Genomic DNA, 57039 nt, shown 5'->3' with positions numbered 1-57039 from the left:
GCGAAGGCTTAGCGGCGAGGGGGATTAAGCATAAACACCACCGTGCCGCGGTACCACGGGGATTTCTCCAGCTGCGCTTCAGCCTGCCGATCCCGGCTACCGTTTTGCACCAGTCCCAGCTTAAATGGAATGCGCAGGCGGCTGAGCGCGGGCAGATACGCCTGGTAATTCGGCACCGTGCGCCGTCCCTGATAGCTCTGCACTACCAGTTCATCAACCGCCAGCGCGTTCAATGTGGCGACGTCGCCCGTTTTGGCCCAATCCAGTAGTCCGGTCACGCCAAGCGCAAACTCGGCCGGTAGCTGTTGGCGTAGCTGCTGTAGAAAACGGGCGTAATCGGTTAGCTGGTGGGTCGCCGCGTCAAAATCAACCTGCAGGCCGATGACGTGATTACCAGCGTTCTGCCAGCGTTGCATCAGCCGTATGATACGGGCAGGAATCACCTCCGGTACGTCGAGCGTGGTAAAGCGGACCGTCAGCCAGATTGAGGGAAAAGTCAGTCGACTGACCGGCAGTCCCAGGCGCTGGAAAACCACGTTACCCGACCGAACCAGCACCTCACCCTGATGCAGATAGACCGTTTGCGCGTTTTTCAGCTCGTCACTGGCTTTCACTCCGGACCACAGCCAGAAGGCCGGATGGTCACGCGCGGCGACGATATCCGCCGCCTGTGCCTGGCCCACCAGTAGCGCGGTTACCAGTAATATTTGAGTTTTTGCGCCCACGGGCTTCCCGGATACTGCGTTTTCAGTTGGGTGAACCAGCCCTTACGCTGCAGTTTATCCACGTCTTCACCGCCACATTCGTTAGAGCCAGATGGCGCATAGCACATGATGGCGCGATACAGTGCGAAGCTCTTATCTTCGACTTCCGCGGTGGGTGAGGTGATTATCTGCTGATAGTAGCTTTGCCTGTCGAACTGGCCGAACGGTTGCTTACGAGAAATTGCGGCTTCAAGCACATCGTTGCCGGTGCTGTTTTTCCAGAGATCGACATGCGTTTGCGTGGTACGGAAAAATTCACCTAAACAGTTCAGTGCGTGGGCATCATCCGCTTTTTTGCTCAGGACCGTTACCGTTTCATTGAGGCTGCGACAGGTGTAACCGGCCTGAGCCGCATCGCCGTTCCAGTCAAAAGTGCTCAGGTTGACGTCGTTAAACGCCTCGTCAATGACCGGCGGCGTGATGTCGCTGACAAGCTTTTTATCGTTTAACCAGTCGCCAAAACGATTCTCGGTAAGATCCCGTACCAGCAGCGTATGCAGGGCGATGGTACGCTCTTCGTTATTGGGCCCATGGACGGCCTGCTGGCGCAGTTGTTCCAGTGTGGCCTGTGTTTTCAGCACCTGCGAGCGAAAGCGCAGGTTGGTCACCGCGCTTTCCGGGGCGAAGATTGCCGCTACGTCACCGCTATAAACCAGCGTGGCGGCGAGCTTAGCCTGTACATACTGCCGCTGTTCGTTGTCCTGGCTGAGAGTCAGCAACTGCTGCCAGAAATCACGCGCCGCGGCCCAATTCTTCTGGCCCATCAGCGCTTCGCCGTACAGCACCTGTTCGCTGAAGGCCAGCGTATCGCGCGGTGCCAGTTTTTGCGCTGGCGCGACCGCCTGGATAATCGCCGCATAGTTGCCCGTCGCCAGCCACAGATTCAGTTGCAGATCGCGCCACAGCGGCAGTTTTTGGCTCTGCTCAAACACCGGCTTGCTGGCGTCGAGTTGCGCCTGGGTCAGCGTGGGTTTGTTATCGCTATTCAGACGCAGCGCGCGTAACAGTTCGATGTAGCTGACTCGCGGCGCATCGGGGAAGGCTTCCAGCACGGATTGCTCGTAGAACGCCATGCCGTAGACATTATCGTATTCGATGACGATTTTACGCAGCTGCTGCGCGTCAGCCGCCTGCTGGAGCGTCTGCTCATACAACCCGGCCAGTTGCGGCCACGCCTGTAAATACCAGTTAATACGACGCAACATACCGCGGGTGGAGTCGGCGTAGCGTCCTTGCGGCCAGCGTTGCAGATAGGCTTGCGCCAGCGTCTGAGCCTGAGAGGCGTCCTCGCGGTTAATTTTAGCGATATCAAAATCGCCATATTCGCCCACGCTGTTCTGACTGCTCTTGTTCAACGCCGTACGCATCAGCATGTATTGCGCGGTCTCCGCCAGCCACGGGCGATCGCTTTTAGCGAGCTGAGTGAAATCCCGTTCGGCGCTGGCATAATCACCCGCATAGAAACTGGCGGCTGCCGCGAGGTAACTTTTGTAGTGTTGAGCCGGTGAATCCGTCGGGAGAGTGGCGAGAGATGACTCAATCTGTTCGCGGGTCGCGTCGGAGAACAGCCCCATACGCGCTTGCGCTAAGGCCTGGCGTTGCTCTGCTGTTAACGCGGCATCGGCCAGCAGTGCGGCAAAATACTGGCTGACGCTCTCGGTATTATTCGAAACATGACGGTTCTCATGCTCACCGTCGTTGAGGTTGGCTTCATCCGCATTAATGTTCAGCTCGGCCATCTGTCGGGAGAGGGGGCTATCTTCAGCGGATGCCGGGGCAGAGGCTGGCTGCGGGGCTGTTTCATCCCACTGCGGGTGATACGCAAAATAGAAATCGCGGGAGCGGGTGATATCTTCAGGCATCGACTGCACGGGCAGAGCAAAAGCTTTTTCCTGGCTCAGCAGTCGCAGCAGGTTGTCGCGGCTGTCGTTTTCCGGGTTAAAGGTCGGCGTTCCTTTCAGCAGGCAGCTGTCGTCGCTCCATTTGCAGTCTTCCATATCGAAGGAGGCAAATGCCTGAGGCGCGCCAGCCAGCAAAGAACAAAGGGCAACGGCGAGAGACGTCTTCCTGATCATAGTCTGAATTCCTGTCTATTTTAGTGTGGTACCGCTTTGATAATCAGGGTAATCCCCTCAACGGCAATGACTTCAACCTGCGTTCCCGCGCTCAAATCGTCGCGGGCGCTGACGGGCCACGAACTGTCGCCGACGCGCATATGTCCGCGACCATTGACCAGAGCGCTTTCCAGAATAAATCGACGGCCAATCAACTGCTGACCGCGCTGGTTAAGATGGCTGTCGGCTGGTTTCTGCTCTTTCACGCGTTTTGCCAGCCACTTCCACCACAGCCAGGCCGCCAGCAGCGTGAGTACCGCAAACATCGCTCCCTGCCACGCCCAGTCGAGCGGGACGAGCCAAACCACCAGTCCGGTTAGCACCGCTGCCACGCCGCTCCATAGCAAATAACCGTTGCCGCCCAGCATCTCGGCGGCGAGCAACAGACCGCCGAGGCTGAGCCAGAAGATGTGCGGATGTACCAGAATCATCGCTATCATGATTTTTTCCGCTCGCTAGCGCTGTCCTTAACCAGTTCCGCGATCCCGGCAATGGAACCCATCAGGCTGCTGGCATCCAGCGGCATCATCACCACTTTGCTGTTATTCGACGAACCGATATGCTGCAACGCTTCGGTGTATTTCTGCGCCACGAAGTAGTTCACGGCCTGGATATCCCCGGCGGCAATGGCTTCAGAAACCATCTGCGTTGCGCGGGCTTCTGCTTCCGCGGAACGTTCACGCGCTTCAGCCTGTAAAAACGCGGACTGACGTTCACCTTCCGCTATCAGGATTTTCGACTGCTTCTCACCCTCCGCCTTGACGATTTCCGCCTGGCGGATACCTTCTGCTTCCAGAATGTAGGCGCGCTTGGTACGTTCGGCTTTCATCTGCGCGTTCATGGCGTCAATCAGTTCCGCCGGTGGGCGCACGTCACGAATCTCAATACGGGTGATTTTGATGCCCCAGGGATTGGTGGCCTCATCAACAATATGCAGCAGGCGAGTGTTGATGTTGTCACGCTGGGAGAGCATTTCATCAAGCTCCATCGAGCCGAGAACGGTACGAATGTTGGTCATGGTCAGGTTGATGATTGCCAGTTCGAGGTTACTGACTTCATATGCCGCTTTCGGCGCGTCGATCACCTGAATAAAGCACACAGCATCAATCGAGACGTTGGCGTTATCTTTGGAGATGACTTCCTGAGAGGGGATATCAAGCACCTGCTCCATCATGTTGATCTTACGACCAATACGATCCATGAACGGCACAACAAGGCTTAACCCAGGTTGCAGAGTTTTGGTGTAACGTCCGAAACGCTCCACCGTCCACTGGTATCCCTGTGGGACGATTTTGACGCCTGCGCCGACGATGACCAGCGCGACAAAAATAAGAATAGGAATAAAAATGAGCATTGATGAAACCTCCTGTTGTGCTGTCCTTTACTGCTTCATTAGTCAAATTATACCCGATTAATCAAGGTGGCTCCCCTATAATAAATTACAGGAATATACCCTTCATACTTCAAGCTGCATGTGCGTTAGCTACGTTATTCGGCCCATCCTTGGGCCTCGCCCCTGCGGGGCCGCTGTAAGCAGCGTTCAAATCTGCTCCCGGCAGATTTGTCGTTTCACTCCAGTCACATAGTTAGCTATGCTCCTGGAGATTAATGAGGGACATCCATGTCCCTCACCGAAGGCTAGCCTTTGGCTGTTCAAATTCGTTCCTGACGAATTTGTCACTCACTTGCCGCCTTCATGCAACTCGAATTATTTTGGGTATAGACTGTCTGCACGAAAGAGGTAAAAAAGGATCGATAATGGAAGAAAGCAGCATTTTGCTTCAGTTGAAAAATGTCGCATGGCAGGCAGGGGCGACGCAGGTTCTCAATAACATCTGTTTTAATCTCGATGCCGGAGAATTTAAGCTGATTACCGGCCAGTCCGGCTGCGGTAAAAGTACGTTACTGAAGATAGTGGCGTCGTTAATTAGCCCGAGTTCCGGTGAAATCCTTTTTGAGGGCAAGGAGATATCAACGCTAAAGCCTGAAGCTTATCGCCAGCAGGTCTCTTATTGCGCGCAAACGCCCGCTTTGTTTGGTGACACCGTCTACGACAACCTCATTTTTCCCTGGCAAATTCGCGATAAACGCCCGGAAACGGATGTATTTCTGGAAGACCTGGCCCGTTTTGAGTTGCCCGAGAGTATCCTCAAAAAAGGGATCAATGAACTGTCCGGCGGGGAAAAACAGCGCGTCTCGTTAATTCGTAATTTGCAGTTTCTGCCTAAAATCCTGCTGCTTGATGAAATCACCAGCGCGCTGGATGAGTCCAACAAACGTAACGTGAATGAATTAATTCACCACTATGTTCGCGACAAGAAAATTGCCGTGCTATGGGTGACGCACGATAAAGATGAGATTAATCACGCGGATAATGTCATAACTCTTCAACCGCACGCCGGAGAAATGCAGGAAGTCAGCAATGAACGAGCATAATATTACCAATGAATCACTGGCGTTAGCGATGATGCTGGTGGTGGTCGCCATACTGATCAGTAACAAAGAAAAGCTGGCGCTGGAAAAAGATATTCTCTGGAGCGTTTGCCGGGCGGTGGTTCAGCTTATTATCGTCGGCTATGTGCTGAAATATATTTTCGGCGTCAATCACAGCATTCTGACCTTATTAATGGTGCTGTTTATCTGTTTTAACGCCGCCTATAACGCGCAAAAACGCAGTAAATATATTGATAACGCTTTTCTCTCGTCGTTTATTGCCATTACGGTTGGGGCGGGGTTGACGCTGTCGGTACTGGTGTTGTCCGGCTCTATCGAGTTCACGCCGATGCAGGTGATCCCAATTTCCGGGATGATTGCAGGCAATGCGATGGTGGCGGTGGGGCTGTGTTACAACAATCTGGGGCAGCGGTTTAACAGTGAACAGCAGCAAATCCAGGAAAAGCTCAGCCTCGGCGCGACGCCGAAGGTTGCTTCCGCGCCGCTGATTCGCGACAGCATTCGCGCCTCGCTGATCCCGACGATCGATTCCGCCAAAACCGTGGGGTTGGTGAGTTTACCGGGAATGATGTCTGGGTTGATTTTTGCTGGTATTGATCCGGTAAAAGCGATTAAGTATCAGATTATGGTGACGTTTATGCTGCTTTCGACCGCCAGCCTGTCAACCATTATTGCCTGCTACCTGACCTATCGGAAGTTCTATAATTCACGCCACCAATTAGTCGTAACGCATTTGAAAAAGACGTGATGTGATGCCGGAGGGAGCGGTATTTGTCGAATTTCCAGGCCCGATAAGCGCAAGCGCCATCGGGCAAAATCAAACGGATTAGTACAGCAGCGCGTACAACTGGCGGCGGTATTTCGAAGCCAGCGCATCGCCGGTTCCCAGCGCGGCAAGGATCTCCTGGAAGGTCTTACGCGCCTGACCGTCGGCAGCGGTAAGATCTTTCTTCAGGTGGCTGAACAGCAATTCCAGCGATTCTTCGTTACGTCCGACCTGATGGAGTTGAATGGCTAATTGCGTGGCCAGCGCGGCATCCTGCGGGTTGCTGGCAACCTGTTGCTGCAACTGTTGGATTTCCGGCGTATCCGCCGCCTGCTTCAGCAGTTCAATCTGTGCCACCAGCCCCTGATAACGGGTATCCTGATCTTGTAACGGAATCGTTTTCAGCACCGCTTCGGCATCGTCAGAACGATTGAGGGCGATTTGCGTTTCCGCCAGCAGCAGGCCGATTTCGCTGCTCTGGTTGGAGATTTGCCAGGCTTCTTTCAGCAGCGGCAGCGCATCCGCGTGATTACCGGCTTCGATAAACTCGATAGCCTGGCGTGCTTTCAGCTCTTCTTCGCTCGGCAGCACTTTCTCCAGCAGCGCGCGAATAACCTCTTCTGGCTGCGGACCCTGGAAGCCATCTACCGGCTGACCGTTCTGGAACAGATAAACCGTTGGGATCGCGCGCAGTCCAAACTGGGAGGCGATCATCTGTTCCGCGTCGCAGTCGAGCTTAGCGAGAATAAACTGACCATTATACTGGGCGGCAAGGCTCTCCAGCACCGGCGTTAATTGCAGACAATGCTGGCTGCGCTCAGACCAAAAATAGAACAGGACCGGTGTGGTCATCGACTGTTCAAGGGTCTGCTGCAGGTTCGATTCATTAATATTAACAATATTCTGTGTGGACATGGAGTTACTCTCTTTTGTCGATTTCTTGTTACATGGGGGCTGACGCGCGAGCTTCAACTCAACCCTGTAAAATTTTGTCCATTATGCGGCCTGGCAGCAGGCGTTTAAGCAGCATAACGGCCCAGGTCACCAGCGTAACCGGGTAACGTAGCTTCGGTTTGTCGCTTTCGAACGCGTGACGCACTTTGGCGACAACCGCTTGTGGTCCCAGGGTAAACCGCGCGGCAATGCCGGGATTTTCCACGGGGGCATCGCTTTGCGTCTGGTTGACGTTTTCGGTAAAACGGGTGCGGATGGGGCCCGGTTCAATCAGGCTGACCTTAATCCCACTGTGACGCAGCTCCATACGCAGCGTGTCGGACCAGGCTTCCAGCGCATATTTACTGGCGGCATAGGCGCCACGTCCCGGTGTGGAGATCAATCCCATTACCGAGGAGGTCATCACGATGCGTCCTTCGCCGTGAGGTAGCATGGCGGGCAACAGGCGCATGGTAAGCTGATGCGCGCCAAAGAAGTTGGCGGAAAACTGCTGCTCCATCTGCTCGCGGCTAATCGTGGGCAGTGGGCCGTAGACGCCGTATCCGGCGTTGTTAAAGATCCCATATAAACGATTATCGGTCAGGGCGATCACCTCATCGGCGGCGCGATCCACGCTTTCGGGTGAATCCAGATCCAGCAATACGCCGGTGAATCCCATGCTGTTCATACGCGCGACATCGTCAGGTTTGCGGCAGCCGGCCAGAATTTGAAAACCCTGGCGCTTTAGCTCAAGTGCGCTTTCCAGGCCGATTCCGCTGGAACATCCTGTTATTAAGACCGATTTTTGCATAACTTTACCTGTCAGGATCTCCGTTGAATTACGAGTCGTGATTAACTAGAGGAGTGAGATGTTGCGCCATCCAGTCGGCAATAAACGGCTGGGCGTCACGATTAGGGTGAATACCATCATCCTGCATCCACTGGGGTTTCAGATAAACCTCTTCCATAAAAAAGGGCAGCAGAGGGATATCAAACTCTTTGGCGAGCTTTGGATAAATCGCGCTAAAGGTTTCATTATAACGGCGACCGTAGTTTGCCGGCAGACGAATTTGCATCAATAGCGGTTCGGCATTTGCCGCTTTCACGTCCTGCAGGATCGTGCGCAGGGTTTGCTCGGTTTGCGCAGGCGCAAAGCCGCGCAGGCCATCGTTGCCGCCAAGTTCGACCAGTACCCAACGCGGCTGGTGCTGCTTGAGTAATGCAGGCAGACGGGCCAGGCCCTGCTGCGAGGTGTCGCCGCTAATGCTGGCATTCACCACCGGCGTTTTGGTTTGCCATTTATCATTAAGTAGCGCAGGCCATGCGGCGCTGGCGGACATACGGTATCCGGCGCTCAGGCTGTCACCCAGAATTAATAACGTGTCCGCAGCGGCGGCGCGGAAAGTTAACAGGACCAGGAACAGGAAAGGCCAATGCCAGCGGAAAACATTGTTGAAGTTCATCATCTTAAGAAATCCGTCGGTCAGGGTGATCATGAGCTATCCATCCTTACCGGAGTTGAACTGGTTGTCAAACGCGCCGAGACCATTGCGCTGATTGGCGAGTCGGGATCGGGGAAATCCACGCTGCTGGCGATCCTCGCCGGGCTGGACGATGGTTCCAGCGGTGAAGTGAGTCTGGTGGGGCAGGCGCTACATACCATGGATGAAGAAGCCCGGGCACAACTGCGGGCAAAACATGTGGGATTCGTTTTCCAGTCATTCATGTTAATCCCGACCCTGAACGCGCTGGAAAACGTCGAACTGCCCGCGCTGTTGCGTGGTGAAAACAGTGGAAAAAGCCGCGACGGGGCAAAAACGCTGCTCGAGCAACTTGGGCTGGGAAAACGTCTGGATCATCTTCCGGCCCAGCTTTCCGGCGGGGAGCAGCAGCGCGTGGCGCTGGCACGGGCCTTTAACGGGCGTCCGGATGTGCTGTTTGCCGATGAGCCGACGGGCAACCTCGATCGCCAGACCGGAGACAAAATTGCCGACCTGTTGTTTTCTCTGAACCGGGAACACGGCACCACCCTGATTCTGGTGACGCATGACCCGCAGCTGGCGGCGCGTTGCGATCGGCGCTTACGTCTGGTGAATGGACAGTTGCAGGAGGAGGCATGATTGCCCGTTGGTTCTGGCGCGAATGGCGCTCGCCTTCATTACTGATTGTCTGGCTGGCGCTGAGCCTGGCGGTAGCCTGCGTACTGGCGCTGGGCAACATCAGCGACCGTATGGAAAAAGGGCTGAGCCAGCAAAGCCGCGAGTTTATGGCGGGAGATCGCGCGCTGCAAAGTTCACGTACCGTGCCGAAAGCGTGGATTGACGAGGCGCGGCAGCGGGGGTTGAAAGTCGGCGAGCAGCTGACTTTCGCGACCATGACTTTTGCCCGTGACACGCCGCAACTGGCGAACGTCAAAGCGGTAGATGATGTGTATCCGATGTACGGCACGTTGCAGACCAATCCGCCGGGGCTGAAACCGCAGCCGGGTTTGGTGCTGCTGGCCCCACGCCTGATGGCGCTGCTCAATCTAAAAATCGGTGATTCCATTGACGTCGGAGACGCCACGCTGCGCATCGCCGGCGAGGTGGTGCAGGAGCCAGATTCCGGTTTTAATCCGTTCCAGATAGCGCCGCGCCTGATGATGAGCATGGCGGATGTCGAAAAAACGGCGGCGGTCCAGCCGGGAAGCCGCGTGACATGGCGCTATAAATTTGGCGGAACGCCGCAGCAACTGGACGCGTACGAAAAATGGCTGTTGCCGCAGCTAAAGCCTGAACAGCGCTGGTACGGGCTGGAGCAGGATGAAGGCGCGCTGGGGAAATCACTTGAACGTTCACAACAGTTTCTGCTGCTGTCGGCGCTGTTAACGCTGCTGCTGGCGGTCGCTGCGGTTGCTGTGGCGATGAGCCATTATTGCCGCAGCCGTTACGATCTGGTGGCTATCCTGAAAACCCTCGGCGCGGGCAGAGCGCAACTGCGTAGGCTGATTGTTGGTCAATGGCTGATGGTGCTGGCGTTGTCTGGCGTGACCGGTGGGCTTTTCGGGCTGTTGTTTGAGCACGCGCTGGTGGTGTTACTCAGGCCGGTCCTGCCCGGCGATCTGCCGCCCGCCAGCCCCTGGCCGTGGCTGTGGGCCTTAGGCACCATGACGGTAATTTCGCTGTTGGTAGGGTTGCGTCCTTATCGGCTACTGCTGGCGACGCAGCCGCTACGTGTGTTACGCCGTGACGTGGTGGCAAACGTCTGGCCGCTGAAGTTTTATTTGCCGGTGGTATTAGTTGTTGTGGTCGTCCTGCTCGCTGGACTGATGGGCGGAAGCCTGCTGTTATGGGCTGTGCTGGCCGGTGCGGTAGTACTGGCGCTGGTGTGCGGCGTGCTCGGTTGGATGCTGCTTAACGTGCTGCGTGGTCTGACGCTCACCTCGCTGCCGTTGCGTTTAGCGGTCAGTCGACTGTTGCGCCAGCCGTGGTCAACGCTCAGTCAACTGTCGGCATTTTCACTTTCCTTTATGCTGCTGGCGCTGCTGCTGGTGCTGCGCGGCGATCTGCTCGATCGCTGGCAGCAGCAAATGCCGCCGGAAAGTCCAAATTATTTCTTGATCAACATTGCCAGTGAGCAGGTTGTACCGCTGAAGTCATTCCTGTCGGAACATCAGGTGATCCCGGACTCGTTCTATCCCATTGTACGTGCGCGTCTGACAGCCATTAATGATAAGCCGACCGAAGGTAATCAGGATGAGGCGCTTAACCGCGAACTTAATCTGACCTGGCAGGATACCCGCCCGGATCATAACCCGATAACCGCCGGAAGCTGGCCGCCGAAAGCGGGGGAAGTGTCGATGGAAGAAGGGCTGGCGAAGCGGCTAAACGTGAAGCTCGGCGATCGGGTGACCTTTATGGGCGATACCCAGGATTTCAGCGCCACGGTCAGCAGCCTGCGTAAAGTGGACTGGGAAAGCCTGCGGCCTAACTTCTTCTTTATTTTTCCTTCCGGGGCGCTGGACGATCAGCCCCAGAGCTGGTTAACCAGCTTTCGTTGGGAGAACGGCAACGGCATGTTGACGCAGCTTAACCGCGAATTCCCGACCATCAGCCTGCTGGATATTGGCGCCATCCTCAAACAGGTGGGCCAGGTGCTGGAGCAGGTAAGTAGAGCGCTGGAAGTGATGGTGGTGCTGGTTACCGCCTGCGGCATGTTGTTGCTGTTGGCGCAGGTTCAGGTGGGGATGCGTCAACGTCATCAGGAACTGGTGGTCTGGCGCACGCTGGGAGCAGGCAAGAAATTGCTGCGTACCACGCTGTGGTGCGAGTTCGCTATGCTCGGGATGGTCGCCGGGCTGGTGGCGGCCATCGGTGCGGAAACCGCGCTGGCTGTATTGCAAACCCGCGTATTTGACTTCCCGTGGGAGCCAGACTGGCGGCTGTGGGTTGTGCTGCCGCTTTGTGGGGCATTGCTCCTCTCTTTATGCGGCGGATGGCTCGGTTCACGACTGCTTAAAGGTAAAGCGCTGTTCCGTCAGTTCAGTAATTAATTCCTGCCAGTGATGATTACGCACCGGTTTTTTAAATCGGTGCGTTTTTTTATCTATGTAGCACAAATTGATAACCCCTTGATATTTAACAGCACAGAACAATAAAAACCCAACAACACGAGTGTATTAATAAACGTTAATATTTGTATGCTTAATAATTGGCAGGCTATCTATCAAGGTACAAATAATGACTATAAAAAAAACGGCGCTGGCGGTATCGATCGGCGCAGCAGTGGCATTAACGACTTTCGCTTCCCAGGCGGAAATCACGGTCCTGAAACAAGATCCGCAGGCGGGCGATCCGCTGAGCCGTCTTAACTTCACCGTCGGCGGGAGTATTCGTCCGCAGTTCCAGAATATGGCCGGTGACGATGGTAAGAATGGCTACAAACGTAATGGCTTCGACGGCGGGACGCGTTTCCGCTTCGCCGCAGACTACTATCTGTTTGATGATATCAGTTGGGTGAGCTACTACGAGCTGGGCGTTAACTTCCCGGCCATGTTCAACTGGGATAATCACTACGCTGACGGCGCCAACAATACCACGCGTCGTATGCTGTACACCGGTCTGAAGAGCGCGACCTGGGGTACGCTGACCTTCGGCCAACAGAACAGTATTTACTATGATGTGGTCGGGGCGAAAACGGATATCTGGGATTACGATATGATCGGTCAGGCGCCAGGTAACGGTATCAATGGCGACTATGACGGTTCCTATCGTACACGTAAATCATTGAAGTATAAGAAAACGGTGGGGGATGTTGATCTCTACGCATCTTATCTGTTCAGCGATGATTACAACCCGAACAACGGCCTGCGCTACAAGCGTAAAGGCGGCGGCTCGTTGGGTGTGGATTACCACATCACCGATGACCTGACCTGGGGTACGGCGTGGAACTACACCCGTGCGGAAATGCGTGGCGACACCAGCAAAACCTACGATCAAAACATCGTCGGTACCGCACTGAGCTGGAAACCGGATAACTGGACCTTCTCAATGGGCGGCGGCTGGTATCAAAACTTCATGACCACCAAAAAAGTTTCGGTTAACGACTACTTTGCCGGTGATGCCTGGGGTCTGGAATACTTCGCGGGTTATACCTTCCCGATTGGTCAGTATGCGCTGAAATCTGTTCAGCCGTACTTTATGGGCGATCGTATCGAATACGTGAATGGTCGTAACTATCTGCGTACCGACAACGGTGTGGGTATCAGCTTCCAGTTGGATTACGGTTTCCGTGTGGATTACGAACACGTCTTTACCTCCAGCACCGACAACCTGGGCGATATGAACCTGGTGCGTCTGCGTTACGACTTCTAAGTCAATTTTCCTTCCAAAGCCGGGTAGCCAGGGCGTTATCCGGTTTTTTACTCTCCGTTGCCGAAAAACGCATAAGCACCTTCCTTGCACATTCAACGACATACTTCGCAACATCATGAAATAATTTCAAGGACAGCGGGTTGTGATCTGTGTCATGTTAGAAATCTGCCTGTTATCAGGCCAACGAGAACAACGCCGCATGAACGGCGTGAGACATGACACCACAACGTTAAAATGGAGAAAATATGGGATTGCGTCAGAGTTTACGCGTCGCGACCGGGGCGCTATTACTGGCCTGCGGCTTACAATTTGCTCATGCGAACAGTGACCCGCATACCATCGTGTTTGGCGTCGCGCCTGGACCGTACGGCGATATGGTGAAACAGGCTATTGCCCCTACGCTGAAAGAGAAAGGCTATAAGGTGGTGGTGCGCGAATTCAGCGACTACGTGCAGCCGAATATGGCGCTCTCCAACGGCAGCATTGATGCCAACCTGTTCCAGCACTCGCTCTATTTTGACAAATTCACCGCCGATAAAGGACTGAAGCTGAGCAAGCTGATTGTGGTCCCGACGGCCGGGATGGGGTTTTACTCGCACAAAATCAAAAGCCTGGATGAGTTGAAAAAAGGGGATGTGATCACGCTGTCCAACGATCCGACCAACCTGGCCCGCGGTCTGCGTTTCCTGCAATCCATTGGCCTTATCACCATCAAAGACAATATCGATCCCACGAAAGCCTCCGAGCGTGATATCGCCAGCAACCCGAAAGGGCTGGTGTTTAAACCCTTGGAAGCGGCGCAACTGCCGCGTACTTTGGACGGTGTGACCGGCGCGCTGGTCAACGGTAACTTTGCCGTGGCGGCAAAACTGGATCTTTCCAGCGCCATCAAGCAAGAGCATCTGGATGAAAACCTGAAAAATATCATTGCGGTACGCAGTGAAGATGCGGATAAACCGTTCGCGAAAGATATTGTTGAAGCGGTGAAGTCTCCGGCGTATCGCGCGGTGATCGACGATCCGCAAAACATCTACAGCGCTTTCCAGAAACCGGAATGGATGTCGGCAGCCCAATAATCGCTGCATGCAAGGGTTAACAGGGGCAGCGGCGACTGCCCTTTTCGCATTTCTGAGGTGGATATGATTGAGATAGAAAAGGTTTGCGTGGATTTTACCGCAGGCCGTGGACCCTCAACCCGGGCGGTTGATGACGTCAGCTTGCATATTGGCGCGGGCGAGATATTTGGTATTGTCGGGACCAGCGGCGCGGGGAAAAGTACGCTACTGCGCACCTTGAACGCCTTAACGCGTCCGAGCAAGGGAAGTGTGAAGGTGAACGGCGTAGAAGTTTCTGCGCTGGAAGGCGCTCAGTTACGTAAAGCGCGTCAGCGCATTGGCATGATTTTTCAGCACTTTAATCTGATGCATACCCGCACCGTGGCGCAAAACGTCGCCTTTAGTCTGAAAGCTGCCGGGTGGGAACGCAGCAAGATTGCTCCACGCGTCACCGAGATTCTGGCGCTGGTCGGACTGTCTGATAAGGCGAACCGTTTTCCGGTTCAGCTCAGCGGTGGTCAGAAGCAGCGCGTAGGTATTGCCCGTGCGATTGCTAATCATCCGGATGTGTTGCTGTGCGATGAACCCACTTCCGCGTTAGATCTCGAAACCTCGGCCACGATTCTGGCGCTGCTTAAGCAGATCAACCAACAGTTGGGGATCACGATCGTGCTGATCACTCACGAGATGAACGTGATCAAATCGATTTGCGATCGCGTGGCGGTGATGTCAGGCGGCAAGGTGGTGGAGTCCGGGGAGGTGTTTGACGTTTTTGCTCACCCACAGCACGCCTTCACCCAGCAACTGGTGTCGCATACCCTCAATCTGACGCTACCTGAGCGTCTGCGCCAGCATCTGCCCGGCCAGTTGCTAAAAATTCTTTTTATCGGCGATTCGGCGGAACAGCCTGTGCTGTCAGAAGTTGCGGTTAAATTTGGCGTGGCGGTGAACATTCTGCACGGCAAAATTGAATATATCGGTGAACGCGCGCTGGGGATTCTGGTGGTACAACTCACCGCGCCGCATAACCCTTCTGCGGTGGATGTCGCCGTGGAACATATTCGTCAACGTACTGCTCAAGTGGAGGTGATTCGTGGATGATTTATTGCCTGATTTGACGCTGGCGTTTAATGAAACCTTCCAGATGCTGAGCATCTCAACGGTGCTGGCGATTATTGGCGGTTTGCCGCTCGGTTTTCTAATTTTCGTCACCGATCGGCATTTATTCTGGCAGAACCGTTTTGTGTATCTGCTCAGCTCCGTGCTGGTAAATATTATCCGCTCGGTACCGTTTGTGATCCTGCTGGTGCTGCTGTTACCGCTCACCCAGTTTTTGCTCGGCAATACCATCGGACCGATTGCCGCCTCCGTGCCGCTTTCCGTGGCGGCGATTGCTTTTTATGCCCGGCTGGTGGATAGCGCGCTACGCGAAGTGGATAAAGGCATTATTGAGGCGGCGGAAGCGTTTGGCGCCAGCCCGATGCGCATCATCTGCACCGTGTTGTTGCCGGAGGCCAGCGCGGGACTGTTGCGTGGACTGACGATCACGTTGGTGAGCCTGATCGGTTACTCCGCGATGGCCGGGATTGTCGGCGGCGGTGGGGTAGGTGACCTGGCGATTCGCTTTGGTTATTACCGCTATGAAACCCAGGTCATGATCGTCACCGTTGTCGCGTTGATTATTCTGGTGCAGGTCGTGCAGGTGCTGGGCGACTGGCTGGCGAAACGCGCGGATAAGCGCGACAGGCATTAATTACTGTGCGTTAAGCCATCCGGCCACGTCCTGCCAGGTGCCGCGAAAGACGATTTTCGCGGCTTTCTTTTCCAGTTGATAGCGATACATCGGGTCGTAATACTCGTTGAGCAACGGCACCAGCCAGCCCATGTGGGCGTCGGTACTGCCCGTCGACTGCTGTTCGTGCAGAGCCACGTCAAGCAGGGCGGTCAGCTCGGCAAAGCGCTGTAACCCCAGACGACGGCGGATAGCAAACAGACCGTGGTGCAGATACTCACTGTATTCCTGCCAGCCCTGGATCTCACCATAAGCGTGGGTAAAATCGTGGTGCATGCGCACGAAATACTCCTCGCGCAGGCGCTCCAGACGCAGCTCAAAAGGATCGTCCACCACCGCAATGGACGCCTCGGTCATGCGCTCGCGCAGGCATTCGGGCAGATGGTTAGCGCCGATCATCCGGCCTTCATCTTCCAGCACCCACTGGCGCAAATCCTGTCGGCTGTCCGTTTTGAGCATTTCGACTGCCAGCAGGTTTTCAAAACTCGCCTGGCTTAGCTGCGGCTCTACGGTACGTCCAAACGAGGAACCGCGATGGTGCGCCAGTCCTTCGAGATCCACACCGTTCGGCTGCTGTTGAACCAGTTGCGTTTTACCGTTCCCGGTACAGCCGCCAATTAAGACGATCGGTTTTTGCACCAATTCTTCCGTTATCCGTATGACCGCCTGGCGCAGAGCCTTATAACCACCTTGTATCAGCGGGTAGTCAATGCCGGACTCGTGCAGCCACTGCTGCACAATATGCGAACGCTGACCGCCGCGCGCGCAGCATAAATATCCTTTTGGATACTGGCGACAAGCACTCTGCCAGGCGTACATGCGCTGTTGGCGGGTTTCACCCGAGACCAGTTGATGGCCCAATTCCAGGGCAGCCTCAGGCCCCTGACGTTTATAACAGGTACCGACGGCGGCGCGTTCGTCATCGTTCATTAAGGGGAGATTGACTGCGCCCGGCATCGCGCCTTGTTGAAATTCGACGGGGGCGCGTACATCGATAATAGGCGTACCGGCGAGCAGAATCGCGCGATAGTCCTGTGCTGTTTGTGTGTCTTGCATAATAAAAAACGAAACCTCAAATCATCTTGCGTATCATTTTACGCGCCAAAGAGCAGGATGACTTGATTTTCAATCGCGTGCATTGTTGAAAATTGCTAAAAATCCGGCGATTTCTGGTTTTCGCTGCGTAAATAACGTCACAATATCTTCCACAGCCTTACCTGCGCCAAACTTATGCCAGGCGAGACTTAAGGGTGAAGGGGGGCGCATAGTAGGAATAATGCTACTGACCAGTTGCCCGTTATCAAGCAATGGCTGGCACAGCGGTTGCGGAACAAAGCCGATACCCACCCCGGCAAGATGCGCCGCAATTTTGGTTTCCATGTCCGGGACAATAATCTCTTTTTGGCCGGGAAGCCGCCACGCGACCCGTTTGGTCAGGGTGCGCGCACTGTCTTCAATGTTGATCGCCGGAAAACGGCGCAACTGCGCTTCCGTTAATGGACCACTGACGTCTGCCAATGGATGATTCGCCGACATAACAAACCGCCACTGAACAGACCCCAAAGGATCGAGGGTAAAAGTGTTGGCCATTGGTTCAGTACCCGTGACGCCGATGGCCAGAGAGAATCCTTCATACAGCAGTGAATCCCAGACGCCCATATAGATTTGCCGGGAAAAGTGAAACTGAGTAAAGGGATAGCGGGCGTTAAGCCAGGATAACAGGCGAGCGACGGCTTGCGGGCTATACAGCAGGTTGTTGACCACGATATTCACCTGACGCTCTACGCCATCGTTCACTTGCTGTAATTCGCTGGGCATGCTGTCCAGCCAGGCGAGCCAGTCCTTTGCCTGAGAAAGAAGATGCGAGCCTGCAGCCGTTAACGTGACGCTGCGGGTGGTGCGAAAGAACAGAGCAACCCCGGTATTTTCTTCCAGAAGCTTAATGCGATAGCTGATGGTGGCCGTGGTTTTACACAAGCGATCCGCCGCCCTGGAGAAACTCCCTGTTTCGGCTACGCCAATAAAAGTACGCAGTGTTTCTGGATCAAACATCGTCAGCTACTCCCTGAATGCTCTTCCGTAAGCCTGATTTCTTGTTCTCTGATTTATAAGTATTTTTACACAATGGCCTTGTTTAAATTGTGGTCTAAATCGTATTTTGGAAAAATATTCCAACTTTTGTGTTGATGTTAAATCCCGAAGGTTTTAGATTGCATGATATTGAAGCCGCTAACTGTTCTGGCTGCGGTTCAGAGGAATTCAGTTACAAGGAAAAGATGATGAAACTTGAGGTATTACCGTTAAATCAGCACACGTTCAGCGCCTATGGCGATGTCATCGAAACCCATAAACGTGATTTTTTTCATATCAATGATGGGTTGGTTGAACGTTATCACGATCTGGCTAATGTGGAGATCCTTGAGCAGGACCGAACGCTCATCAGCATTAACCGCGCGCAACCGGCAGCGATGCCTATTATTGTGCATGAACTGGAGCGCCACCCGCTGGGTACCCAGGCATTTATGCCCATGAAGGGCGAAGCGTTTGTGGTGATTGTCGCGCTTGGTGAGGACAAACCCGATCTTTCCACCTTAAAAGCTTTTATCACCAATGGTCAACAGGGGGTGAATTACCACCGAAACGTCTGGCATCACCCGCTGTTTGCCTGGCAAACCGTGACCGATTTTCTGACGGTCGATCGTGGTGGTAGCGATAATTGCGATGTTGAACGTATCCCGGCACATGAACTCTGTTTTGCGTGACGCTATTGGCCTTCTTGCTTAATATGAGCATATTGTTCATTGTTTATGCTCATATTTTGGGCCGGAGTAAATGTAGTGGAGACGGAAGTAAGACGGCGCGGCAGGCCTGGACAGACGGAGCCGGTTGCGCAGAAAGGCGCTCAGGCGCTCGAAAGAGGCATTGCGATTTTGCAGTATCTCGAAAGAAGTGGGGGGAGTTCGTCAGTCAGCGATATTTCCGGCAGTCTGGATTTACCGCTCTCCACGACTTTTCGCCTGCTAAAGGTTTTACAGGGTGCTGATTTTGTCTATCAGGACAGTCAGTTAGGATGGTGGCATATCGGTTTAGGCGTTTTCAATGTGGGCTCCGCGTATATTCATAATCGCGACGTCCTGTCGGTAGCCGGACCATTTATGCACCGATTAATGCTGCTGTCAGGCGAAACGGTGAATGTCGCGATTCGTAATGGCACTGAAGCGGTGCTGATTGGCCAGAAGGAGTGCAAATCGATGGTCAGGATGTGTGCACCTTTGGGCAGCCGTATGCCGTTGCATGCTTCCGGTGCGGGGAAAGCACTGCTTTATCCGCTGATGGAAGAAGAGTTAATGGACATTGTCGTGAAAACGGGTTTGCAGCAGTTTACGCCGAACACGTTGGTGGATTTTCCTACTCTGCTGCGTAATCTGGAACAGGCGCGCGAGAATGGCTATATTGTTGATCACGAAGAACATGTTGTTGGATTGAATTGCATCGCTTCGGCTATCTATGACGATGCAGGCAGTGTAGTGGCTGCCATCTCTATTTCGGGGCCCGCATCCAGACTGACGGAAGATCGTTTTATTAGTCAGGGGGAGCTGGTACGGGATACAGCACGAGATATCAGTACGGCGCTTGGGTTAAAAGCACCCGTAGCTTAAGTCGCAACCCGCTCAGAGGAGCGGGACTTTTTTGGATTTTTTTAAAGTTGGAAAAATTTTCCAATAAATAGAGGTAGAAAGAAAATGGCAAAAATGAGAGCCGTTGACGCGGCAATGTATGTGCTGGAAAAAGAAGGTATCACCACCGCATTTGGCGTGCCTGGAGCGGCAATCAACCCGTTCTATTCCGCAATGCGTAACCACGGCGGCATCCGTCACATTCTGGCTCGCCACGTTGAAGGCGCTTCCCATATGGCGGAAGGTTATACGCGTGCCGCTGCAGGCAACATTGGCGTCTGCCTTGGCACTTCTGGCCCGGCTGGAACTGACATGATCACTGCACTGTATTCCGCCTCTGCCGACTCTATTCCTATTTTATGTATCACCGGTCAGGCGCCTCGTGCCCGCCTGCATAAGGAAGATTTTCAGGCTGTCGATATTGAATCTATCGCCAAACCGGTCAGCAAAATGGCGGTAACGGTACGTGAAGCGGCACTGCTGCCTCGGGTTTTACAGCAGGCATTCCACGTCATGCGCTCAGGTCGCCCTGGCCCGGTGCTGATCGATTTGCCCTTTGATGTCCAGGTTGAAGAAATCGAATTCGATCCCGACATGTATGAGCCGTTGCCGGTGTACAAACCTGCCGCCAGCCGCAAGCAAATTGAGAGAGCGCTGGAAATGCTGATCCAGGCGGAACGTCCGGTTATCGTAGCGGGGGGCGGGGTGATTAATGCTGATGCTTCCGCACTGCTGCAACGTTTTGCGGAGCTGACCCATGTACCGGTTATCCCCACGTTGATGGGCTGGGGATGTATCCCTGACGATCATGAGTTAATGGCTGGCATGGTCGGGCTACAAACCGCGCACCGCTACGGAAATGCCACGCTGCTTGCTTCTGATATGGTGTTCGGTATTGGTAACCGTTTTGCTAATCGTCACACCGGCTCGGTCTCGAAGTACACCGAAGGGCGCAAAATCATTCATATCGACATTGAACCGACGCAAATTGGCCGTGTTCTGTGCCCGGATTTAGGTATTGTTTCTGATGCCAAAGCCGCGCTGACCTTGTTGATTGACGTCGCTCAGGAAATGCAGAAAGCCGGACGTTTACCTTGCCGGAATAGCTGGGTTGATGAATGCCAACAGCGTAAGCGGACGTTACTGCGTAAAACCCACTTCGACAATGTCCCGGTGAAACCACAGCGTGTCTATGAAGAGATGAATAAAGCCTTTGGTCGCGACGTTTGCTACGTCACCACCATCGGATTATCACAAATTGCCGCTGCGCAAATGCTGCATGTGTTCAAAGAGCGTCACTGGATCAACTGCGGCCAGGCTGGCCCTCTCGGCTGGACGCTGCCTGCTGCATTAGGGGTTTGTGTTGCCGATCCAACACGCAATGTCGTCGGGATTTCGGGGGATTTTGACTTCCAGTTCCTGATTGAAGAACTGGCGGTAGGCGCGCAATTCAATATTCCTTACATCCATGTGCTGGTCAACAACGCCTATCTGGGCCTGATTCGTCAATCGCAGCGTGCTTTTGATATGGATTACTGCGTCCAACTGGCGTTTGAAAATATCAACTCCAGCGAAGTAAACGGCTATGGCGTCGATCACGTCAAAGTGGCAGAGGGATTAGGTTGTAAGGCTATTCGCGTCTTCAAACCTGAAGATCTCGCTCCGGCGTTTGAACAAGCCAAAGTCCTGATGGCGCAGTATCGCGTTCCGGTTGTGGTCGAAGTGATCCTTGAGCGAGTGACCAATATCTCGATGGGTAGCGAGCTGGATAACGTGACCGAGTTTGAAGAGGTTGCAGACGGTGCAGTTGATGCGCCAACCGAAACCTGTTTTATGAAATATGAATAGAGGAGGTGACAGATGTTACGGTTCTCAGCCAATCTTTCCATGCTGTTTCTGGAATACAGTTTCCTTGAGCGTTTCGACAAAGCGGCGCAAGCGGGGTTTCGTGGCGTAGAGTTTATGTTTCCCTACGATTACGACATTGACGTCTTAAAGGAAAAACTGCAGACCAACAAGCTGGAGCATACGTTGCATAATCTCCCCGCCGGAGATTGGGCGGCGGGTGAACGTGGTATCGCCTGTATTCCGGGGCGCGAAGAAGAGTTTCGTGATGGTGTGGCCGCGGCTATTCGCTATGCGAAGGGACTAGGTAATAAAAAAATCAATTGCCTGGTAGGTAAAACACCGGCGGGTTTTTCGACTGAACAGATCCAGCAAACGCTGGTGGAAAATCTTCGCTATGCGGCCAACATGTTAGCGAAAGAAGATATTTTATTGCTGATTGAGCCGATCAACCATTTTGATATTCCTGGTTTCTTTCTCACCGGTACACATCAGGCGTTAGCGTTAATTGATAGCGTCGGATGCAATAATATCAAAATTCAGTATGACATTTATCATATGCAGCGCATGGAAGGGGAATTAACCCAGACCATGACCACGTGGGCAAATAAAATAGGTCATTTGCAAATTGCAGATAACCCTCGTCGCGGAGAGCCAGGGACCGGGGAAATCAATTATGACTTTATTTTTAAGTTTATTGACAAATCAGGTTATGACGGGTGGGTAGGCTGCGAATATAAGCCGCTGACGACCACCGAAGCGGGATTATCGTGGATTAATCAGTATCGATAATTTGTAAGTAATTTCAGGCAACACTATTTTTTCCACTCTGTTGGAAGGGAATCGTTTTGCCTGAATTCAGGAATACCGACAGATATAAAAGAGGTTACAAATGAAACTGGGATTTATTGGCCTGGGTATTATGGGATCGCCAATGGCGATTAATCTGGCGCGTGCCGGACATCAATTACATGTCACGACCATTGGTCCGGTGGCTGAGGAGTTGCTGTCACTGGGGGCGGTTAATGTTGAAACTGCGCGTCAGGTAACTGATTTCGCAGATATTATCTTCATCATGGTGCCGGATACGCCGCAGGTTGAAGAAGTGCTTTTTGGTGAACACGGGTGCGCTAAAACCGCATTGCAGGGAAAAACCATTGTCGATATGAGTTCTATTTCTCCTATCGAAACCAAGCGTTTTGCTCAGCAGGTTAATGAACTCGGCGGGGATTATCTGGATGCGCCCGTGTCCGGCGGGGAAATTGGCGCTCGTGAAGGGACGCTGTCCATTATGGTTGGCGGTGAACCTAAAGTATTTGAACGGGTGAAACCGCTCTTTGATATTCTGGGAAAAAATATCACTCTGGTGGGCGGGAATGGTGATGGCCAAACCTGTAAAGTGGCTAACCAAATTATCGTGGCCTTAAATATTGAAGCCGTTTCTGAAGCGCTGGTATTTGCCTCTAAAGCGGGCGCAGATCCGGTTCGCGTGCGTCAGGCATTAATGGGCGGGTTTGCCTCATCTCGTATTCTGGAAGTACATGGTGAGCGCATGATTAAGCGCACTTTTGATCCCGGATTCAAAATTGCACTGCATCAAAAAGATCTCAACCTTGCATTACAAAGTGCCAAGGCGCTCTCATTGAATTTGCCTAATACGGCAACCTGTCAGGAGTTATTTAATACCTGTGCCGCGAATGGTGGAAGCCAGTTGGATCACTCGGCAATGGTTCAGGCCCTGGAATTAATGGCTAATCATAAATTGTCATGATCGTTGGTATCGCTGCAATCCTGCAGCGATACATTTTAATCAGACACACTTTGGAAAGGTGCATGTCATGAGTGAAAAAAATACATCCGGTATTGAATACTGGAAGAAGATCGTCGTCGTAATGAGTCTGGGTTGGGTTGCGATATGGATTTATCGCACCGTATTAACCCCTATTTATCCTGAGATTCAGGCTTCCCTGGGCAATGTCAGCAATGCTGAAATTGGCGCCATCGCCAGTTTCTATTTTTTCGCCTATTGCAGTATGCAAATTCCCTGCGGAATTTTGGTCGATAAGCTTGGCCAGAAAATTATGCTGATGTGTGGGTTTACGCTCTTTATTATTGGTACGCTCAGTATTGCAAAAGCCACGGGACTGGTGATGATCTATGCCGGTTCGCTGATGGCAGGAGCGGGCTGCGCCTCTTTCTTTAGTTCAGCGTATTCCCTCTCTTCGGCAAATGTCCCGCAGGCTCGCCGGGCACTGGCAAACGCCATCATTAATAGCGGCTCTGCGATTGGGATGGGGATCGGTTTAATCGGCTCCAGCGTGTTGGTTAAAAGCATGAGCATGGCCTGGCAAAACGTGTTGTTCCTGGTTGCGGCTGTGTTAGTGGTGATGTTGTGCGTATTTACTTTGGTTATCCGCGGTAAGGCAAAAAGCGAAACGGCGGTGTCAGAGCAAAAAACGCAGACGGCAACGATGACAGAAGAAAAAAGTCCGCCGCTGTTTTCGGGTTTGTTATGCAGCGTCTACTTCCTCTATTTCTGTACCTGTTATGGCTATTACCTGATTGTGACCTGGCTTCCGTCTTATCTACAGACTGAAAGGGGATTTGATGGTGGCGCGATTGGGGTTGCCTCGGCTTTGGTCGCCGTGGTGGGGGTTCCCGGTGCGTTGTTCTTCAGCCATCTGTCCGATAAATTCCGTAACAGCAAAGTCAAAGTCATTCTTGGGCTGGAAATTATGGCCGCCGCAATGCTGGTGTTTACGGTGTTATCGCCGAATACCACGATGTTGATGGTCAGCCTGACTCTGTACGGTTTATTGGGAAAAATGGCGGTGGATCCCATCCTGATCTCCTTCGTGTCTGAACAGGCGTCGGCGAAAACGTTGGGCAGAGCATTTAGCCTGTTTAACTTCTTTGGTATGAGTTCAGCCGTTATTGCGCCAACGTTAACCGGATTTATTTCCGATTTGACTGGCTCAAAAGAGATAAGCTTTGTCATCTCGGCTTGTCTGGTTGTTACCGGAACGCTTATTTTTGCCGGCGTGACGTTATATAAAAAGAAAGCAACACCAGTTACTGCTTCAGCATAAAAATATAATTAAAACTATTTGCATTACTTAATATATTGTTTTTGTTCCACATAGCTAAACCCATTACAACGTTATCCGATACGTGACAAGAGGGATTTATGGAACAGCAAAGAGATCTATACCAACAACGTGGTTATAGTGACGACTTATTACCAAAAACGGCAGCACAACGAAACTGGAAAACATTTAACTATTTTACTTTATGGATGGGGTCAGTACATAACGTACCTAATTACGTTATGGTTGGCGGGTTCTTCATTCTCGGGCTGTCCACATTCAGTATTATGCTGGCTATTATTATTAGTGCATTGTTTATTGCATTAGTCATGGTTATGAACGGCGCCGCCGGAAGTAAATACGGTGTACCTTTTGCAATGATTCTGCGTGGCTCGTATGGCGTACGTGGTGCGCTTTTCCCGGGATTATTAAGAGGCGGCATTGCTGCAATTATGTGGTTCGGGCTGCAATGTTATGCCGGATCGCTGGCTTTTCTTATTCTGATTGGCAAGATATGGCCTGGGTTTTTAACGCTGGGCGGTGATTTTACACTACTGGGGTTGTCTCTGCCGGGGTTAATCACATTTCTTATCTTTTGGCTGATTAACGTTGGTATCGGTTTTGGCGGCGGTAAAGTATTAAATAAATTTACCGCGATCCTGAACCCTTGCATTTATATCGTTTTTGGCGGAATGGCTATCTGGGCGATATCCCTGGTAGGGATTGGCCCCATTCTGGACTACATTCCGGGCGGTGTGCAAAAAGCGGGAAACAGCGGATTCCTGTTCCTGGTAGTGATTAACGCCGTGGTTGCGGTATGGGCCGCTCCAGCGGTGAGCGCATCGGACTTTACGCAAAATGCCCACTCATTTCGTGAACAGGCGTTAGGCCAGACGCTGGGTCTTATTGTCGCGTACGTGTTATTTGCGATTGCCAGCGTGTGTATTATTGCTGGTGCCAGTATTCATTATGGAATGGATACCTGGAATGTGCTGGATATCGTACAGCGTTGGAACAGTCTGTTTGCCTCATTCTTCGCAGTTTTGGTTATTCTGATGACCACAATCTCAACAAACGCTACGGGTAATATTATTCCGGCTGGTTATCAGATTGCCGCAATTGCGCCAACAAAACTAACATATAAAAAAGGTGTATTGATTGCCAGTATTATTAGCTTACTGATTTGTCCATGGAAGCTTATGGAAAATCAGAGCAGCATTTATCTGTTTCTGGACATCATCGGCGGTATGCTCGGTCCTGTTATTGGTGTTATGTTGGCGCACTATTTTGTCGTTATGCGTGGCAAGATTAATCTTGATGAATTATATACCGCCAGTGGTAATTACCAATATTATGATAATGGATTTAACCTGACGGCATTCTCCGTAACGTTAGTGGCGGTAATTCTTTCACTGGGTGGGAAGTTTATTCCATTGCTTGAGCCGTTATCGCGAGTGTCGTGGTTTGTTGGGGTTATTGTCGCATTTGTGGCATATGCCTTACTGAAAAAAAGAATGGTTGGACAACCTGCCGCAGTAGAAAAAGCAACAGGTCAGTTGTAATGAAATCAGTAAACGTAGGTGTAAGCGTGCGTTATTTATAAAAACTATCTGTATCCATACAAGGAGTTCGTTATGTCTTTTGATTTAATTATTAAGAACGGTACTGTTATTTTAGAAAATGAAGCTCGTATTGTTGATATTGCCGTCCAGGCAGGAAAAATCGCCGCCATTGGTGAGAATCTGGGGGAGGCAAAGCAGGTAATGGATGCGACAGGTCTGGTGGTTTCACCGGGCATGGTCGATGCGCATACCCATATCTCTGAGCCGGGGCGTACACATTGGGAAGGCTATGAGACCGGAACGCGTGCCGCGGCAAAAGGCGGTATCACCACAATGATCGAAATGCCTCTCAACCAACTGCCCGCGACGGTGGATCGCGAAACCATCGAACTTAAATTTGATGCGGCAAAAGGCAAATTGACCATTGATGCCGCGCAGCTTGGCGGTCTGGTTTCTTACAACCTTGATCGTCTGCACGAGCTGGATGAGGTCGGTGTCGTCGGTTTCAAATGCTTCGTTGCCACCTGTGGCGATCGCGGAATCGACAATGACTTCCGTGACGTTAACGACTGGCAGTTCTACAAAGGCGCGCAGAAGTTAGCAGAAATGGACCAGACGGTGCTGGTGCATTGCGAAAATGCGCTCATTTGCGACGAGCTTGGCGAGGAAGCTAAACGCGAAGGCCGTGTGACGGCACATGATTATGTGGCTTCACGTCCGGTTTTCACTGAGGTGGAAGCTATTCGCCGTGTGCTGTATCTGGCAAAAGTCGCCGGTTGCCGCCTGCACGTTTGCCATATCAGCAGCCCGGAAGGCGTGGAAGAAGTGACCCGTGCCCGCCAGGAAGGCCAGGATGTGACCTGCGAATCCTGCCCGCATTATTTTGTGCTGGATACCGATCAGTTTGAAGAGATTGGCACGCTGGCAAAATGTTCTCCGCCGATCCGCGATCGACAGAATCAACAAGGTATGTGGGAAAAACTGTTCAATGGTGAGATTGACTGCCTGGTTTCCGACCACTCGCCATGCCCACCAGAAATGAAGGCTGGCAATATCATGCAGGCGTGGGGCGGCATTGCCGGACTGCAGAGCTGCATGGACGTCATGTTTGATGAGGCCGTGCAAAAACGCGGTATGTCGCTGCCGCTATTCGCTAAATTGATGGCAACCAACGCCGCAGATATTTTTGGCCTGAAACAGAAAGGACGTATTGCCCCGGGTAAAGATGCTGACTTCGTCTTTATTCAACCGGACAGCAAATACGTTCTGAAAAACGAAGACCTGGAATACCGTCACAAAGTCAGCCCGTATGTTGGCCGGACGATTGGCGCGCGCATTACGAAAACTCTTCTTCGCGGGGATGTTATCTATGACATCGAGCAGGGATTCCCGGTAGCGCCAAAAGGTCAATTTATCCTTAAACATCAACAATAATGTGATGCGAATTAATGCCCGTCATGCTGGCGGGCATTCTCTATTTTAAGGTATGAATATGCTTCCTGTTATTAACCGCGAAAGTTTGCTATCTGGCTTTCAGTGGTTTTTCTTTATTTTTTGCAATACGGTCGTGGTCCCCCCAACGCTGGTTTCTGCTTTTCATCTCCCCGCGAGCAATCTGTTAATGCTCACGCAATACGCTTTTTTCACGACATCGCTGGCCTGCCTTGCGCAGGTTATTTGTGGCCATCGTCGCGCCATTATGGAAGGGCCTACCGGTTTATGGTGGGGCACCATTCTGACAATTACCCTGGCTGAGGCGTCACGCGGGACACCGCTCAATGATATCGCCACCAGTCTGAGCGTCGGGATTGTCATTTCCGCTGTGCTGACGATGATTATCGGCTTTAGCGGCTTAGGACACCGGTTGGCCCGGCTATTTACCCCAACGGTGATGGTCTTTTTTATGCTGCTGTTGGGCGCTCAGCTCACCACTATCTTTTTTAAGGGCATGTTGGGATTGCCTTTTGGCATTGCTGACACCAGCGTCAAAATTCAACTGGCGCCTTTTAGCCTGGCGGTTGGCGTGATGTGCTTCATCCTTGCGATGATCATTTTTTTACCGCAGCGGATCTCTCGTTATGCCCTGCTGGTGGGGGCGGTAGTGGGATGGGGACTCTGGCGATTGTGCTTTCCATCAACGTCTTTGCCGTCTGGTGAATTAAGCTGGCAGTGGTTCCCGTTAGGCAGTCATGGCAGGCTGTTACCCGGTATTATCCTGACGGCGGTTATCACCGGTCTGGTGAATATCAGTAATACCTATGGCGCGGTGCGCGGCACGGACGTCTTTTATGCGCATCAAGGCTCCAGCAGCTCGCGTTATCGTCGTAGCTTTATCATTTCCGGTTTTATGACGCTGGTGACAGTGCCTTTTGCCGTGATTCCATTTTCACCTTTTGTCTCCTCTATCGGGCTGTTAACTCAAACTGGCGACAGCTCGCGAAAATCATTTATTTGCGGCAGCGTATTATGTTTATTGGTGGCGATAGTAACGCCGCTAACCCGCTTATTCTGCGCCATTCCACTGGCGATCAGCAGTGCCGTTATGCTGGTCTCTTATCTGCCGTTGCTCTATTCCGGTCTGGTTTTCAGCCAGCAAATCACCTTTACCGCACGAAATATTTATCGGCTGGCACTCCCGCTGTTTGTGGGCATTTTTTTGATGGGGCTGCCACCGGTTTATTTACAAGATCTTCCACTGACTATTCGGCCATTACTGAGCAATGGCTTATTGGTGGGGATTTTACTGGCAGTGCTTATGGAAAACCTCATTCCATGGGAACGCATTAAATAACAGGATGAAAAGGATTAATGATGAAAATTGTAATTGCGCCAGATTCGTTTAAAGAGAGCTTAAGCGCCGAACAATGCTGCCAGGCAATTAAAGCTGGATTTTCAAGCATATTCCCGGATGCAGAATATATTTGTTTGCCTATTGCGGATGGCGGGGAGGGGACCGTGGATGCCATGGTGGCGGCGACTGGTGGAAAAGTGGTCTCGCTGGAGGTCTGTGGGCCGATGGGGGAAAAGGTCATGGGATTTTATGGCCTGACCGGTGATGGAAAGACCGCCATTATTGAAATGGCTGCGGCGAGTGGACTGATGCTCGTCGAACCGCAGGCGCGTAATCCGCTGCTGGCGTCAAGTTACGGTACTGGCGAACTGATTCGGCATGCGCTGGATGCCGGTATTCGTCATATTATCCTCGGTATCGGCGGGAGTGCGACAGTTGATGGCGGCATGGGGATGGCTCAGGCGCTGGGCGTGCGGTTTCTTGACGCGCAAGGGGCATCATTGAGGGCGGGAGGCGGTAGCTTGTCTCGCCTCGCGAGCATTGACCTGCGACAGTGCGATCCGCGGCTGACAACATGTCGGATCGAAGTCGCTTGTGATGTGGACAACCCATTGGTTGGCCCGCGCGGCGCGGCAAGGGTATTTGGTCCGCAGAAGGGGGCGACGCCGGAAATGGTTGAGAAACTGGAAGAAGGGTTACTCAACTACGCGCATGTGCTGCAAGCGTTGACCGGTGAAGAGGTATCTCAGGTTGCGGGCGGTGGCGCGGCGGGCGGAATGGGCATCGCCGCGGCTATCTTTCTGCAGGCCATCATGAAACCAGGGATTGAGATTGTGCTGCAGGCTGTGCAACTGGAGCAGTCCATCAAAGATGCATCGCTGGTTATCACCGGCGAGGGACGTATTGATTCGCAAACGGTCGGGGGAAAAGCGCCAATCGGTGTTGCTTCTGTTGCTATGCAGCATCATGTTCCGGTTATTGGTATCGCCGGGGTGCTGGGGGAAGGCGTGGAGGTGGTTCACGATCATGGTATTGATGCGGTATTCAGTATTTTGCCGCGACTCGCGCCATTGGCGGAAGTGCTGGCGAGCGGTGAAACCAACCTTTATTACTGCGCGCGTAATATTGCTTGCGCGATGAAGCTCGGTCAGGCAATGAATCTGCGTTAAGCATAAAAAAAGCCACGGTGTTAACCGTGGCAAAACCCAACATAGCTAAATAAAAAATTATCAGGCGGACTGTTCGCCGTTAAATCTCTACATCCCGGTTGCAATCTTTGGAATAGATATAGCTGAATGCTTCACCACGCCCCACGCCGTAACCTGCCTGCAGGGAGTACGCGCCCATAAAGATGTAGTCGCCTTTTTTCACCGGGATCCATTGGTTATCGAGGTTATAAACGCCCTGGCCTGAGAGAATATAAGCCCCATGTTCCTGTACGTGCGTTTCGATATAACCATGGCTGGCGCCGGGTTCGAATGACAGAATATGCATATTCATATCGAAGCCTAATTCTTTAGGCAGGAAATCCAGCAGGATTACGTCATCCATGCCTTCATAATGAATACGTTCTAACTGGTTGGCATTACCGGAGACCAGCCATGGCGAATGGCCGGCCACCGGCGTATAACGCCGTTTGTATAAAAACAGTTGGCTGTCTTCTGTCTGGGCATTATTAAAGGTGAGCAGTTCACCTGGCGGGCAATACAGATATCCGCCCTGAGTCAAAGCAAATGTTTTACCTTCCGCTTTTGCCTCAATTTTGCCGGAAATAACATACACGAACGTTTCAATACCTTCGCCGCCAAAACCGCTGTGGTGGCCGCCGTTCTGGTGTAGGGTCACCAGATAGTCAACAAATGACGCGCCCAGTTTTGGCGTTGAGAGGATGGTGACGTCACAGTTTTCAAATCCCGGAATGATATTTTTAACCAGTCCGTCCGGGGTTAACAGGGCAAAGTTACCGTGTTTTACAATTGCGCGATTAGCCAGTAAATCATCGCGATAACCCGTGACGTTATTCAGATATCCCATGGGTGACTCCTTATTTCTGCCAGGCAAGTTGATGAAGCATTAATGCCAGAGTTTTGACCCCTTCGGCAAGGTCGTTAATGTTTGTGCGTTCAGCGGGGTTGTGGCTGATACCGTTAATGCTGGGAATGAAAATCATGCAGGTCGGTACACGAGGGGCAAAAATCTGCGCATCATGGCCCGCGCCACTGTGCATGACACGGTAGTTCAGTTGTTCCTTTTCACACAGTTCGGTAAGGGTGGAGACCAGTTTACTGTCCATCGGGACTGGCGTTTCATCCATCCACAAATCGATATCAATACCGATATCCATTTCATCACAGATGGCGCGCATGTCGTTTTCCAGTTGCTGAGTAAAATCACGCAGTACGTCGGCATCGGTATGACGGCAATCGATCGTGAAGGTCGTTTTTCCTGGCACCACGTTGACGGTGTTTGGCTGTGGCTCTACTTTACCAAAGGTCAGTACCAGAGGATCGCCATGCTTTTTGGCTTTCTCGATAGACTGGCTGCAGATGCGACTGAAAGCGTAAACGGTATCGCGACGGTAGCTCAGCGGCGTTGTACCCGCATGGTTGGATTCGCCGTTCAGCGTTACCGTATAGCGACGTTGGCCGACAATCGCGCTGACGACGCCTATCGACTGGCCATTACTTTCAAGCACGCAACCTTGTTCGATGTGTAATTCAACGAAGGCTTTGATGTCATTACGAGCATGTAGCGGCTCTGCGGGGAGGGTAAAGCCGCAGGCGCTCATTGCGTCAACAAAACGGGTGCCTTTCGCGTCCTGGATGTTACGGACGTCATCAGGATTTGCCAGTCCAAAAATGTTTTTGCTGCCCCAGAAGACATACGGGAAACGGCTGCCTTCCTCTTCCGCCATGGAAACGACTTCGACCGTTTTCAGCGGTGCGCCATAGGTGCTCTTGAGCCAGTCAACCGCGAGCCATGCCGCCAGCGCGCCAAACTGGCCGTCAAGATTGCCGCCGTTGACGACGGTATCAATATGCGAGCCGCTTAAAATGACCTGTTCCGGCGATTCGCTCCCGAGCAGACGACCGTATAAGTTGCCCACTTCATCAAAGCGCGTTTCCAGGCCACTGGCGTCCATGCGCTTTTTGAATTGCTGTTGTGTTTCAAGCCATTCTGGCGAATACAGCAAGCGCGTCATCCCACCGGTAGGATCCGCGCCAAAGGAAGAGAGCCAGGGAAGGGTTTCTTCAATTGCGTGACGAAAATGGTTGATCATATGAAATTCCTGTTTCAATAATTATTGTGCAAAGGGATTCTTTGTTTCGTATGACTTGAGATAGAGGGCATCGGAAATCAGGTATTGATAAATATCGTCAACAATGTCGATACCATGGACCGCGGCATTGCGTTGATTAATATCTTGATCCTGTCCGGGGTAATAAACTTGTTTAAAGCCGGGGGCCGGAGTAATGTTATTTAACTCTTGCATGCTCTGGCTGAGGTGCTGGCGGAATAATTGGCTGGAGGAGAAAAAGTCGGGATTAATAACCAAATGCAGTTGGCCTAAATTCCGACCGGCATGTAAATCCTCATACATTGAACTGACCTGACGACCAAACGGTAATCCCAATAAAATGCCGGATAACACATCGATCATCATCATCAGGCCATAGCCTTTAGGCCCGGCCGCAGGTAGCAACGCATTGACAGCAAAGGGATCGGAAGTTGGCGCGCCGTTTTTATCGACTGCCCAGGTATTAGGAATCGGCTCGTTGCGGGAGCGCGCATCCAGAACTTTTCCCCATGCCTGCACCGTTGTCGCCATATCAAACGTCATGATGTCGTCGCCTTCTCCTGGCGCAGCGAAGGCTAACGGATTGGTACCGTAGTAAATATCTGCGCCGCCGAACGGTACCACCATCGGGTCGGACTGGCACACGGAGAGGCCGATCAGACCAGCGCGAGCGGCTTGCTGCACAAAGTAAGAAATGGCACCGCTGTGCCCCATTCGGCTAATGCCAACGACGGCGACACCATTTTTTTTAGCAATTTTAATGGCATGCTCCATACCCATCTTGGCTGCGACTTGCCCGGCGGCATTATCGGCATGCAAAATCGCTGTACAGGGACCGGTTTCTTCAAAACGAAATGTGGGTTCGCGGTTAGTGCCGCCTTTTGAAATGCGCTCAGCATAGTATTCAACGCGTACGGCGCCATGAGAGTGAATGCCTCTGGCATCGGCATAAACCAATACCTCAGCAACCGTTGTGGCGTGCTCACGTTTTAGTCCGGCCTTGCAAAGCTTATTCTCGATAAGCTGGTGGAGTGTTTCCCGACTGATTTTCATCTGTCTTCCTTTTTAACGACGGTGTGAAGCATGACTGCCGTTAACATACCGGGAATAAAAATTGATTATGTGATCCAGACACACAAAAAAATATAGTTAGAATTTATTTGATAATCAGTATGGATTTGCCCTTTCTTTTTAAATAAATAATGGCGTTAGAAAATAATGTTTAATCTTCTGGTGGTTATTAAATTTATTTTGTTAATAATTCCAGTGTGATGCCAGTCACTCTATTTGTGATCCCAGATATATACCTTGAGCTACACATTAACACTACTCGTGCAATTGCCATGGGTGCAATTATTAAGGGGTTGTTATGATCCACGCCTTTATTAAAAAAGGGTGTTTTCAGGACTCTGTCAGTTTAATGATTATTTCACGCAAGCTGAGTGAGTCCGAAAATGTAGACGATGTATCGGTCATGATGGGAACACCAGCGAATAAATCATTGCTGGAAACGACCGGGTTTTGGCATGACGATTTTAATAATGCGACGCCAAACGATATTTGCGTGGCGATTCGTACTGAAACGGCAGATGAAAGTATTACACAGGCCATTCTGCAACAACTGGATGAGTCGTTGCAGCAGCTGGCGCAGGCCACCGGCGGTAGCCAAACGCTCCTGCAGGTCAGACGCTGGGAAAGCGCGTGCCAGAAACTGCCTGAGGCGAATATGACGCTCATTTCCGTTGCCGGTGAATATGCGGCGGAACTGGCGAACCAGGCCTTGGATCGCAACCTGAACGTCATGATGTTCTCCGATAACGTTACCCTGGACGATGAAATCGCTCTGAAGCGCCGTGCGCAGGATAAAGGTTTACTGGTGATGGGACCTGACTGCGGAACTGCCATGATTGCGGGTACGCCGCTGGCTTTTGCCAACGTGATGCCGGAAGGCAATATCGGTGTGCTGGGCGCCTCCGGGACAGGGATTCAGGAGCTCTGTTCACAGATAGCGCTGGCCGGGGAAGGCATCACCCACGCCATCGGTCTGGGTGGACGCGACCTGAGCGCCGAGGTGGGGGGGATTAGCGCGCTTACCGCGCTGGAGATGCTTGGCGCAGACGACAAAAGCCAGGTGTTGGCTTTTGTGTCGAAACCGCCGGCGGAGGCTGTTCGCCAGCATATCGTGAACGCGATGAAGGCCACCGGCAAACCCGTGGTAGCTCTGTTTTTAGGTTACACCGCCGCGGTCGCTCGCGATGAAAATGTCTGGTTTGCCGCGACGCTGGACGATGCGGCCCGTCTGGCCTGTTTACTGGCGAGAGTCGCGGCGCGACGCAGCTCGCTTTCAACCACAGGAGACGGTGTGATCCGAGGGTTATACACCGGAGGTACGCTGGCCGCCGAAGCCGCTGGGCTGCTGGCCGCCCACCTGAATGTCGCCGCGGATGCACAACATCACCATGGCATGATGCTGGATGCCGCCGGGCACCAGATTATCGATCTGGGGGATGATTTTTACACCGTCGGGCGGCCGCATCCGATGATTGACCCTGCCTTACGTAATCAACTGATTACGGATCTGGGGGGGCAGCCTCAGGTACGCGTGCTGCTAGTTGATGTCGTGATTGGTTACGGCGCGACGGCAGATCCGGCCGCATCGCTGGTTCAGGCCTGGCAGAAGGCGTGCGCTGCGCGAGACCACGAGCAACCGCTGTATGCGATTGCGACGGTGACAGGTACAGAACGCGATCCGCAGTGTCGCTCACTGCAGATTGCCACACTGGAAGATGCCGGCATTGCCGTAGTGAATTCACTGCCTGAGGCAACGCTGCTTGCCGCCGAACTGATTCGTCCATCTCAACCGTTATCTGACAAATCCGCACCTTCGCTACTGGAAAAAGTGGCGGTCATCAATGCCGGGTTACGCAGTTTTGCACTGGATTTACAGGCTGCGGAAATGCCTGTGGTGCATTACCAGTGGGCGCCTGTCGCTGGCGGTAATAAGAAACTGGCTCGTTTATTAGAACGTTTGCAATAAGGGGTTCCAATGTTTACATCAGTGGCGCAAGCCAATGCTGCAGTAATCGAACAAATTCGTCGTGCGCGTCCACACTGGCTGGATGTGCAACCTGCCTCCTCATTAATCCGCGAGCTCAATGAAGGGAAAACGCTGCTGCATGCGGGACCGCCAATGCGTTGGCAAGAAATGACCGGTCCGATGAAAGGGGCCTGTATTGGTGCATGTCTGTTTGAAGGGTGGGCCAATGATGAGATGAGCGCGCTGGCTTTACTGGAGCAGGGCAAAGTCCGGTTCGTACCTTGCCACCATGTTAATGCTGTGGGGCCAATGGGGGGAATCACCTCTGCCAGCATGCCGATGCTGGTGGTGGAAAATATCACCGACGGTAACCGGGCTTACTGCAATCTCAACGAAGGGATTGGCAAAGTGATGCGCTTCGGCGCGTATGGTGAGGATGTCCAGCAGCGTTTACGTTGGATGCGCGATGTCCTGATGCCTGTTTTAAGCGCGGCGCTGGCCAATCTGGAACAGGGTATTGATCTGACCGCCATGATGGCGCAGGGCATTACGATGGGCGATGAGTTCCATCAGCGCAACATTGCCTCTTCAGCTCTGCTGATGCGAACCCTGGCGCCGCAAATTGCCCGTCTGGAACATGATAAGCAGCAGATTGCTGAGGTGATGGATTTCCTCAGCGTGACCGACCAGTTCTTCCTTAACCTTGCGATGGCTTACTGCAAAGCGGCAATGGATGCCGGGGCACTGGTGCGTTCCGGCAGTATTGTGACCGCAATGACCCGTAATGGCGACATGTTCGGGATCCGGGTGAGCGGACTTGGCGATCGCTGGTTTACCGCGCCGGTTAACACACCGCAGGGGCTGTTCTTTACCGGCTTCTCGCAGGAACAAGCTAACCCGGATATGGGCGATAGCGCCATCACCGAAACCTTTGGTATTGGCGGCGCCGCGATGATCGCGGCCCCTGGCGTAACGCGGTTTGTCGGCGCCGGAGGAATGGAGGCCGCGAAGTCCGTTTCCGAGGAGATGGCTGAAATCTATCTGGAACGCAATATGCAGTTGCAGATCCCTGGCTGGGATTTCCAGGGGGCTTGCCTTGGTCTTGATATCCGTCGCGTCGTGGAAACAGGTATTACGCCGCTGATCAACACGGGTATTGCCCATAAAGAAGCCGGTATTGGTCAGATCGGCGCGGGCACCGTTCGTGCGCCGCTGGCCTGCTTTGAGCTGGCTCTGGAAGCGCTGGCTGAAAGTATGGGCATTAGCTAAGAGAGCCGCGCATGATGATCATCCGTCCTCTGATGGGCAGTCAGCAGTCTCCGGATTTTCGCCAGTCATGGCAGCTATCCGGGATCTGGCGGCGCTCGATTAACCTTGTGGCCGAAGGGGGCGCACTGTTAACGCTGCACCGCCAGGGCAGTGGTTTTAGCCCGGGAGGATGGGTGATCCGTGCGCCTGACTTTGATGCGCTGCGTACGGCGTTAAGCGGTAGCGAAACCCCTCAGGCTGTCCCCGAGGGGATTGTGCTGGGACCGTTTCTGTTACGCCAACCGCAGCGTTGTTGTTCGTTGAAAATAACGTCCCGTCCACATGCCCCGCGCCTTGCATCCGCCTGGATGGATCGCGGCGAGGAAACGGGATTATTCGGGCCGTTAATGCTGGCGGCAAATTTGCCTTTATGCCCCGAGTTACGTCAGTTCCGCCATTGCTTTTTCTCGGCGCTGACTGGCTTGTCGACAGACTGGCGGCAGTGGTTAGGCAAGGGGCCAGGTTTAACGCCCAGCCATGATGATACGCTGACCGGAATGCTGCTGGCCGCCTGGTATTTCGGCGCGCTGAATAAGGATTCCGGCCATCGTTTCTTTGAATATTCCGGCAATCTTCAACTGGCAACGACCGTGGTTAGCGTGAGCTACTTACGTTACGCGGCATTAGGATATTTCGCTTCACCTTTGCTCCACTTCACTCATGCTTTGGGCCGACAACAAAGGATGGACGCGGCGATAAATTCGCTGCTGGCGCTCGGGCATACCTCCGGCGCAGACACCCTGTTGGGGTTCTGGCTTGGGCAACAAATTATAGAAGGATAGGGAATGAAAACGCTGGTTGTTGCTCTTGGCGGCAACGCATTATTGCAGCGCGGCGAGGCGCTGACGGCAGAAAATCAATATCGTAATATTGCCAGCGCCGTACCTGCCCTGGCGCGTCTGGCACGTTCGTACCGCCTGGCCATCGTACATGGCAATGGGCCGCAGGTTGGTCTGTTGTCGTTACAGAATCTTGCCTGGAAAGAGGTTGAACCTTACCCGCTGGATGTGCTGGTGGCAGAGACTCAGGGCATGATTGGTTATATGTTGGCGCAAAGTCTGACCGCTGAACCGGAGATGCCGCCGGTGACCACAGTGTTAACGCGAATTGTGGTGTCTGAAGACGATCCCGCGTTTATGGCGCCGGAAAAATTTATCGGCCCGGTGTATTCGCCTGAAGAACAAACGCAACTGGAAGCCACCTACGGCTGGCATATGAAACGTGACGGCAAATACCTGCGTCGTGTTGTCGCCTCGCCTGAGCCTCGCCAGATCGTCGAAAGCGAGGCCATTAAGCTCTTGCTCAAAGAAGGCCATGTGGTGATTTGTAGCGGCGGTGGCGGCGTGCCGGTGACCGGGGAAGGGGTCGGGTCTGAAGCGGTCATTGATAAGGATCTGGCGGCGGCATTGCTGGCTGAACAGATCGATGCCGACGGTCTGGTTATCCTCACCGATGCTGATGCGGTCTATGAGAACTGGGGCACGCCAGAGCAACGTGCGATTCGTCAAGCCTCTCCTGATGAACTGGCGCCGTTTGCTAAAGCCGATGGTTCGATGGGGCCAAAGGTGACAGCCGTAAGCGGATACGTGAAGCGACGTGGAAAACCCGCGTGGATTGGCGCGCTGTCTCGCATTGAAGACACGTTGGCGGGGAAAGCCGGAACCTGCATTCGTCTGTAAAAGTAACGGGAGGCGTGCGCAGGCGCACCTCCCGTATCGGTTTATTTCAGCTTTGACTGCGCCCAGATGATGCCGCTGGCATATTCCGGCGGCAGCAGGGGAATGAGCGCTTCCAGCGTGGCGCTAAGGCGCGCGGTATCGCTGTCGCTCAGATTCAGGTGTCCCACCTTACGCCCTTCGCGTACCTCTTTGTCATACCAGTGCAGATGCACCAGCGGCAGCTTCAGCCAGTCATAGTTCAGGTCGCTGCCGATCAGGTTTACCATCACCGAAGGATTGTTCACCACCGGCGTCGGCAGCGGCAGGCCGGTAATGGCGCGCAGGTGCAGTTCAAACTGGCTAATGCTGGCGCCGTTTTGCGTCCAGTGCCCGCTGTTGTGTACGCGCGGAGCCAGTTCATTGATCAGCAAACCTTCCGGGGTGATGAAACACTCCATCGCCATCACACCGACATAGCCCAGCTCCTGCATGATGGCAGAGAGCATCGCTTCGGCCTGCGCCTGTTGTTTAGCGTTAGCCTGCGGAAATACCACGCTGGTGCGCAGAATGCCATCCTGATGCAGGTTATGAGTCAGCGGATAGAAGACGGTGCTGCCGTCGTGCGCACGTGCGCCAACCAGCGAGACTTCACCGGAGAAGTTGATTCCTCGCTCGACGATGCACTCGCCGTAGCAGTCGTCTGGCAGTTGTTCGGTTTCATTCGCGCGTAAACGCCACTGTCCACGACCGTCGTAGCCGCCGACGCGACGCTTCACAATCGCCAACTCGCCGAGTTTGTCAAACACCGCAGACCATTCGCTTTTATCCGCCAGCAGTTGCCATGGCGCGGTCGCCAGGTTGAGTTTGTCAAAAAGCTGTTTTTGCGTCAGACGGTCAGCAATAATCGGGAAGACGTCGCGGTTAACAAACGCCGGGTGACGCGCCAGTTCGCGAGTGAGCGCCGTTTCCGGCCAGCGCTCAATCTCAGCGGTAATCACGCTTTGTTGAAAAGGAACGGCAGCGGGTTCGGCGTCCAGCCCGACGGGCCAGACCGCAATCCCTAGCGGCTCACCGGCCTGACGCAGCATGCGTCCTAGCTGACCATTGCCGAGTACACAGACCTGCTTCATGCGACACCTCGCGGGTCCGGGTTCTCCAGTACCTCATCGGTTTGCGCTTTACGCCACTCAGCCAGACGCTGATGCAATTCGTTGTCGTGTGTTGCCAGAATTTGCGCGGCCAGCAGGGCCGCATTGGCTGCGCCCGCTTTGCCGATCGCCAGCGTGCCCACCGGAATACCGCGAGGCATCTGTACGATGGAGTAGAGACTGTCTACGCCGCTCAACGCTGCGCTTTGTACCGGAACGCCTAAAACAGGCACCAGCGTTTTCGCCGCAATCATTCCTGGCAAATGTGCAGCACCACCGGCACCGGCAATAATCACCTGATAACCGTTTTCTTCAGCGCCTTCGGCGAAACTGAACAGTTTGTCTGGGGTACGGTGGGCGGAGACGACCTCAACATGGTGTGGAACGTCCAGCATTTCGAAGATTTCGGCGGCGAACTGCATGGTAGCCCAGTCGCTTTTGGACCCCATCACGATGGCGACACGCGCCGGATTATTGCGGGAAGACATGCGTCTGAAAACTCCTGTGGTGCACTACACTCGACTTTTGAGGGCACAGAGAATAGCATAATTCACCGTCAAGGAAAACGATTGCGCGCTTTACACTTCACTCTTCAAGCTGCCTCTTTGTTGGCTGCATCTGCTCACCCCAGTCACTTACTTTAGTCAGCTCCAGGGGATTCACGGATTTGCCGCCTCGATGCAACTCGAATAGTTTTGTGTAAAGAGGAACGGGGTATTTGCAGAATTAAAACGGGAATGCGATCAGTTCAACGTCGTGCGGTGTGACTTTGATCATCGAACCTTCGCTGTGCCAGGCGCCTAATACTACGCGGAAGGCGGGTTGCCCATTGGCCATAAGTTCGTGGACTGCCGGACGGTGTGTATGACCGTGAATTAACCACTGGGCCTGATGTTTTTCCAGCTCGGCAATAACGGCCTGCTGATTCACATCCATGATCTCCAGCGACTTACTGCTGTTGGCTGCTTTGCTGTTGGCGCGCATTTTCGCGGCAATACGTTGGCGAATGAACAATGGCAGGGCGAGGAATAGTTTTTGTAGCCAGTGTTGATGCACTTTGGCGCGAAACGCCTGATAGCCAGCATCGTCGGTGCATAACGTATCGCCATGCATGATCAGCACCTTGCGACCATACAGATCGAGCACTTTCTCTTCGGGCAGTAAGGTCATGCCGCTCTCACGGGAAAACCGTTTGCCGAGCAGAAAATCACGGTTGCCGTGAATAAAAAAGCAGGGAACGCCGGAATCAACCAGTGCTTTTATCGCCGCGGCTATTTGATGATGCAGCGGATTAGGGTCGTCGTCGCCAATCCAGGCTTCGAACAGGTCGCCGAGAATGTACAGCGCATCGGCTTGTCGCGCATCACCGGCTAAAAAACGCAGAAAACCGGCGGTGATCGCCGGTTCTTCTGTGCAGAGGTGAAGATCTGCAATAAACAGTGTCGCCACGATTACTCGCTGACGGTCACGTTTTCGATGATGACGTCTTCTTTCGGCACATCCTGATGCATACCGCTGCGACCAGTGGAAACGCCTTTGATTTTATCAACCACGTCCATGCCTTCAACAACTTCAGCAAACACGCAGTAACCCCAACCTTGCATGCTTTCGCCAGAGAAGTTCAGGAAGTCATTGTCAGCAACGTTGATGAAGAACTGTGCGGTTGCGGAGTGCGGAGCCTGAGTACGCGCCATTGCCAGCGTACCACGGGTGTTTTTCAGACCGTTGTTCGCTTCGTTTTTGATCGCTTCTTTCGTGGCTTTTTGCTTCATGCCCGGCTCGAAACCACCGCCCTGGATCATGAAACCGTTAATAACACGGTGGAAAATGGTGTTGTTATAAAAACCTTCGCGGCAGTAGTCCAGGAAGTTTTTAACTGTTTCAGGCGCTTTATCATCAAACGTTTTGATTACGATATCGCCGTGATTAGTGTGGAAAGTAACCATTTTTGCATCCTGTTCCGATAGATTGGTGCTTCGACCCTGTTAAGGGTCAGAGTTAGGGGTGTGTTATAGCATAACCGCAAGCTGCGATCACCTTGCAAAGTGTGCTGCTTCGATTACGAATAATATGTATTATACGGATATTATTACCCACACACGTCTACACGGAATCTTCGATGTTAAAAATCTTTAATACACTGACGCGCCAAAAAGAGGAATTCAAACCTATTCATGCCGGGGAAGTCGGCATGTACGTGTGTGGTATTACCGTTTACGATCTCTGTCATATTGGCCACGGACGTACTTTCGTTTCTTTCGACGTCGTTGCGCGTTATCTGCGCTTCCTCGGCTATAAGCTGAAGTATGTGCGCAACATTACCGATATCGACGACAAAATCATCAAGCGCGCGAATGAAAACGGCGAGAGCTTTGTCGCGCTGGTCGATCGCATGATTGCGGAAATGCATAGCGATTTCGATGCGCTGAATATTCTGCGCCCCGATCTGGAACCTCGCGCTACGCATCATATCGCCGAGATTATTGAGATCACCGAACAGCTGATCGCCAAAGGTCACGCCTATGTTGCCGATAATGGCGACGTGATGTTCGATGTCCCGACTGATCCGAACTACGGTCAGTTGTCACGCCAGGATCTGGATCAACTGCAGGCAGGCGCACGCGTTGACGTGGTTGACGTGAAGCGCAACCCGATGGACTTCGTGCTATGGAAAATGTCCAAAGAGGGGGAACCGAGCTGGCCATCTCCGTGGGGCGCTGGTCGTCCGGGCTGGCATATCGAGTGTTCGGCGATGAACTGCAAACAGTTGGGCAACCATTTTGATATTCACGGTGGCGGCTCCGACCTGATGTTCCCGCACCATGAAAACGAAATTGCCCAGTCCACCTGTGCGCACGATGGCGAATACGTGAACTACTGGATGCACTCCGGGATGGTGATGGTTGACCGCGAGAAAATGTCCAAATCGCTGGGCAACTTCTTTACCGTGCGCGACGTGCTGAAATACTACGACGCCGAAACCATTCGCTACTTCCTGATGTCAGGTCATTACCGTAGCCAGTTGAACTACAGCGAAGAGAACCTGAAACAGGCGCGTTCTGCGCTGGAACGTCTGTACACTGCGATGCGCGGCACTGACAAGTCCGTTGCCCCTGCGGGTGGCGAGGCCTTTGAAGCGCGTTTCATTGAAGCGATGGACGATGACTTCAACACCCCGGAAGCATACTCCGTGCTGTTTGATATGGCGCGTGAAGTTAACCGTCTGAAGGGTGAAGATATGGCGGCGGCGAACGGTATGGCCTCGCATCTGCGCAAGCTCTCCAGCGTGCTGGGCCTGCTGGAGCAGGAACCCAAAGCATTCCTGCAAAGCGGCGCGCAGGCGGATGACGGTGAAGTCGCCGAAATTGAAGCGTTAATCCAGCAGCGTCTGGACGCCCGTAAGGCGAAAGACTGGGCGGCGGCCGACGCCGCGCGTGACCGTCTCAACGAGATGGGCATCGTGCTGGAAGATGGTCCGCAGGGCACCACCTGGCGTCGTAAGTAACTCTGTAATGCCCGGTGGCGCCTACGCTTACCGGGCCTACAAAAGAGCGAGTGTAGGCCGGATAAGACGCAGCGCGTCGCATCCGGCAGATTAATATTTTCGATACCACCACAGCACACCCATCATCATCATTCCCGGTAGCCACACCCATAATAATTCCGAAATAATCACCTGATGCCCGTAAGGGGTCGCGTAGCGTGACAGCGCGAACGGCGCGACTTTAATCACCTGCCACGGCGCGAAAAAGCGTTCATCCGACCACGGCCACAGCCAGCCGACGCCTTTGCCGCCGGTGGTGACAGAATCCAGCACACTGTGCGATAGCAGTGAAACTGTCAGGAATAGCCAGCAGCGAATCAATCCGGCTTTAAACCATCGTCGGCCAATCAATACGCAAAGTAGCGGCACGACAAACGCGAACAGCAGTGAGTGGGTAAATCCACGGTGGCCAAACACGTTGCCGTAGGCGATGCCAAGCTTAAATGACAGCACGTCGGCATCCGGCAGCATCGCCAGAATGACGCCAGTAAACAGTAATCGTGGGGGGATGACTTTAAGTCCGAGACCTAATCCTAAACAGAGTGGAACGGCCGCGTGAGTAACGATGGTTGGCATGATGTTCGCTTCATGTGGGAAAACGACATGCTAACTGTTCACTGTGAAGTGGGGATGAAGTTATTATCTGAAAATGAGACGGGGAAGCGGCCGGACAGGGCGTTAACCTCATCCGGCACTCGGGTCACGCCACGACGTTAATGCTGTGGCCTTCAAAGCTGACGGTCTGTCCGGCAACGATTTTACAGCGTTTGCGCGTTTCAACCGCGCCATCGACCTTCACCAAGCCTTCGCCAATAGCAATCTTTGCCTGGGCGCCGCTTTCGCTCCAGCCTTCCAGCTTCAGCAAATCGCAGAGTTCAACGTGTGGGTGCTTACCCAGTGAAAATGTGGCCATCTTAAACGTCCTTTACATCATGGTATTCAACACACGCCTGTAGCGTGTTTTCGATAAGTGTGGCGACAGTCATTGGGCCTACGCCGCCCGGTACTGGCGTGATATATGACGCACGTGCGGCTGCATCTTCAAAGACCACATCGCCCACTACTTTACCATTCTCCAGACGGTTGATGCCGACATCAATCACAATCGCACCTTCTTTGATCCACTCGCCGGGTATAAAGCCCGGTTTGCCGACAGCAACAATCAGCAGGTCCGCATGCTCTACGTGGCGACGCAGATCTTTGGTGAATCGGTGGGTGACCGTAGTGGTGCAACCAGCCAGCAGCAGCTCCATGCTCATCGGGCGACCGACAATATTTGAAGCGCCAATCACTACGGCGTTCAGACCATAGGTATCGATGTTGTAACGCTCAAGCAGAGTGACAATCCCGCGCGGAGTACATGGACGCAGACGCGGCGCGCGTTGACACAGACGACCAACGTTATACGGGTGGAAACCGTCTACGTCTTTATCTGGTGCGATACGTTCCAGCACCTTAACGTTGTCGATACCTGCCGGTAATGGCAGTTGTACCAGGATACCGTCGATGGTGGTATCTGCATTGAGCGTATCGATCAGCTCAAGAAGCTCCGCCTCGCTGGTGGTTTCAGGCAGGTCATAAGAGCGGGAGACAAACCCCACTTCGTCACAGGCTTTGCGTTTACTCGCGACATAAATCTGCGAAGCCGGGTTGCTGCCTACCAGCACAACAGCCAGGCCCGGGGCGCGTAATCCAGCCGCTAAACGCGCCTGAACTTTTTGAGCAACCTCAGAGCGCACCTGCTGCGCAATCGTTTTACCGTCAATAATCTTTGCTGCCATCAGAGAGAGGATTCCATCTGTTACGTTAAATCGAAGGGGATGTCACTATTTTGTCAGAAGCAGAACGTGCTGTCAGTTTTCGTTTGCGTTTTTACGTGCGATCGCGGGGAGAGCGGTCAGTGAGCAGGGCAGTTCAGTCGCTGAAGCCCTGCGCATCATTCATGATCATGCTAATTAAATTTAACGTCAATGAAACAACTCATCACCCTGGTATTTTCAAGGTTAATGCACCATAAACCAGTCTGTTACGTTTGATTATGATGTCTTTACCTCATTTTTACTCGGATTTTTCCTGGATCCCAATAAGAATTAGCCAGGGCCATTAAAAGGATTTGCAGGTATTTTTCATTAATTTAAATGTTTAATTTAACGCTGTGACGAAATAGTCATATTCGCGAAGATTAATTAGTGAATCAAATACTCGGAGAGTTGGGTAAAGGTTAGCTAATTCTCTTGCGATATATATCTTTACAGGATGCAGAGATAATTCGCCTGACATTTAATGTCGATAATGATTCAAACGGATCCCGCAGGACGCCGGAGCCGGATGTGTGTAATTCAAGGGAAATCCATGAAACGTAAATTAATAGCCTCTTCTGTTATTGCCAGCCTGATGTTAGTCGCGGGCGCAGCGGTTGCGGCCGATCCGGCGGCGACCGATCCGGTAAGCGTTAGCGGCGGTACTGTTCATTTTGAAGGTGAACTGGTCAATGCAGCCTGTGCCGTCAGCACTCAGTCATCCGATCAGGTTGTTACGTTAGGCCAGTATCGTACCGCCAGTTTTACTGCAGTCGGTGATACCACGGCACAAATCCCGTTCACTATCGTACTGAACGACTGCGACCCGAAAGTGGCTGCGACCGCCGCGGTTGCTTTCTCTGGCCAGACCGACATCACTAACAATAACCTGCTGGCCGTTTCCTCCTCGGATAACAGTACTACCGCGGGCGGTGTAGGGATTGAAATTCTGGACAATACGTCCACCGCGCTGAAGCCGGATGGAGCAACCTTCTCTACCGCTCAGGCGCTGGTAGAAGGGACCAACACCCTGCGTTTCTCTGCCCGTTATAAAGCGACCGCGACCAGCGCTACGCCGGGTCAGGCGAATGCCGACGCGACGTTTATCATGAAGTACGAATAAGCCGTTCAGATTCGCGCAAGGATGATGTTCGCCTCATTGGATGAGGCAATATCCGGGGATGAAAAAGGATGCGGCAGATGATAGGGAAAGGCGTGGCGCTGGCGGGAATGCTGTGCGTAATGCCTGCGCTTGCTCATACGGTAATACTGGAAAGCGGACGCCTCCACTTACGAGGACAGCTCGTTAACGGCGCCTGTACGGTCGCCACCGACAGCCAGAATTTGCGGGTGCAAATGGGGAAATATCGTACCAATGCCTTCTCCGGAACGGGAAGCTTTGCCTCTACCAGCGTACCGTTTTCACTGCGATTAACGTCGTGCAATTCTGATGTTTATGACCACGTCGGGATTGCGTTTGCCGGTGTGACGCCAGCGGAAGATCCGCAGGTTTTTCTGGCCAGCGGCGATGCGTCAGCATCTTCGGGGGTTGGTCTGGCGTTATTTGACGAGCGACAACGGCAAATAATTCCTAATGCGCTACCGCTTCATTACGCGCCGATTATCACCCAAGAGATGACGTTTCATTTCACTGCTCGCTATCGGGCCGTCTCGGAAAATATCACACCGGGAATACTTCGTTCAGACGTGTGGTTTACGTTGGTTTATCCCTGATTTATTTCCCAACGATAATCGCATCAAAGGTATTTGTAGCTATGTTTAATAATCTAAAATCAGGTTTTATCCTTTTACTGGCCTTATTTTCTGCTGCCAGTGTGCAGGCAGCCGGCGGCATTGCATTAGGCGCTACCCGTGTTATTTATCCAGCTGATGCCAAGCAAACTTCGCTGTCTATTAGCAATAGCGATACCAAAGAACGTTACCTGGTAAATTCATGGATCGAGAATAGCGCAGGGGTTAAAGAAAAATCGTTTGTCGTGACGCCTCCGTTGTTTGTCAGTGAGGCTAAAAGTGAAAACACGTTGCGTATCATCTACGCAGGCGCGCCGCTGCCAAAAGACCGTGAATCGCTGTTCTGGATGAACGTGAAAGCCATTCCGTCAGTCAACAAGAACAGCCTTGAGGGTAAAAACGTTCTGCAGCTGGCGATTTTGTCGCGCATTAAACTTTTTGTCCGCCCAAATAATCTGCCGCACATCCCGGAAGATGCCCCCGGCATGCTGCAGTTTTCCCGTTCCGGCAACCACCTGAAAATCAACAATCCGTCTGCGTATTACGTCACCCTGGTCAACCTCACTGTGGGGAAAACGAAGATCGATAACGTCATGGTTGCGCCGAAAAGCGATACGCAGGTGCTGCTGCCAACGGGCGTACAGGGCAACGTTACCTTCCAGACGGTCAATGATTATGGCGCGGTGACCACCGCTCAAACGGTAAGCGTGCGTTGAGATAACGATGAATAAGACAACGTATTTTCCTGACCTGTTACCGGGGGTTACGCCACCGCTGGCGGGGGTGGCGTTGTCCACGCTGGCGGCGCTTTTTCCCTCTTTAAGCTACGGGGAAAGCTATTTCAATCCGGCATTTTTATCTGCGGATACGGCAACCGTGGCGGATTTATCACGTTTTGAAAAAGGTAATCATCAGCCTGAAGGCGTTTATCGTGTGGATATCTGGCGCAATGATGAATTCGTTGCTACCCAGGACATTCATTTTGCCAGCAGTGCGGGAAAGGCAGGGGAGAAGTCTGGCGGACTGATGCCATGCTTTGGACTCGACTGGGTAAAACGCCTGGGCGTTAATATTGCCGCGTTTCCGGCACTTAGTCAGGATCCGAACGCGACCTGTATCAATTTGCCTGAGGCGATTCCCGGCAGTGAAGTTGCCTTTGATTTTTCTACTTTGCGCTTAAACATCAGTTTGCCGCAGGCGTCGATGTTAAACAGCGCGCGTGGCTACATTCCACCGGACGAGTGGGATGAAGGGATCCCGGCGGCGCTGATTAACTATAACTTTACCGGTAGCCGTGGGAGCGATACTGACAGCTATTTCCTGAGCATGTTGAGTGGCCTGAACTATGGACCCTGGCGGCTAAGGAACAACGGCGCGTGGAGCTATTCCAAAGGTGACGGATACCATTCACAAAGCTGGAAAAACATCGGTACATGGCTTCAGCGCGCGGTTATCCCGCTGAAGGGTGAACTGGTGATGGGCGACAGCAATACCGGAAATGACGTTTTTGACAGCGTCGGTTTTCGTGGCGCGCGACTCTATTCCTCAGACAGCATGTATCCCGACAGCTTACAAGGCTACGCGCCTACCGTACGTGGCATTGCGCGTACTGCAGCGAAACTGACTATTCGTCAGAATGGCTACGTGATTTATCAAAGTTATGTTTCACCGGGCGCTTTTGCGATAACCGATCTTAACCCGACCTCCTCCAGCGGTGACCTTGAGGTGACGGTGGATGAGAAAGACGGTAGCCAGCAGCGCTATACGGTGCCGTACTCCACGGTTCCGTTGTTACAGCGAGAAGGGCGTTTCAAGTATGACGTGGTTGCCGGGGATTTTCGCAGCGGCAATAGCCAGCAATCCTCACCGTTTTTTTTCCAGGGAACATTAATCGCCGGGTTACCAGAGGGGTATACCGCTTATGGTGGTACGCAGTTAGCCTCACGTTACACTGCGGTAGTTTTAGGTACTGGCCGAAATCTGGGGGATTGGGGGGCAGTTTCCGTCGATTTAACCCATGCGCGCAGCCAACTGGCGGATGACAGTACGCACCAGGGGCAGTCTCTGCGTTTCCTGTATGCGAAGTCATTGAACAATTTTGGCACTAACTTTCAGCTGTTGGGCTACCGCTACTCTACGCGTGGCTTCTATACCCTCGACGACGTCGCGTATCGCAGTATGGAAGGCTATGAGTACGAATACGACAGCGAAGGCAATCGCCACGACGTGCCGGATGTGAAGAGTTATCACAATCTGAGCTACAGCAAGAAAGGCCGTTTTCAGATCAACATTTCGCAGAATCTGGGGGATTACGGATCGCTGTATATCTCAGGTAGCCAGCAAACGTACTGGAATACCTCAGACACCAATACCTGGTATCAACTGGGCTATGCCAGTGGTTTGCAGGGGATTAGCTATTCACTCTCCTGGTCGTGGAATGAATCAGTCGGCATCTCCGACACCGACCGCATTATGGCGTTCAATATGTCAATCCCGTTCAGCCTGCTGAGCGGGCGGCGTTACTCGCGTGATAATGCCTTCGATCGCACCTACGCCACCTTTAATGCCAACCGCAATAGCAACGGACAAAATAGCTGGCAGAGCGGGATCGGCGGTACGTTGCTGGATGGCCGTAACCTGAGCTATAGCGTGAATCAGGGTCACAGCAGTACTAATGGTTACAGCGGAAACGCCAGCGCTAACTGGCAGGCGGCCTATGGCACGCTGGGCGTGGGATACAACTACGACCGCGACCAGCATGACTACAACTGGCAGCTCGCCGGCGGTGTGATAGGGCATGAGGACGGCATTACGCTTAGTCAGCCGCTCGGCGATACCAATGTGTTGATCAAAGCGCCAGGCGCTCAGGGTGTGCGGATAGAAAACCAGACCGGCGTGCAGACCGACTGGCGTGGATACGCGGTGATGCCGTATGCCACCGTCTATCGCTATAACCGCGTCGCGTTAGACACCAATTCGATGAACAACAATACCGATGTGGAAAACAACGTCAGCAGCGTCGTGCCAACGCAAGGAGCATTGGTGCGAGCGGCGTTTGATACACGTATCGGTGTGCGGGCGCTGATGACGGCGAAATATGCCGGTAAACCTGTGCCATTTGGCTCCGTGGTGCGTGAAAACACCAGCGGCGTGACCAGTATGGTGGGTGAAGACGGGCAAATTTACCTGAGCGGCCTGCCGCTTAAAGGCGAGTTGCTGATCCAATGGGGGGAAGGCGCAAAAGCTCGTTGTGTGGCGCATTATGCCTTGCCTGAAGAGAGCCTGAAACAGGCGGTGACGCTCACGAATGTGACGTGCGAATCGCCAGCGGCACGACAGGAATAATACGATGAAACGACAAACAGGTTTGTTACTGGCAAGCGCGTTACTGCTGATGGCGCAACCGTCCTGGGCAACGGTCTGCCAAAATTCGAATGGCACACCAACGGATGTTTTTTACGATCTGTCGAATGTCTTTAACAGCAGCAACAACCAGCCGGGACAGGTGGTGACGTTGCCGGAAAAATCAGGCTGGATTGGCGTCAATGCCACCTGTCCGGCAGGAACGACGGTGGATTATACCTATCGAAGCTATGTCACTGAACTTCCGGTTCAAAGTACCGAGGGCGGTTTTCAGTACCTGAAACTCAATGACTACCTGCTGGGGGCTATGAGCATCACCGACAGTTACGCCGGGTTGTTTTATCCCCCGCGTAACTATATCCGCATGGGGACTCACCCTAACGTGCCTAAGCAGCAACCTTTTGGCGTAATGGATTCAAAGCTGGTGTTTAAACTCAAAGTGATCCGCTCATTTATAAACATGGTGCCTATTCCCCGGCAGACAATGTTCAGAGTCTATGTCACCACCAGTACCGGAGATGCGCTGAGTACGCCGGTTTACACCATTAGCTACAGCGGTAAGGTGGAGGTTCCACAAAACTGCGAAGTGAACGCCGGACAGATTGTCGAGTTTGATTTTGGCGATATTGGCGCATCGCTGTTTAGCAAGGCGGGCGCGGGCAACAAGCCTGAAGGCATCAATCCGCAGACCAAAACGGTGGCCATAAAATGCACCAACGTTGCCGCTCAGGCCTACTTGACCATGCGGGTAGAAGCGGAGAAAGCCTCCGGGCAAATGATGGTTTCAAACAACCCGGATTTAGGTTTCATTGTTGCCGACAGCAGCGGTAATCCGCTAACGCCTAACAATCTGTCCAGCACTATTCCATTTCAACTGGACGACAACGCCGCGGCGAGTGTTGGGATCCGGACATGGCCGGTCAGCGTGACGGGTAATAAACCCACGGAAGGGCCTTTTACTGCCCGTGGCTATCTGCGAGTGGACTATGACTAATAAGCAAAAGCCCGCCGCATGGGCATTTCTGGCGATTATGCCGATGCTGGCATTCAGCGCGTTATGCCAGGCCGCCTCGTCGCTGGGAGAAATCAATATTGAACTGCGCGGTAACGTGGTGGATTTTACCTGCGCGGTGATTGCCAGCGACAGCAATAAGTCGGTTGATTTAGGCACCTGGCCGACAAAGCAGTTACAGACCAGCGGAGACACCACCCAACCGGTCTCGTTTACGCTGAAGCTTGAAGGCTGTCCGCCGGGATCCGCATCGATAACGTTCTCCGGGACCCCGGCCCCAGGTACTACGCTACTGGCGCTCGATAACGCGCTTATGGCGCAAAAGGTGGCGATTGAGCTGCGCGATAGCGACCGGACGCGATTGCCGCTTGAGCAGGCCAGCCAGACCGTCGGTATTGATGAGAATGGCAATGCCACGCTGACTTTTTTTGCCAACTATATCGCGCTGGCTGATGGGGTGCAGCCCGGGGTCGCCAGGGCCGATGCCACGTTTATGATTAACTATAACTAATCATTGCGCTGACAAAACACTCCCGAACGACATCTCGCCGGGAGTGTTGTTACATTAATTCATGCATTTTGGCGTAGTCGATCAGTTCAACGATGGTATGCAAACCGAGCTTGGAGTAGATATTAGCTTTGTGAGCGCTAATCGTTTTATTGCTGAGTAGCAATTGCTCAGCAATTTCCTTGTTGGATAGCCCGTTTGCCAGATAACGTAAAACCGTCACCTCGCGGTTAGAGAGCGGCATATCATTTAATACACCTTTTTGCACATTTACATTGTTAATAAAGTTCAGTGTATCCGAAGGGAAAAAAGAATATCCTGATAAAATCATTTTTACCGCATTGTAGATATCATTTAGATCCTTTCGTTTACTGACAAAACCATTTGCCCCGGCGCGAATAGCGCGCCCGGCATAAAAAGACTCAGATTTTGAAGACAGAAATAGCACCCGAGTATTCTCCTGCAATGATTTTATTCTCTTGAGTAAGGTAAAGCCATCAGAGCCAGGCAGTTCAATATCCAGGATGACAAGATCGACAGGGTACGTGCGTAGATGTTCTATTGCCGCGCGGCTGTCATCGGTTTTCAGCACAACCTGAATATTACTGTTTTTTTCGAGGAGTACTTCTATCGACATTCTGACAATAGGGTGTTCGTCCATAATGATAACGGATGCTGGTTTCATTGTTGTATGCCTCAAACTGTTTGCGTATCTTGCGAATTTGATAAAACATCAGGCGTTATAATATTGTCAAATAGCCAAGAGTTGTTCTGAGGAGAACCGAATAAATACTATTTCGTCCTTGTTTATTCGGTTGTTCTTCTACAGAACAATGAATTTGTGGAACATCCATTTCACACTGGAAAAACTAACAATTAATCAGGAAACAGTGAGGATTATACCTGCTCCGCTCTTTCGGAAAAGACTTACAACATCCCGATTGTTAATGGCAGTTAGGATGTTCTGAAAGATCCAGATGTGTTAATGACTATTGGCATTATTTATCTTCGGTTCGAATTATGGCAGATTGAAAATTTATTTTAAATAGTAAAAACGATACAATAAGCTAATTGTTTAGGTTTTGTTAAGTCAGCGGAAACACTATTTTCGAGCGATGTACGCAGAAACAGTAAGGTTAAGTGTGGAAGAGGTGGTATCTATAATACCAGGAATAGTTGTAAATATTAAATATTTGTGAAAATTGGATCAATTTTCTCATGCTAAAATAAGTAATTTCCTAAAAAATCTTACTGGACATAGGGTTATGGTGTTAAATTAAATGATGAGAGGTAACGTTGAGACGATGTATCAGATGCAAAAAGCGCTGCCGGTTTGGTAATCCCAGGCGGGTAATCAACTGGTTCAGGCGATAGATGATGCGGTGGTAGGGTTGTGTCTGTAACTGAGCAATCTTTTTTAAGGAGTTACCTTGTAAAAGTAAGGTCACCATCTCCCAATCGACCTGCTTTATGCGCCTCGAATGAATATAATTTAGCACTGGGGATAATAATGCCTGACGCATCTCTGGGAGGTGTAGACTGCGTGATAAGATATAAAATGGGCCAGACAGTGATATAAAGGTTTTAAGATCTTCATCATGACTGGAAAGCAATATGAAGATTTGGATATCATTCCGCTGTTTAAGTAGTTGGCGCAGGCACTGAAGAATATCGAAGTAAGAGCTTGTTAAGCCTTCCATATCAACTACTAACTGACTAATGACCGACTTTTGCAGGCAGACCAGCGCCGATTCAATGGACCGGAAGATCGCGGTGCGCGTGCCTGAGAATAAATGGCGGCTCAGTGTATAGGCAAGATAATAGTCTCCTGTAACAATCGCCTGAGATATAGTATCGCCCGGTATGGTGTATTCGATTTTTTGCGCCAGATACTCGATTTGGTCGAATACTTGTGAGGTACAGTGGGGATATTGATGGGTACAGTTAGCGTTTCGTATACGGCGATGTCGTTCCCGGCGTTTTGCGCTGTGCATCCGTTTCCATTCCATTTCTGTTGCGGCAGGTCTGGATAAATTGCTGACAACAAACATCCCTGACCCAAATTTTTCCAGCGCGACGGTGAGTTCCCTTGTGCCGTTGGGTTTCAATGTCTTCAACAATCACCAGACTGGCAATTGAGTATCCCATCAGAATAATCTGCCGGAAGTTTTCTGATGTCTTACTCAATGCCCAAAAGATCGTTTTATCCAGTTCAACCTCTCTCTGGGGTTAGTTAAAATATTACCGGGTGTATCTTTCGGTTACCTCATGAATAGTATGACTGGATTATTCTGGCAGTCAGCTGCCAGGTACAGTAGGAGCCGATACTTAATTGATGGTGAGATATTTCTCAATAAAAAATTAGGCGGAGAGGTTCCACCTAATTTTGTAGAAAGTTCAGATGCGCACGGATGTATCTTAAGAATTGCTGATCGTTTTTCACGTGCAGCTTTTTCATAATGCTGCGACGGGTTGCTTTGGCATGGATATCGCTGATTGAGAGCAGGTGAGCGGTTTCGGCTAACGTATATCCGCTGGCAAGAAACATTAAGAACTGGCGCTCTGCAATAGTAAAATTGCGGGTGGTGCAGTAATGGCAGATAGTCGCCGGTACGCTGTTGCGTAACGCGCGTTTTTGCAAGATGAGGACTAATTTTTTGGTGATCTCGTCAACGTCATCTTCCCGATAGATCAGCGGCAACATGTACAGGCAGGGCCGGAACATCAGCTTATCTTTATCGTTTCTGTTGCAGATCACCACCCGGTGTTGGCGCCTGGTGTGAACCGGAACCTGATAGCATTCGGCGCTGAGCCAATCTTCATCCAGTGAGATAAACGCGATGTCGGCGCGATCGATCTCCTCGACAGGCAAAAAACTAATCTCCTGATGCCACTGACTTGCCAGATGGGAAATAATGATTTTCAGTCCGTGTTCGAAGTGACTATTTTCTTCCTTGATGGCGATACTTAACATTGAAGAGTTCCTGAACCGCTGGAAAGAGGGTAAGGGAATGTTAAGCAAAATCATAAATATTCTAAATACATGTATCCTTAAATCTGGCGCTATGCGGGCTGAGTTGTTACCAGGTGATTTCCTGGATACCCTTGAACGAGCAGAAAAAATCAACATTCGTACACTTCACCAGCAACTGAAACAAAAGGCATTGACTCAGCAAGCGCTGACCGTATAATTCACGCGTTTCTCTGCATGAAGTTATCACTTCACAATGCGCCCTTAGCTCAGTTGGATAGAGCAACGGCCTTCTAAGCCGTAGGTCGTAGGTTCGAATCCTACAGGGCGTACCATTTCAAAGTAAGTCCAATTCTTAGCTTCTGCGTACCGCTACGACTTTTCCTTCTCCAGCCATATTTCTACTTCATTAAGACTGCGTTGCACACATCTTGCTGGCTGAGCGAATTTGCGTGCTGGATAATCAGCACTGAGTGCTGACCTCAGTCCGAAAAAAAACGGGAGTAAATTTACTCCCGTTTTTATTATGTTAGCCAGTGTCACCGTACAACCAGCACCGGACATTTCGCATGGCGGACTACGGCAGAAGCCGTTGAACCCAGCAGGTAGGTGCTAAAACCAGGCTTATGCGAGGCGATGACGATGAGTTCGGCGTCAACCGCTTCCGCCAGTTTGAGGATCTGATCCTTCGGTGGGCCGTAAACGACGTGGATTTGACTCCTGCCAGCAGGAATGTTGAATTGCTTAACAATCTCTTCGAGTTTTTCGCTGGCCTTGGCCTGCAGACCACTGCGGTCCGGGAATTCGCTTGAGTAGGCCAGCCCCAGCGAGGCATAGAACGGAACGGTAGGAATAACGGCCAGAAAATGGACCTTGGCGGTTTTGGCATGCGCCTGAACCTGCGGCACAACATGGCGGGTTAAATCGGCTTCAGAGATATCAATGGGCACCAGAATTGAGCGATACATATTCACTACCTCCTGTTTGTTTACCTCTATCCTGAGTGTACCCAAGGTTGTCTCTGTATAATAAGTGACCAGATCAAGGTTACGTGCATAATTGTCGTCAATGATAAACGGGGAACGTAAGTTCCCGTTTTCTAATGCAGACGTGGGCCACGTTTTACCGCCTTTAGTTCGCCAGCACGATGACATCCCCCGTTGCCGGGGCTTTTGTTCCCGGTAGCCACAACCGTCCCCACGAACCGGTACAATGACAGCCGAGCAGTTTTTCCGGTTGCTGCTGCTTAATAAATTGCCGCGTCCGCCACAGCTTAGCGGGAGAGGCGGCGCGTAAATGGAACCCACCGATGAGGGCGTGAATTTTGCGAATGCCGGTGATGTTCTGGCAATGGCGGACGATATTTTCTATTCCCCGGTGCCCGCAACCGGTAATGATCACCAGCCCACGGTCAGATTTATAGATCAATACGCCTTCATCGCTGATGTAATCCGGCTGAGGTGTTTTCTCGTGAATAACACCGTAGGCCTGCGGTGTGGATACGCTAATTTCCCCGGACCACAAAAAACGATCGCTAATCGCCAACGGTTCGCGGGTGTATTCCATATTCAGGCGAGAGTAGTCGTTATCGCGGGAGAGTTTTTTAATTTGTCGCGGCTTTCCCGCAAGCGTTAACGACGCGTAACGCTCACAGGCTATTTGAGGATGGCAAATAATACGGCTGTTATCGGCAAGCCAGGGGACGCCGCCACAATGATCGTAATGACCATGTGACAGCACCACGGCGGTTAATTGTGTCAGGTCGATCCCCATTTGCGCGGCGTTTAGAATGAAGCTGTCATCCGGCCCGGTATCAAACAGTATGGTGGTGGTTTCATCCTGAATTAACAGACTTAATCCGGGCTTTGCCCGTAATGATTTATCTGCGCCAGCAGCGCGCCGGTTTTCAAGCAACACCGTGAGGGTTAAAGCCATGCCTGACTCCAGTATTAAAACGGCACACTGTAACGCACAGCTTTTGAGAGCGCTGTGATCGCAGCGCCCTTTGGCGTTATCCGTTATTGCGTACTGTGTGCCTGCGCACGATGTTTTTGGGCCTGCTGCTCATGGGCATAGGAATGAGCATTATTTGTCGACTGATGTACTACCATCGCTTTTTCATGTTCATTCATTTGCGAAAATGATTGTGCATGGGGTGACGTTTCGGCTGCATTAACGCCTGCTGAGATAAAAAATGCGATAGCTAAAAAAGAGGACATCTTATTCATCATATTTCTCCTGTGTGGGTTTACGGAAGAAATTATAATTAGCACGCGCTGTCAGTGACGTGACAGGAATATGACGGTTGTGTCAGAGAACAGGAAACACTTAACCGTCATCAGCAGAGATTAAATTGCATGCCGGGGCAGCGTCAGAATAAAGCGGGTGGCATGTGAATCAGATGTCACCGCAACGTTTCCCTGATGCGCAATGACTATCGATTTCACGATCGCAAGGCCAATGCCGCTGCCTTCTCCTTTACGTTGCCGGGAAGGATCTACCCGATAGAAGCGGTCAAACAGTCGCGGAAGATGTTGTGGAGGAATTGGCGGGCCGGGGTTTTCAACGACTATCTGCACCTGTTCATCGGCCTCTTTCACCCGCACGGTCACTGACTCGCCTTTTGGCGTGTAACGCATGGCGTTTGAAAGCAGATTACTCATTGCCCGGCGTAACATTAACGGATCGCCCGATACCCAACATTCGCGCCCCTCAAAGCGTAAACCAACCTCACGCTCTTCTGCCCAGGCTTCGAAAAAGTCGAACACTTTACTGACCTCATCAGCCAGATTGAGCGCGGTCTTTTCCGGGATTAGTTGATTGTTATCCGCTTGCGCCAGAAACAGCATGTCACTCACCATCTTCGACATCCGGCCAAATTCTTCGAGATTGGAATACAGCACGTCCTCCAGCTCTTTTTGGCTGCGGGTCTGGCTTAGCGCAATTTCCG

The 57039-nt window shown here is 52.2% G+C and carries 57 protein-coding genes and 1 tRNA gene (2 of these 58 cut by a window edge); 32 read left to right on the top strand and 26 right to left on the bottom strand.

The window, feature by feature from the left end:
• Positions 1 to 12, top strand: the final stretch of a protein-coding gene (cueR, locus tag ICA20_RS18000; RefSeq protein WP_006685661.1) for a Cu(I)-responsive transcriptional regulator. It extends 399 nt beyond the left edge of the window; the window shows 12 of its 411 coding nt (coding positions 400-411); its start codon lies beyond the left edge, outside the window; its stop codon occupies positions 10 to 12.
• On the opposite strand, the gene ICA20_RS17995 is transcribed toward cueR, so the two are convergent.
• Genes ICA20_RS17995 through ICA20_RS17980 form a run of 4 tightly spaced genes read right to left on the bottom strand, consistent with a single transcriptional unit; the run spans position 9 to position 4232 of the window.
• Positions 9 to 725 (bottom strand): DUF3142 domain-containing protein, encoded by a 717-nt coding sequence (locus ICA20_RS17995; RefSeq protein WP_038638394.1) that lies wholly within the window; start codon positions 723 to 725, stop codon positions 9 to 11. The two genes, cueR and ICA20_RS17995, sit on opposite strands and share 4 nt — an antisense overlap.
• On the bottom strand, positions 695 to 2839 hold the full coding sequence (locus ICA20_RS17990; protein WP_038638397.1) for a hypothetical protein: 2145 nt from the start codon (positions 2837 to 2839) through the stop codon (positions 695 to 697). The genes ICA20_RS17995 and ICA20_RS17990 overlap by 31 nt, the downstream gene beginning before the upstream one ends.
• A 20-nt stretch (positions 2840 to 2859) precedes the next feature.
• Positions 2860 to 3318: an NfeD family protein gene (locus ICA20_RS17985; RefSeq protein ID WP_038638400.1), complete on the bottom strand. Its 459-nt coding sequence runs from the start codon at positions 3316 to 3318 to the stop codon at positions 2860 to 2862.
• Complete coding sequence (locus tag ICA20_RS17980; RefSeq protein WP_003831073.1) at positions 3315 to 4232, bottom strand: SPFH domain-containing protein; 918 nt, start codon at positions 4230 to 4232, stop codon at positions 3315 to 3317. Before ICA20_RS17980 ends, ICA20_RS17985 begins: the two co-directional genes overlap by 4 nt.
• A 404-nt stretch (positions 4233 to 4636) precedes the next feature.
• Between ICA20_RS17980 and fetA the strand changes: the two genes are divergently transcribed.
• Together fetA and fetB are read left to right on the top strand one after the other, a co-directional pair.
• Positions 4637 to 5314 (top strand): iron ABC transporter ATP-binding protein FetA, encoded by a 678-nt coding sequence (fetA, locus tag ICA20_RS17975; RefSeq protein WP_038638402.1) that lies wholly within the window; start codon positions 4637 to 4639, stop codon positions 5312 to 5314.
• The gene (fetB, locus tag ICA20_RS17970) at positions 5301 to 6080 is read left to right on the top strand and encodes an iron export ABC transporter permease subunit FetB (protein ID WP_038638405.1); all 780 of its coding nucleotides are present in this window, start codon (positions 5301 to 5303) and stop codon (positions 6078 to 6080) included. The genes fetA and fetB overlap by 14 nt, the downstream gene beginning before the upstream one ends.
• 78 nt (positions 6081 to 6158) lie before the next feature.
• Here fetB and ICA20_RS17965 read toward each other — a convergent pair whose 3' ends face one another.
• Genes ICA20_RS17965 through tesA form a run of 3 tightly spaced genes read right to left on the bottom strand, consistent with a single transcriptional unit; the run spans position 6159 to position 8497 of the window.
• Positions 6159 to 7013 carry a co-chaperone YbbN gene (locus ICA20_RS17965; protein WP_003847508.1) on the bottom strand — a complete coding sequence of 285 codons (855 nt, stop codon included), beginning with the start codon at positions 7011 to 7013 and terminating at the stop codon, positions 6159 to 6161.
• A gap of 58 nt (positions 7014 to 7071) precedes the next feature.
• Positions 7072 to 7842, bottom strand: coding sequence for an SDR family oxidoreductase (locus tag ICA20_RS17960; RefSeq protein WP_038638408.1), 771 nt, complete (start codon positions 7840 to 7842; stop codon positions 7072 to 7074).
• 28 nt (positions 7843 to 7870) lie between these two features.
• Positions 7871 to 8497: a multifunctional acyl-CoA thioesterase I/protease I/lysophospholipase L1 gene (tesA, locus tag ICA20_RS17955; RefSeq protein WP_003021850.1), complete on the bottom strand. Its 627-nt coding sequence runs from the start codon at positions 8495 to 8497 to the stop codon at positions 7871 to 7873.
• Between tesA and ybbA the strand changes: the two genes are divergently transcribed.
• The 6 genes from ybbA (at position 8465) to ICA20_RS17925 (ending at position 15691) form a co-directional block, all read left to right on the top strand.
• Positions 8465 to 9151 (top strand): putative ABC transporter ATP-binding protein YbbA, encoded by a 687-nt coding sequence (ybbA, locus tag ICA20_RS17950; RefSeq protein WP_038638411.1) that lies wholly within the window; start codon positions 8465 to 8467, stop codon positions 9149 to 9151. The genes tesA and ybbA overlap by 33 nt on opposite strands.
• Entirely contained in the window at positions 9148 to 11562 is a 2415-nt protein-coding gene (gene ybbP, locus ICA20_RS17945; RefSeq protein WP_038638413.1) for a putative ABC transporter permease subunit YbbP, read from the top strand. The genes ybbA and ybbP overlap by 4 nt, the downstream gene beginning before the upstream one ends.
• Before the next feature lie 187 nt (positions 11563 to 11749).
• Entirely contained in the window at positions 11750 to 12883 is a 1134-nt protein-coding gene (locus ICA20_RS17940; RefSeq protein ID WP_038638416.1) for a porin, read from the top strand.
• Between the two features lie 245 nt (positions 12884 to 13128).
• A complete protein-coding gene (locus tag ICA20_RS17935) occupies positions 13129 to 13959 on the top strand; it encodes a MetQ/NlpA family ABC transporter substrate-binding protein (protein WP_038638419.1) in 831 nt (276 codons plus the stop codon).
• Between the two features lie 63 nt (positions 13960 to 14022).
• Positions 14023 to 15039, top strand: coding sequence for a virulence-associated ABC transporter ATP-binding protein SfbB (gene sfbB, locus ICA20_RS17930; protein WP_038638422.1), 1017 nt, complete (start codon positions 14023 to 14025; stop codon positions 15037 to 15039).
• Positions 15032 to 15691 carry a methionine ABC transporter permease gene (locus ICA20_RS17925; protein WP_003831085.1) on the top strand — a complete coding sequence of 220 codons (660 nt, stop codon included), beginning with the start codon at positions 15032 to 15034 and terminating at the stop codon, positions 15689 to 15691. Before sfbB ends, ICA20_RS17925 begins: the two co-directional genes overlap by 8 nt.
• Here the strand turns inward: ICA20_RS17925 and mnmH are convergent, their stop codons facing one another.
• Both mnmH and allS read right to left on the bottom strand, forming a co-directional pair.
• Complete coding sequence (mnmH, locus tag ICA20_RS17920) at positions 15692 to 16786, bottom strand: tRNA 2-selenouridine(34) synthase MnmH (protein WP_038638425.1); 1095 nt, start codon at positions 16784 to 16786, stop codon at positions 15692 to 15694. It abuts the gene before it with no gap.
• Positions 16787 to 16855: 69 nt separating this feature from the next.
• Positions 16856 to 17782 carry an HTH-type transcriptional activator AllS gene (gene allS, locus ICA20_RS17915; RefSeq protein WP_038638428.1) on the bottom strand — a complete coding sequence of 309 codons (927 nt, stop codon included), beginning with the start codon at positions 17780 to 17782 and terminating at the stop codon, positions 16856 to 16858.
• A 227-nt stretch (positions 17783 to 18009) separates the two neighbouring features.
• Between allS and allA the strand changes: the two genes are divergently transcribed.
• From allA to glxK, 10 genes are all read left to right on the top strand, one after another.
• A complete protein-coding gene (gene allA / locus ICA20_RS17910; RefSeq protein ID WP_038638430.1) occupies positions 18010 to 18492 on the top strand; it encodes an ureidoglycolate lyase in 483 nt (160 codons plus the stop codon).
• 75 nt (positions 18493 to 18567) lie between these two features.
• On the top strand, positions 18568 to 19389 hold the full coding sequence (gene allR, locus ICA20_RS17905) for an HTH-type transcriptional repressor AllR (RefSeq protein WP_038638433.1): 822 nt from the start codon (positions 18568 to 18570) through the stop codon (positions 19387 to 19389).
• Between the two features lie 84 nt (positions 19390 to 19473).
• Positions 19474 to 21255: a glyoxylate carboligase gene (gene gcl, locus ICA20_RS17900; RefSeq protein WP_038638436.1), complete on the top strand. Its 1782-nt coding sequence runs from the start codon at positions 19474 to 19476 to the stop codon at positions 21253 to 21255.
• A 12-nt stretch (positions 21256 to 21267) separates the two neighbouring features.
• Complete coding sequence (gene hyi / locus ICA20_RS17895; protein ID WP_038638438.1) at positions 21268 to 22044, top strand: hydroxypyruvate isomerase; 777 nt, start codon at positions 21268 to 21270, stop codon at positions 22042 to 22044.
• A gap of 100 nt (positions 22045 to 22144) precedes the next feature.
• Positions 22145 to 23023 carry a 2-hydroxy-3-oxopropionate reductase gene (gene glxR / locus ICA20_RS17890; protein ID WP_038638440.1) on the top strand — a complete coding sequence of 293 codons (879 nt, stop codon included), beginning with the start codon at positions 22145 to 22147 and terminating at the stop codon, positions 23021 to 23023.
• 67 nt (positions 23024 to 23090) lie between these two features.
• The gene (locus ICA20_RS17885) at positions 23091 to 24341 is read left to right on the top strand and encodes an MFS transporter (RefSeq protein ID WP_038638443.1); all 1251 of its coding nucleotides are present in this window, start codon (positions 23091 to 23093) and stop codon (positions 24339 to 24341) included.
• A gap of 98 nt (positions 24342 to 24439) precedes the next feature.
• Positions 24440 to 25900 carry a putative allantoin permease gene (locus ICA20_RS17880; RefSeq protein WP_038638445.1) on the top strand — a complete coding sequence of 487 codons (1461 nt, stop codon included), beginning with the start codon at positions 24440 to 24442 and terminating at the stop codon, positions 25898 to 25900.
• A gap of 72 nt (positions 25901 to 25972) precedes the next feature.
• On the top strand, positions 25973 to 27334 hold the full coding sequence (allB, locus tag ICA20_RS17875) for an allantoinase AllB (RefSeq protein WP_038638448.1): 1362 nt from the start codon (positions 25973 to 25975) through the stop codon (positions 27332 to 27334).
• Between the two features lie 58 nt (positions 27335 to 27392).
• Positions 27393 to 28691 carry a uracil/xanthine transporter gene (locus tag ICA20_RS17870; protein WP_038638451.1) on the top strand — a complete coding sequence of 433 codons (1299 nt, stop codon included), beginning with the start codon at positions 27393 to 27395 and terminating at the stop codon, positions 28689 to 28691.
• Positions 28692 to 28711: 20 nt separating this feature from the next.
• Positions 28712 to 29860, top strand: a complete 1149-nt coding sequence (glxK, locus tag ICA20_RS17865; RefSeq protein ID WP_038638454.1) for a glycerate 3-kinase — start codon at positions 28712 to 28714, stop codon at positions 29858 to 29860.
• 79 nt (positions 29861 to 29939) lie between these two features.
• On the opposite strand, the gene allE is transcribed toward glxK, so the two are convergent.
• From allE to allD, 3 genes are read right to left on the bottom strand one after another with little or no spacing between them, the layout of a single operon-like run.
• A complete protein-coding gene (allE, locus tag ICA20_RS17860; RefSeq protein ID WP_038638457.1) occupies positions 29940 to 30725 on the bottom strand; it encodes a (S)-ureidoglycine aminohydrolase in 786 nt (261 codons plus the stop codon).
• 10 nt (positions 30726 to 30735) lie between these two features.
• The gene (gene allC, locus ICA20_RS17855; RefSeq protein WP_038638460.1) at positions 30736 to 31971 is read right to left on the bottom strand and encodes an allantoate deiminase; all 1236 of its coding nucleotides are present in this window, start codon (positions 31969 to 31971) and stop codon (positions 30736 to 30738) included.
• A 21-nt stretch (positions 31972 to 31992) separates the two neighbouring features.
• Positions 31993 to 33042: an ureidoglycolate dehydrogenase gene (gene allD / locus ICA20_RS17850; protein ID WP_038638462.1), complete on the bottom strand. Its 1050-nt coding sequence runs from the start codon at positions 33040 to 33042 to the stop codon at positions 31993 to 31995.
• 316 nt (positions 33043 to 33358) lie between these two features.
• Here allD and ICA20_RS17845 point away from each other — a divergent pair, with 316 nt between their 5' ends.
• Genes ICA20_RS17845 through ICA20_RS17830 form a run of 4 tightly spaced genes read left to right on the top strand, consistent with a single transcriptional unit; the run spans position 33359 to position 38013 of the window.
• Positions 33359 to 35026 (top strand): acyl-CoA synthetase FdrA, encoded by a 1668-nt coding sequence (locus tag ICA20_RS17845; protein ID WP_038638465.1) that lies wholly within the window; start codon positions 33359 to 33361, stop codon positions 35024 to 35026.
• Positions 35027 to 35035: 9 nt separating this feature from the next.
• Positions 35036 to 36295, top strand: a complete 1260-nt coding sequence (locus ICA20_RS17840) for a DUF1116 domain-containing protein (protein WP_038638468.1) — start codon at positions 35036 to 35038, stop codon at positions 36293 to 36295.
• Between the two features lie 11 nt (positions 36296 to 36306).
• Positions 36307 to 37116: a DUF2877 domain-containing protein gene (locus ICA20_RS17835; protein WP_038638471.1), complete on the top strand. Its 810-nt coding sequence runs from the start codon at positions 36307 to 36309 to the stop codon at positions 37114 to 37116.
• Between the two features lie 3 nt (positions 37117 to 37119).
• Positions 37120 to 38013, top strand: a complete 894-nt coding sequence (locus ICA20_RS17830) for a carbamate kinase (RefSeq protein ID WP_038638474.1) — start codon at positions 37120 to 37122, stop codon at positions 38011 to 38013.
• 41 nt (positions 38014 to 38054) lie between these two features.
• On the opposite strand, the gene purK is transcribed toward ICA20_RS17830, so the two are convergent.
• The 4 genes from purK to ppiB all read right to left on the bottom strand — a co-directional run bounded on the left by purK (position 38055) and on the right by ppiB (position 41086).
• Positions 38055 to 39122 (bottom strand): 5-(carboxyamino)imidazole ribonucleotide synthase, encoded by a 1068-nt coding sequence (purK, locus tag ICA20_RS17825; RefSeq protein ID WP_038638475.1) that lies wholly within the window; start codon positions 39120 to 39122, stop codon positions 38055 to 38057.
• Complete coding sequence (gene purE, locus ICA20_RS17820) at positions 39119 to 39628, bottom strand: 5-(carboxyamino)imidazole ribonucleotide mutase (RefSeq protein WP_038638478.1); 510 nt, start codon at positions 39626 to 39628, stop codon at positions 39119 to 39121. Before purE ends, purK begins: the two co-directional genes overlap by 4 nt.
• 238 nt (positions 39629 to 39866) lie before the next feature.
• Positions 39867 to 40589: a UDP-2,3-diacylglucosamine diphosphatase gene (lpxH, locus tag ICA20_RS17815; RefSeq protein ID WP_038638481.1), complete on the bottom strand. Its 723-nt coding sequence runs from the start codon at positions 40587 to 40589 to the stop codon at positions 39867 to 39869.
• A 2-nt stretch (positions 40590 to 40591) separates the two neighbouring features.
• Complete coding sequence (gene ppiB, locus ICA20_RS17810) at positions 40592 to 41086, bottom strand: peptidylprolyl isomerase B (protein WP_003021875.1); 495 nt, start codon at positions 41084 to 41086, stop codon at positions 40592 to 40594.
• A 173-nt stretch (positions 41087 to 41259) separates the two neighbouring features.
• Between ppiB and cysS the strand changes: the two genes are divergently transcribed.
• Complete coding sequence (gene cysS / locus ICA20_RS17805; protein ID WP_038638484.1) at positions 41260 to 42645, top strand: cysteine--tRNA ligase; 1386 nt, start codon at positions 41260 to 41262, stop codon at positions 42643 to 42645.
• Between the two features lie 90 nt (positions 42646 to 42735).
• On the opposite strand, the gene ICA20_RS17800 is transcribed toward cysS, so the two are convergent.
• From ICA20_RS17800 to folD, 3 genes are all read right to left on the bottom strand, one after another.
• The gene (locus ICA20_RS17800) at positions 42736 to 43260 is read right to left on the bottom strand and encodes a metal-dependent hydrolase (protein ID WP_038638488.1); all 525 of its coding nucleotides are present in this window, start codon (positions 43258 to 43260) and stop codon (positions 42736 to 42738) included.
• A gap of 124 nt (positions 43261 to 43384) precedes the next feature.
• Positions 43385 to 43597: a ribosome-associated protein YbcJ gene (ybcJ, locus tag ICA20_RS17795; protein WP_016152124.1), complete on the bottom strand. Its 213-nt coding sequence runs from the start codon at positions 43595 to 43597 to the stop codon at positions 43385 to 43387.
• 1 nt (position 43598) lies between these two features.
• Positions 43599 to 44465 (bottom strand): bifunctional methylenetetrahydrofolate dehydrogenase/methenyltetrahydrofolate cyclohydrolase FolD, encoded by an 867-nt coding sequence (folD, locus tag ICA20_RS17790; protein ID WP_003021887.1) that lies wholly within the window; start codon positions 44463 to 44465, stop codon positions 43599 to 43601.
• A gap of 571 nt (positions 44466 to 45036) precedes the next feature.
• Here folD and fimA point away from each other — a divergent pair.
• The 6 genes from fimA (at position 45037) to sfmF (ending at position 51121) form a co-directional block, all read left to right on the top strand.
• Positions 45037 to 45606, top strand: coding sequence for a type 1 fimbrial major subunit FimA (gene fimA, locus ICA20_RS17785; RefSeq protein WP_038638492.1), 570 nt, complete (start codon positions 45037 to 45039; stop codon positions 45604 to 45606).
• A gap of 77 nt (positions 45607 to 45683) precedes the next feature.
• A complete protein-coding gene (gene fimI / locus ICA20_RS17780; protein ID WP_038638495.1) occupies positions 45684 to 46217 on the top strand; it encodes a type 1 fimbrial protein subunit FimI in 534 nt (177 codons plus the stop codon).
• 41 nt (positions 46218 to 46258) lie between these two features.
• Complete coding sequence (gene fimC / locus ICA20_RS17775) at positions 46259 to 46951, top strand: type 1 fimbria chaperone FimC (protein WP_038638498.1); 693 nt, start codon at positions 46259 to 46261, stop codon at positions 46949 to 46951.
• A 7-nt stretch (positions 46952 to 46958) separates the two neighbouring features.
• Positions 46959 to 49580 carry a fimbrial biogenesis usher protein gene (locus ICA20_RS17770; protein ID WP_038638500.1) on the top strand — a complete coding sequence of 874 codons (2622 nt, stop codon included), beginning with the start codon at positions 46959 to 46961 and terminating at the stop codon, positions 49578 to 49580.
• Between the two features lie 4 nt (positions 49581 to 49584).
• Positions 49585 to 50592 carry a type 1 fimbria D-mannose specific adhesin FimH gene (gene fimH, locus ICA20_RS17765; RefSeq protein ID WP_038638504.1) on the top strand — a complete coding sequence of 336 codons (1008 nt, stop codon included), beginning with the start codon at positions 49585 to 49587 and terminating at the stop codon, positions 50590 to 50592.
• Positions 50585 to 51121: a fimbria assembly protein gene (gene sfmF, locus ICA20_RS17760; protein WP_038638506.1), complete on the top strand. Its 537-nt coding sequence runs from the start codon at positions 50585 to 50587 to the stop codon at positions 51119 to 51121. The genes fimH and sfmF overlap by 8 nt, the downstream gene beginning before the upstream one ends.
• Positions 51122 to 51170: 49 nt before the next feature.
• Here sfmF and fimZ read toward each other — a convergent pair whose 3' ends face one another.
• From fimZ to fimW, 3 genes are all read right to left on the bottom strand, one after another.
• Positions 51171 to 51803 (bottom strand): fimbria biosynthesis transcriptional regulator FimZ, encoded by a 633-nt coding sequence (fimZ, locus tag ICA20_RS17755; RefSeq protein WP_038638509.1) that lies wholly within the window; start codon positions 51801 to 51803, stop codon positions 51171 to 51173.
• A gap of 586 nt (positions 51804 to 52389) precedes the next feature.
• Positions 52390 to 53112: a hypothetical protein gene (locus tag ICA20_RS17750; RefSeq protein ID WP_038638511.1), complete on the bottom strand. Its 723-nt coding sequence runs from the start codon at positions 53110 to 53112 to the stop codon at positions 52390 to 52392.
• A gap of 386 nt (positions 53113 to 53498) precedes the next feature.
• Positions 53499 to 54092 (bottom strand): fimbria biosynthesis transcriptional regulator FimW, encoded by a 594-nt coding sequence (gene fimW / locus ICA20_RS17745; RefSeq protein WP_038638513.1) that lies wholly within the window; start codon positions 54090 to 54092, stop codon positions 53499 to 53501.
• 37 nt (positions 54093 to 54129) lie between these two features.
• Here fimW and ICA20_RS17740 point away from each other — a divergent pair, with 37 nt between their 5' ends.
• Both ICA20_RS17740 and ICA20_RS17735 read left to right on the top strand, forming a co-directional pair.
• Positions 54130 to 54309, top strand: coding sequence for a hypothetical protein (locus ICA20_RS17740; protein WP_038638517.1), 180 nt, complete (start codon positions 54130 to 54132; stop codon positions 54307 to 54309).
• A 38-nt stretch (positions 54310 to 54347) separates the two neighbouring features.
• Positions 54348 to 54424 (top strand) — tRNA-Arg (locus ICA20_RS17735).
• A 204-nt stretch (positions 54425 to 54628) separates the two neighbouring features.
• On the opposite strand, the gene uspF is transcribed toward ICA20_RS17735, so the two are convergent.
• The 4 genes from uspF to ICA20_RS17715 form a co-directional block, all read right to left on the bottom strand.
• Positions 54629 to 55057: a universal stress protein UspF gene (gene uspF, locus ICA20_RS17730; protein WP_038638520.1), complete on the bottom strand. Its 429-nt coding sequence runs from the start codon at positions 55055 to 55057 to the stop codon at positions 54629 to 54631.
• A 163-nt stretch (positions 55058 to 55220) separates the two neighbouring features.
• On the bottom strand, positions 55221 to 56024 hold the full coding sequence (locus tag ICA20_RS17725) for an MBL fold metallo-hydrolase (RefSeq protein WP_038638523.1): 804 nt from the start codon (positions 56022 to 56024) through the stop codon (positions 55221 to 55223).
• 83 nt (positions 56025 to 56107) lie between these two features.
• A complete protein-coding gene (locus ICA20_RS17720) occupies positions 56108 to 56317 on the bottom strand; it encodes a hypothetical protein (protein ID WP_038638526.1) in 210 nt (69 codons plus the stop codon).
• 120 nt (positions 56318 to 56437) lie between these two features.
• Positions 56438 to 57039, bottom strand: partial view of a Cu(+)/Ag(+) sensor histidine kinase gene (locus tag ICA20_RS17715; RefSeq protein WP_129694856.1) — the final stretch only. The gene runs 850 nt beyond the window's last position; the window shows 602 of its 1452 coding nt (coding positions 851-1452); the start codon falls outside the window, past its right edge — the gene reads right to left on this strand; the stop codon is at positions 56438 to 56440.

Source organism: Citrobacter sp. C5_2, assembly GCF_014596845.2.
Lineage (GTDB): Bacteria > Pseudomonadota > Gammaproteobacteria > Enterobacterales > Enterobacteriaceae > Citrobacter > Citrobacter werkmanii.
The sequence above is the reverse complement of the archived record's forward strand: the minus strand, read 5'-3'. Positions and strand labels throughout refer to the sequence as shown.

Bases quoted from the DNA above. Each gene is read 5' to 3' on its own strand.
- fetA (WP_038638402.1), top strand. From the start codon at position 4,637: ATGGAAGAAAGCAGCATTTTGCTTCAGTTGAAAAATGTCGCATGGCAG.
- ICA20_RS17985 (WP_038638400.1), bottom strand. From the start codon at position 3,318: ATGATAGCGATGATTCTGGTACATCCGCACATCTTCTGGCTCAGCCTC.
- ICA20_RS17965 (WP_003847508.1), bottom strand. From the start codon at position 7,013: ATGTCCACACAGAATATTGTTAATATTAATGAATCGAACCTGCAGCAG.
- ybbA (WP_038638411.1), top strand. From the start codon at position 8,465: ATGCCAGCGGAAAACATTGTTGAAGTTCATCATCTTAAGAAATCCGTC.
- ICA20_RS17800 (WP_038638488.1), bottom strand. From the start codon at position 43,260: ATGCCAACCATCGTTACTCACGCGGCCGTTCCACTCTGTTTAGGATTA.
- allC (WP_038638460.1), bottom strand. From the start codon at position 31,971: ATGATCAACCATTTTCGTCACGCAATTGAAGAAACCCTTCCCTGGCTC.
- fimW (WP_038638513.1), bottom strand. From the start codon at position 54,092: ATGTTAAGTATCGCCATCAAGGAAGAAAATAGTCACTTCGAACACGGA.
- ICA20_RS17880 (WP_038638445.1), top strand. From the start codon at position 24,440: ATGGAACAGCAAAGAGATCTATACCAACAACGTGGTTATAGTGACGAC.
- gcl (WP_038638436.1), top strand. From the start codon at position 19,474: ATGGCAAAAATGAGAGCCGTTGACGCGGCAATGTATGTGCTGGAAAAA.
- fimH (WP_038638504.1), top strand. From the start codon at position 49,585: ATGAAACGACAAACAGGTTTGTTACTGGCAAGCGCGTTACTGCTGATG.
- ICA20_RS17940 (WP_038638416.1), top strand. From the start codon at position 11,750: ATGACTATAAAAAAAACGGCGCTGGCGGTATCGATCGGCGCAGCAGTG.
- hyi (WP_038638438.1), top strand. From the start codon at position 21,268: ATGTTACGGTTCTCAGCCAATCTTTCCATGCTGTTTCTGGAATACAGT.
- ppiB (WP_003021875.1), bottom strand. From the start codon at position 41,086: ATGGTTACTTTCCACACTAATCACGGCGATATCGTAATCAAAACGTTT.
- ICA20_RS17980 (WP_003831073.1), bottom strand. From the start codon at position 4,232: ATGCTCATTTTTATTCCTATTCTTATTTTTGTCGCGCTGGTCATCGTC.
- ICA20_RS17740 (WP_038638517.1), top strand. From the start codon at position 54,130: ATGTTAAGCAAAATCATAAATATTCTAAATACATGTATCCTTAAATCT.
- ICA20_RS17720 (WP_038638526.1), bottom strand. From the start codon at position 56,317: ATGAATAAGATGTCCTCTTTTTTAGCTATCGCATTTTTTATCTCAGCA.
- sfmF (WP_038638506.1), top strand. From the start codon at position 50,585: ATGACTAATAAGCAAAAGCCCGCCGCATGGGCATTTCTGGCGATTATG.
- fimA (WP_038638492.1), top strand. From the start codon at position 45,037: ATGAAACGTAAATTAATAGCCTCTTCTGTTATTGCCAGCCTGATGTTA.
- allE (WP_038638457.1), bottom strand. From the start codon at position 30,725: ATGGGATATCTGAATAACGTCACGGGTTATCGCGATGATTTACTGGCT.
- ICA20_RS17935 (WP_038638419.1), top strand. From the start codon at position 13,129: ATGGGATTGCGTCAGAGTTTACGCGTCGCGACCGGGGCGCTATTACTG.
- allS (WP_038638428.1), bottom strand. From the start codon at position 17,782: ATGTTTGATCCAGAAACACTGCGTACTTTTATTGGCGTAGCCGAAACA.
- ICA20_RS17990 (WP_038638397.1), bottom strand. From the start codon at position 2,839: ATGATCAGGAAGACGTCTCTCGCCGTTGCCCTTTGTTCTTTGCTGGCT.
- purK (WP_038638475.1), bottom strand. From the start codon at position 39,122: ATGAAGCAGGTCTGTGTACTCGGCAATGGTCAGCTAGGACGCATGCTG.
- ICA20_RS17840 (WP_038638468.1), top strand. From the start codon at position 35,036: ATGTTTACATCAGTGGCGCAAGCCAATGCTGCAGTAATCGAACAAATT.
- ICA20_RS17885 (WP_038638443.1), top strand. From the start codon at position 23,091: ATGAGTGAAAAAAATACATCCGGTATTGAATACTGGAAGAAGATCGTC.
- ybbP (WP_038638413.1), top strand. From the start codon at position 9,148: ATGATTGCCCGTTGGTTCTGGCGCGAATGGCGCTCGCCTTCATTACTG.
- ICA20_RS17845 (WP_038638465.1), top strand. From the start codon at position 33,359: ATGATCCACGCCTTTATTAAAAAAGGGTGTTTTCAGGACTCTGTCAGT.
- glxK (WP_038638454.1), top strand. From the start codon at position 28,712: ATGAAAATTGTAATTGCGCCAGATTCGTTTAAAGAGAGCTTAAGCGCC.
- ICA20_RS17960 (WP_038638408.1), bottom strand. From the start codon at position 7,842: ATGCAAAAATCGGTCTTAATAACAGGATGTTCCAGCGGAATCGGCCTG.
- ICA20_RS17750 (WP_038638511.1), bottom strand. From the start codon at position 53,112: ATGCACAGCGCAAAACGCCGGGAACGACATCGCCGTATACGAAACGCT.
- tesA (WP_003021850.1), bottom strand. From the start codon at position 8,497: ATGATGAACTTCAACAATGTTTTCCGCTGGCATTGGCCTTTCCTGTTC.
- ICA20_RS17770 (WP_038638500.1), top strand. From the start codon at position 46,959: ATGAATAAGACAACGTATTTTCCTGACCTGTTACCGGGGGTTACGCCA.
- ICA20_RS17835 (WP_038638471.1), top strand. From the start codon at position 36,307: ATGATGATCATCCGTCCTCTGATGGGCAGTCAGCAGTCTCCGGATTTT.
- ICA20_RS17870 (WP_038638451.1), top strand. From the start codon at position 27,393: ATGCTTCCTGTTATTAACCGCGAAAGTTTGCTATCTGGCTTTCAGTGG.
- sfbB (WP_038638422.1), top strand. From the start codon at position 14,023: ATGATTGAGATAGAAAAGGTTTGCGTGGATTTTACCGCAGGCCGTGGA.
- allA (WP_038638430.1), top strand. From the start codon at position 18,010: ATGAAACTTGAGGTATTACCGTTAAATCAGCACACGTTCAGCGCCTAT.
- mnmH (WP_038638425.1), bottom strand. From the start codon at position 16,786: ATGCAAGACACACAAACAGCACAGGACTATCGCGCGATTCTGCTCGCC.
- allB (WP_038638448.1), top strand. From the start codon at position 25,973: ATGTCTTTTGATTTAATTATTAAGAACGGTACTGTTATTTTAGAAAAT.
- glxR (WP_038638440.1), top strand. From the start codon at position 22,145: ATGAAACTGGGATTTATTGGCCTGGGTATTATGGGATCGCCAATGGCG.
- purE (WP_038638478.1), bottom strand. From the start codon at position 39,628: ATGTCTTCCCGCAATAATCCGGCGCGTGTCGCCATCGTGATGGGGTCC.
- cysS (WP_038638484.1), top strand. From the start codon at position 41,260: ATGTTAAAAATCTTTAATACACTGACGCGCCAAAAAGAGGAATTCAAA.
- ybcJ (WP_016152124.1), bottom strand. From the start codon at position 43,597: ATGGCCACATTTTCACTGGGTAAGCACCCACACGTTGAACTCTGCGAT.
- ICA20_RS17830 (WP_038638474.1), top strand. From the start codon at position 37,120: ATGAAAACGCTGGTTGTTGCTCTTGGCGGCAACGCATTATTGCAGCGC.
- fetB (WP_038638405.1), top strand. From the start codon at position 5,301: ATGAACGAGCATAATATTACCAATGAATCACTGGCGTTAGCGATGATG.
- fimC (WP_038638498.1), top strand. From the start codon at position 46,259: ATGTTTAATAATCTAAAATCAGGTTTTATCCTTTTACTGGCCTTATTT.
- allD (WP_038638462.1), bottom strand. From the start codon at position 33,042: ATGAAAATCAGTCGGGAAACACTCCACCAGCTTATCGAGAATAAGCTT.
- fimI (WP_038638495.1), top strand. From the start codon at position 45,684: ATGATAGGGAAAGGCGTGGCGCTGGCGGGAATGCTGTGCGTAATGCCT.
- uspF (WP_038638520.1), bottom strand. From the start codon at position 55,057: ATGTATCGCTCAATTCTGGTGCCCATTGATATCTCTGAAGCCGATTTA.
- folD (WP_003021887.1), bottom strand. From the start codon at position 44,465: ATGGCAGCAAAGATTATTGACGGTAAAACGATTGCGCAGCAGGTGCGC.
- fimZ (WP_038638509.1), bottom strand. From the start codon at position 51,803: ATGAAACCAGCATCCGTTATCATTATGGACGAACACCCTATTGTCAGA.
- ICA20_RS17725 (WP_038638523.1), bottom strand. From the start codon at position 56,024: ATGGCTTTAACCCTCACGGTGTTGCTTGAAAACCGGCGCGCTGCTGGC.